Source organism: Mesorhizobium sp. WSM4837 (assembly GCF_055811435.1).
This window is the reverse complement of record NZ_JBVVQE010000060.1, coordinates 1-44,080: the sequence shown is the minus strand read 5'-3', so window position 1 is coordinate 44,080 and position 44,080 is coordinate 1. Positions and strand designations below refer to the sequence as shown.

General features: G+C 62.8%; 40 protein-coding genes, 1 tRNA gene and 1 other RNA gene. 21 read left to right on the top strand and 21 right to left on the bottom strand.

Features of this window, described 5'->3' with window-relative positions:
- Nucleotides 1-238 precede the first annotated feature (238 nt).
- The 5 genes from recR to ffs form a co-directional block, all read right to left on the bottom strand.
- Entirely contained in the window at nt 239-844 is a 606-nt protein-coding gene (gene recR, locus AC0L3D_RS27540; RefSeq protein WP_473646397.1) for a recombination mediator RecR, read from the bottom strand.
- A 318-nt stretch (nt 845-1,162) separates the two neighbouring features.
- Nucleotides 1,163-2,050 (bottom strand): cell wall hydrolase, encoded by an 888-nt coding sequence (locus AC0L3D_RS27535; protein WP_473646395.1) that lies wholly within the window; start codon nt 2,048-2,050, stop codon nt 1,163-1,165.
- A gap of 238 nt (nt 2,051-2,288) precedes the next feature.
- A complete protein-coding gene (locus AC0L3D_RS27530) occupies nt 2,289-2,612 on the bottom strand; it encodes a YbaB/EbfC family nucleoid-associated protein (protein WP_065005911.1) in 324 nt (107 codons plus the stop codon).
- Nucleotides 2,613-2,694: 82 nt separating this feature from the next.
- Nucleotides 2,695-4,503: a DNA polymerase III subunit gamma/tau gene (locus AC0L3D_RS27525; protein ID WP_473646394.1), complete on the bottom strand. Its 1,809-nt coding sequence runs from the start codon at nt 4,501-4,503 to the stop codon at nt 2,695-2,697.
- Between the two features lie 105 nt (nt 4,504-4,608).
- Nucleotides 4,609-4,705, bottom strand: an RNA gene (gene ffs / locus AC0L3D_RS27520) — signal recognition particle sRNA small type.
- A gap of 365 nt (nt 4,706-5,070) precedes the next feature.
- Between ffs and AC0L3D_RS27515 the strand changes: the two genes are divergently transcribed.
- From AC0L3D_RS27515 to AC0L3D_RS27505, 3 genes are read left to right on the top strand one after another with little or no spacing between them, the layout of a single operon-like run.
- A complete protein-coding gene (locus AC0L3D_RS27515; protein ID WP_128174052.1) occupies nt 5,071-5,490 on the top strand; it encodes an HIT domain-containing protein in 420 nt (139 codons plus the stop codon).
- Nucleotides 5,491-5,525: 35 nt separating this feature from the next.
- Nucleotides 5,526-6,467, top strand: a complete 942-nt coding sequence (gene nudC / locus AC0L3D_RS27510) for an NAD(+) diphosphatase (RefSeq protein ID WP_473646392.1) — start codon at nt 5,526-5,528, stop codon at nt 6,465-6,467.
- 18 nt (nt 6,468-6,485) lie between these two features.
- The gene (locus tag AC0L3D_RS27505) at nt 6,486-6,779 is read left to right on the top strand and encodes a Dabb family protein (RefSeq protein WP_128174054.1); all 294 of its coding nucleotides are present in this window, start codon (nt 6,486-6,488) and stop codon (nt 6,777-6,779) included.
- Here the strand turns inward: AC0L3D_RS27505 and AC0L3D_RS27500 are convergent.
- The 4 genes from AC0L3D_RS27500 to AC0L3D_RS27485 form a co-directional block, all read right to left on the bottom strand.
- Entirely contained in the window at nt 6,776-7,426 is a 651-nt protein-coding gene (locus tag AC0L3D_RS27500) for a glutathione S-transferase family protein (protein ID WP_473646398.1), read from the bottom strand. The genes AC0L3D_RS27505 and AC0L3D_RS27500 overlap by 4 nt on opposite strands.
- Before the next feature lie 92 nt (nt 7,427-7,518).
- On the bottom strand, nt 7,519-8,322 hold the full coding sequence (locus tag AC0L3D_RS27495; RefSeq protein WP_473646391.1) for an alpha/beta hydrolase: 804 nt from the start codon (nt 8,320-8,322) through the stop codon (nt 7,519-7,521).
- Between the two features lie 44 nt (nt 8,323-8,366).
- Nucleotides 8,367-9,230: a prephenate dehydratase gene (locus AC0L3D_RS27490; protein ID WP_023802077.1), complete on the bottom strand. Its 864-nt coding sequence runs from the start codon at nt 9,228-9,230 to the stop codon at nt 8,367-8,369.
- Nucleotides 9,231-9,257: 27 nt separating this feature from the next.
- Complete coding sequence (locus tag AC0L3D_RS27485; protein WP_023802076.1) at nt 9,258-9,986, bottom strand: 3-deoxy-manno-octulosonate cytidylyltransferase; 729 nt, start codon at nt 9,984-9,986, stop codon at nt 9,258-9,260.
- A 193-nt stretch (nt 9,987-10,179) separates the two neighbouring features.
- Here AC0L3D_RS27485 and AC0L3D_RS27480 point away from each other — a divergent pair, with 193 nt between their 5' ends.
- The 7 genes from AC0L3D_RS27480 (at nt 10,180) to AC0L3D_RS27450 (ending at nt 19,891) form a co-directional block, all read left to right on the top strand.
- The gene (locus AC0L3D_RS27480) at nt 10,180-10,854 is read left to right on the top strand and encodes a c-type cytochrome (protein ID WP_473646389.1); all 675 of its coding nucleotides are present in this window, start codon (nt 10,180-10,182) and stop codon (nt 10,852-10,854) included.
- Nucleotides 10,855-11,012: 158 nt separating this feature from the next.
- The gene (locus AC0L3D_RS27475) at nt 11,013-12,890 is read left to right on the top strand and encodes an extracellular solute-binding protein (protein ID WP_473535856.1); all 1,878 of its coding nucleotides are present in this window, start codon (nt 11,013-11,015) and stop codon (nt 12,888-12,890) included.
- Nucleotides 12,890-14,776 carry an extracellular solute-binding protein gene (locus AC0L3D_RS27470; protein WP_473646388.1) on the top strand — a complete coding sequence of 629 codons (1,887 nt, stop codon included), beginning with the start codon at nt 12,890-12,892 and terminating at the stop codon, nt 14,774-14,776. The genes AC0L3D_RS27475 and AC0L3D_RS27470 overlap by 1 nt, the downstream gene beginning before the upstream one ends.
- 279 nt (nt 14,777-15,055) lie before the next feature.
- Nucleotides 15,056-16,150 carry a microcin C ABC transporter permease YejB gene (locus AC0L3D_RS27465; protein WP_128174061.1) on the top strand — a complete coding sequence of 365 codons (1,095 nt, stop codon included), beginning with the start codon at nt 15,056-15,058 and terminating at the stop codon, nt 16,148-16,150.
- The gene (locus AC0L3D_RS27460) at nt 16,150-17,289 is read left to right on the top strand and encodes an ABC transporter permease (protein WP_473628985.1); all 1,140 of its coding nucleotides are present in this window, start codon (nt 16,150-16,152) and stop codon (nt 17,287-17,289) included. The genes AC0L3D_RS27465 and AC0L3D_RS27460 overlap by 1 nt, the downstream gene beginning before the upstream one ends.
- A complete protein-coding gene (locus AC0L3D_RS27455) occupies nt 17,286-18,917 on the top strand; it encodes an ABC transporter ATP-binding protein (RefSeq protein ID WP_473628986.1) in 1,632 nt (543 codons plus the stop codon). Before AC0L3D_RS27460 ends, AC0L3D_RS27455 begins: the two co-directional genes overlap by 4 nt.
- A 32-nt stretch (nt 18,918-18,949) precedes the next feature.
- Nucleotides 18,950-19,891 carry a 2-hydroxyacid dehydrogenase gene (locus AC0L3D_RS27450; protein ID WP_473628987.1) on the top strand — a complete coding sequence of 314 codons (942 nt, stop codon included), beginning with the start codon at nt 18,950-18,952 and terminating at the stop codon, nt 19,889-19,891.
- Here AC0L3D_RS27450 and AC0L3D_RS27445 read toward each other — a convergent pair.
- Nucleotides 19,888-20,220, bottom strand: a complete 333-nt coding sequence (locus AC0L3D_RS27445; protein WP_023802068.1) for a hypothetical protein — start codon at nt 20,218-20,220, stop codon at nt 19,888-19,890. The genes AC0L3D_RS27450 and AC0L3D_RS27445 overlap by 4 nt on opposite strands.
- A gap of 216 nt (nt 20,221-20,436) precedes the next feature.
- Between AC0L3D_RS27445 and AC0L3D_RS27440 the strand changes: the two genes are divergently transcribed.
- On the top strand, nt 20,437-21,447 hold the full coding sequence (locus AC0L3D_RS27440; protein ID WP_128168280.1) for a ligase-associated DNA damage response exonuclease: 1,011 nt from the start codon (nt 20,437-20,439) through the stop codon (nt 21,445-21,447).
- Nucleotides 21,448-21,523: 76 nt separating this feature from the next.
- The gene (locus AC0L3D_RS27435) at nt 21,524-23,125 is read left to right on the top strand and encodes a cisplatin damage response ATP-dependent DNA ligase (RefSeq protein WP_473628988.1); all 1,602 of its coding nucleotides are present in this window, start codon (nt 21,524-21,526) and stop codon (nt 23,123-23,125) included.
- A gap of 106 nt (nt 23,126-23,231) precedes the next feature.
- On the opposite strand, the gene AC0L3D_RS27430 is transcribed toward AC0L3D_RS27435, so the two are convergent.
- Entirely contained in the window at nt 23,232-24,464 is a 1,233-nt protein-coding gene (locus AC0L3D_RS27430; protein WP_473646387.1) for a hypothetical protein, read from the bottom strand.
- 339 nt (nt 24,465-24,803) lie between these two features.
- Here AC0L3D_RS27430 and AC0L3D_RS27425 point away from each other — a divergent pair.
- Nucleotides 24,804-24,879, top strand: a tRNA-Thr gene (locus AC0L3D_RS27425).
- Nucleotides 24,880-25,690: 811 nt separating this feature from the next.
- Here AC0L3D_RS27425 and AC0L3D_RS27420 read toward each other — a convergent pair.
- Nucleotides 25,691-25,828, bottom strand: a complete 138-nt coding sequence (locus AC0L3D_RS27420; RefSeq protein WP_473628990.1) for a hypothetical protein — start codon at nt 25,826-25,828, stop codon at nt 25,691-25,693.
- Between AC0L3D_RS27420 and AC0L3D_RS27415 the strand changes: the two genes are divergently transcribed.
- Nucleotides 25,827-26,042: a hypothetical protein gene (locus AC0L3D_RS27415; protein WP_473628991.1), complete on the top strand. Its 216-nt coding sequence runs from the start codon at nt 25,827-25,829 to the stop codon at nt 26,040-26,042. The two genes, AC0L3D_RS27420 and AC0L3D_RS27415, sit on opposite strands and share 2 nt — an antisense overlap.
- A complete protein-coding gene (locus AC0L3D_RS27410) occupies nt 26,039-26,323 on the top strand; it encodes a hypothetical protein (RefSeq protein ID WP_473628992.1) in 285 nt (94 codons plus the stop codon). The genes AC0L3D_RS27415 and AC0L3D_RS27410 overlap by 4 nt, the downstream gene beginning before the upstream one ends.
- Here AC0L3D_RS27410 and AC0L3D_RS27405 read toward each other — a convergent pair.
- Nucleotides 26,320-26,505 carry a hypothetical protein gene (locus AC0L3D_RS27405; RefSeq protein WP_473628993.1) on the bottom strand — a complete coding sequence of 62 codons (186 nt, stop codon included), beginning with the start codon at nt 26,503-26,505 and terminating at the stop codon, nt 26,320-26,322. The genes AC0L3D_RS27410 and AC0L3D_RS27405 overlap by 4 nt on opposite strands.
- 1,877 nt (nt 26,506-28,382) lie before the next feature.
- Nucleotides 28,383-29,510, bottom strand: coding sequence for a PQQ-dependent sugar dehydrogenase (locus AC0L3D_RS27400; RefSeq protein ID WP_473628994.1), 1,128 nt, complete (start codon nt 29,508-29,510; stop codon nt 28,383-28,385).
- Between the two features lie 296 nt (nt 29,511-29,806).
- On the opposite strand from AC0L3D_RS27400, the gene AC0L3D_RS27395 reads away from it, so the two are divergent.
- The 3 genes from AC0L3D_RS27395 to AC0L3D_RS27385 all read left to right on the top strand — a co-directional run bounded on the left by AC0L3D_RS27395 (nt 29,807) and on the right by AC0L3D_RS27385 (nt 31,285).
- A complete protein-coding gene (locus AC0L3D_RS27395) occupies nt 29,807-30,232 on the top strand; it encodes a globin family protein (RefSeq protein ID WP_023802903.1) in 426 nt (141 codons plus the stop codon).
- A gap of 65 nt (nt 30,233-30,297) precedes the next feature.
- Nucleotides 30,298-30,624, top strand: a complete 327-nt coding sequence (locus AC0L3D_RS27390; RefSeq protein ID WP_473628995.1) for a hypothetical protein — start codon at nt 30,298-30,300, stop codon at nt 30,622-30,624.
- A gap of 127 nt (nt 30,625-30,751) precedes the next feature.
- Nucleotides 30,752-31,285, top strand: a complete 534-nt coding sequence (locus AC0L3D_RS27385) for a DUF2380 domain-containing protein (protein WP_473628996.1) — start codon at nt 30,752-30,754, stop codon at nt 31,283-31,285.
- A gap of 75 nt (nt 31,286-31,360) precedes the next feature.
- On the opposite strand, the gene AC0L3D_RS27380 is transcribed toward AC0L3D_RS27385, so the two are convergent.
- The 5 genes from AC0L3D_RS27380 to AC0L3D_RS27360 are packed head-to-tail and all read right to left on the bottom strand — an operon-like array spanning nt 31,361 to nt 36,643.
- The gene (locus tag AC0L3D_RS27380; protein ID WP_287066903.1) at nt 31,361-32,191 is read right to left on the bottom strand and encodes a dipeptide ABC transporter ATP-binding protein; all 831 of its coding nucleotides are present in this window, start codon (nt 32,189-32,191) and stop codon (nt 31,361-31,363) included.
- Nucleotides 32,188-33,063, bottom strand: coding sequence for an ABC transporter ATP-binding protein (locus AC0L3D_RS27375; protein ID WP_473629021.1), 876 nt, complete (start codon nt 33,061-33,063; stop codon nt 32,188-32,190). The genes AC0L3D_RS27380 and AC0L3D_RS27375 overlap by 4 nt, the downstream gene beginning before the upstream one ends.
- Before the next feature lie 2 nt (nt 33,064-33,065).
- Complete coding sequence (locus AC0L3D_RS27370; RefSeq protein ID WP_023802898.1) at nt 33,066-33,983, bottom strand: ABC transporter permease subunit; 918 nt, start codon at nt 33,981-33,983, stop codon at nt 33,066-33,068.
- 1 nt (nt 33,984) lies between these two features.
- Complete coding sequence (locus AC0L3D_RS27365; RefSeq protein WP_023802897.1) at nt 33,985-34,992, bottom strand: ABC transporter permease subunit; 1,008 nt, start codon at nt 34,990-34,992, stop codon at nt 33,985-33,987.
- Between the two features lie 58 nt (nt 34,993-35,050).
- Entirely contained in the window at nt 35,051-36,643 is a 1,593-nt protein-coding gene (locus AC0L3D_RS27360) for an ABC transporter substrate-binding protein (RefSeq protein WP_023802896.1), read from the bottom strand.
- 428 nt (nt 36,644-37,071) lie between these two features.
- Between AC0L3D_RS27360 and AC0L3D_RS27355 the strand changes: the two genes are divergently transcribed.
- Nucleotides 37,072-38,988, top strand: coding sequence for a long-chain-fatty-acid--CoA ligase (locus AC0L3D_RS27355; protein ID WP_473536472.1), 1,917 nt, complete (start codon nt 37,072-37,074; stop codon nt 38,986-38,988).
- A gap of 29 nt (nt 38,989-39,017) precedes the next feature.
- Complete coding sequence (locus AC0L3D_RS27350; RefSeq protein ID WP_473480047.1) at nt 39,018-39,779, top strand: class I SAM-dependent methyltransferase; 762 nt, start codon at nt 39,018-39,020, stop codon at nt 39,777-39,779.
- Here AC0L3D_RS27350 and AC0L3D_RS27345 read toward each other — a convergent pair.
- Together AC0L3D_RS27345 and pgi are read right to left on the bottom strand one after the other, a co-directional pair.
- Nucleotides 39,763-40,485 carry an HAD family hydrolase gene (locus AC0L3D_RS27345; RefSeq protein ID WP_023802893.1) on the bottom strand — a complete coding sequence of 241 codons (723 nt, stop codon included), beginning with the start codon at nt 40,483-40,485 and terminating at the stop codon, nt 39,763-39,765. The genes AC0L3D_RS27350 and AC0L3D_RS27345 overlap by 17 nt on opposite strands.
- A 5-nt stretch (nt 40,486-40,490) precedes the next feature.
- On the bottom strand, nt 40,491-42,134 hold the full coding sequence (pgi, locus tag AC0L3D_RS27340) for a glucose-6-phosphate isomerase (protein ID WP_023802892.1): 1,644 nt from the start codon (nt 42,132-42,134) through the stop codon (nt 40,491-40,493).
- A gap of 370 nt (nt 42,135-42,504) precedes the next feature.
- On the opposite strand from pgi, the gene pdxR reads away from it, so the two are divergent.
- On the top strand, nt 42,505-44,080 hold a 1,576-nt coding region (gene pdxR, locus AC0L3D_RS27335; protein ID WP_473646386.1), incomplete at its 3' end, for a MocR-like pyridoxine biosynthesis transcription factor PdxR.

Sequence of the window (44,080 nt, the reverse complement as noted above, 5' to 3'; positions counted from 1 at the left end):
GCGAGAAAAAAAGCAGCCAATCTGCAAAGTCCGCGTTCTGTCGCGCCCCCCTCTGTCCTGCCGGACATCTCCCCCACTTGGGGGGAGATTCGCAGCTTTGATTTTGTCGCCAATCTTGCAACATTGAAGACTGGCGAAAACTGGCGCGACAGCCAATCTCCCCCCTCGTGGGGGAGATGTCCGGCAGGACAGAGGGGGGCGCGACGGAATGCAATCATCTCAATAGGCCCTCCCTTCCTCAAAACGCCGTCCGCGAGCGCAGTGCCGCGGCCAGCGTGCCTTCGTCGAGATAGTCGAGTTCGCCGCCGACCGGGACGCCATGCGCCAGCCGCGTCACCTTGATATCGAAGCCGGACAATTGGTCGGTGAGATAATGCGCGGTGGTCTGGCCCTCGACGGTGGCGTTGACGGCAAGGATCACTTCCTTGACCTCGCCGCCGGCGACGCGGTTAACCAGCGAGCGGATGTTGAGCTGCTCGGGGCCGATGCCGTCGAGCGGCGACAGCGAGCCGCCGAGCACGTGATAGCGGACATTCATGGCCGCCGCCCGCTCCAGCGCCCACAGGTCGGCCACGTCCTCGACGACGATGAGCGTGCCGGCGTCGCGGCGCGGATCGGTGCAGATCATGCAGGGGTCGGATGTATCGACGTTGCCGCAGGTCGAGCAGATGCGCACCTTGTCGACCGCCTCGTTCATGGCGGCGGCGAGCGGCGACAGCAACTGCTCCTTCTTCTTGATGAGGTGAAGCGCTGCCCGCCTGGCCGAACGCGGCCCAAGCCCCGGCACCTTGGCCAGGAGCTGGATCAGGCGTTCGATCTCGGGACCGGCGATTCGTTTCGACATCGCATCGGTTTAGGATTTTTCAATGGGTTTTGGAACACTCCTGCGGCGCGGCTGTTGCGAACAATCGCTGAGGTTTGCGCTGCCCCTTATTGCCCTGCCCGTCCTCCGCAGCAGCTGCGCTGCAGCTGCGGAGGGTGAACCGGGCCTTTCTCCCCGTATAGCGACGGGGAGAAAGGACGCCTTTGCAAAAGATTTCGCCAACCTGAAGCGTCGCAGGAAGGTGCCAAGGTTGCGGCCAGCCCCTTCTCCCCGTCCCTATTCGGGGAGAAGATGCCGGCAGGGCAATGAGGGGCGGCGCCTACGTCGACTATCGATAGCTCAGTAGGTTTCCATCGGCCTGCCCTGGCCGGCGATCATCGCACCGATGGCATCGGTGTTCTCGGGTGTCGATTCAAACGACATCGTCGGCTCGGCCGGCGCCGCCGAAAATGACGTAGCTGGTTGCGCACCGGCGGTGCCGCCGAAACGGGCGGCGTCCGGCTCCTGCATCGCCACAAAGGTCACCCTCTCCGGCGTTGAGTTCCCTGGAACAACCTTTGCCGGTTGCGATGCGACCGCCGTCACATAGGTTGCCTTGGTCGGCGTTAACTTGGCGGCCGGCGCCCCAGAGGCCATGAGCGTCACAGGTGCGGCGCGCGACCGCCGCGGCGTCGCCTGCGCCACGGCGACTGTGGGCTCGTCCGGCAGCGGTTTCCAGTTCCGGCCGCGCTTTTCGTAGAAGGCGTTGCCGCCGGCGACCATGGTGTAGTGCATGTTCTTGTAGGGGAAACGCAGGCCGGCGGTGTGAAAGAACATCGAGTTCTTCAGCTTGGCCTTGCGCTCGCCCCTGAGCACCGCCTCGGCGGCTTCCTCGACATCGGGCATCGCCTTCGAATTCATCGGCCGTGTCATCACGCCCGGCGCGAACTGGCCACGCTCGCCGACCACCTGGCAGATGGTGTTGCCGTGCTTGCCGGAGCGCAGCCGGTTCATCACCACCGTGCCGACAGCAATCATGCCGTCGCGGCTCGACCGGTTGGATTCGAAGAACATCGCGCGCTGGAGGCACTCCTTGTCCTTCGCTGTGTGATTGTAGGGCCGGGATCTGACGGTATCGGTCAGGCTGGCCACGGACAGACCGTGCGTGGTCTGACTGCAGGCGGCCAAAAACAGTGGAGAGGTGATGACGCCGAGTAGCAACGGCGTCTTCCATCGGGTCACGATCAAAGATATCCCCTCATTCTGTCGCCAGCCCGCCCCTGGTTGCGGCAAGAATGAGACACTTTCGGGCAAAAAGATGGCTAAAGCGTTATTAAGTGAGCGGAGTTGCCGAATGGACACAGCTGGCCGTCAGGCGGGCGTTGACCGCTGCGCTCTTCGGCCATTGTAACGGCATGAGCTTCGAGCGTCGCAGCGTGGCCGGCCGGGCCAAAGCCATGGGCTCGCTCGACCGGCATACAGCACCTTAGAACGGCAGCTTCATTCCCGGCGGTATCGGCAGTCCTGCGGTCAGTGCCTGGGTCTTTTCCTGCATCATCTGCTCGACCTTGGCCCTGGCGTCATTGTGGGCGGCGAGGAGCAGATCCTCCAGAATCTCGACCTCGTCCTCCTTGAACAGCGATGGGTCGATTTTCAGCGCCTTCATCTCGAATTTGCCGGTCAGCGTCACGCTGACCAAGCCGCCGCCGGCCTGTCCGGTGGCTTCCAGCGTGGCGATCTCGTCCTGCATGGCCTGGAACTTGGCCTGCATTTCTTTCGCCTTGCCCATCAGGCCGAGAAGATCTTTCATCGCGTTGTCCTCTACGATTGACTTGTTTCTTGTTTAAGCACGATCTTCTCCGAAAACCGGCTCCCACCCTTCGGAATCATGCTCAGGTTTCGTCTTCGTCGGTGGCCGGCTCGATCGGAACCTCTGCCTCCGCCGCATCGGCTTCCGGTGCGTCGGGAATACGCACGTCGATGATCTTGGCGCCGGGAAACCGCGCCAGGATGGCGGCGACGGTCGGGTCGCTCTTGGCATCGAGGAGGGCGTTTTCGCGTTTGGTCGATTCCATCTCGGCCAGCGTCTGGCCGCCCGCTTCCTTCGACAGCGACACCAGCCAGTTGCGGCCGGTCCAGGCGCGCAATTTGGCGGTCAGATCATTGAGCAGCATCTTCGGCGCGTCATCGGTCAGGCTGACGTCGATACGGCCCGGCTCGATGCGCACCAGGCGCACGCAGCGCTTGACCAGCACCTTGAAAGCGATGTCGCGCTGGGCGTCGGCAAGGGCGACGATGTCGGCCAGCGATTTAACCGGCACTGGCGGCGCATCGGCAACCGGCTCCGGCGCCGGAACGAAAGGCGCAGGCATCGGCTCGGGTTCGACCAGCCGCATCGTCTGGGCGCCGCCATTGGCCGTCGGCATCCGCGCCTGCGCCACGGCGCTGGCGCCACCATTACCGGGATTTGCTGGGCCAGAGCTTGCGGGCGCACCATCCGAGCGTGGCGCGCCATTCGGCACCGACGCTGCGCTCTCCAGCGATTTCAGCGCCTCGTCCAGCGTCGGCAGGTCGGCGGCATGCGCCAGCCGGATCAGCACCATTTCGGCGGCGCTGACCGGCCGGTTGGAGGACTGCACCTCGGGAATGCCTTTCAACAGCATTTGCCAGGTCCGCGACAGCACCCTGACCGACAGCGCCTTGGCGAAATCGGCGCCGCGCCGGCGCTCGTCCTCCGACAGCGAGGCGTCGTCGAGGGCTGTCGGCACGAAGCGTAGCCGGGTGACGAGATGGTTGAACTCGGCCAAGTCGGTCAGCACAGCGGCCGGATCGGCGCCGGTGTCGTACTGGTTGCGGAATTCGGCCAGTGCGGCCGCCACATCGCCCTTCATCACATGTTCGAACAGGTCGACGATGCGGGCGCGGTCGGCCAGCCCGAGCATGGCGCGCACCGCTTCGGCGCTGACTGCGCCGCTGCCATGGGCGATCGCCTGGTCGAGAATGGACAGCGAATCGCGCGCCGAGCCCTCGGCCGCGCGGGCGATCATCGCCAGCGCGTCGTCATCGACCGCGATGCCTTCTTTTCCGGCGATCGAGGAGAGGTGCGCGACCAACGTGCCGGCATCGATACGCCTGAGATCGAAGCGCTGGCAGCGCGACAGAACGGTAATCGGAACTTTTCTGATTTCGGTGGTGGCGAAGATGAATTTGACGTGCGGCGGCGGCTCTTCCAGCGTCTTCAGCAGGCCGTTGAAGGCCTGCGTCGAGAGCATGTGCACTTCGTCGATGATGTAGACCTTGTAGCGCGCCGACACCGGCGCGTAACGCACGCGCTCGATGATGTCCCTGATGTCGTCGATGCCGGTGTGCGAGGCGGCGTCCATCTCGATGACGTCGACATGGCGGCCTTCCATGATCGCCTGGCAGTGCTCACCCGGCACGGCAAGATCGACCGAAGGCTGGTCGACGGTCGAAGTTTTGTAGTTCAGGGCCCGCGCGAGAATGCGCGCCGTCGTCGTCTTGCCGACACCGCGCACGCCGGTCAGCATCCAGGCCTGGGCTATGCGGCCGGTGGCGAAAGCATTGGTGAGGGTGCGGACCATCGGCTCCTGGCCGATCAGTTCGGAGAAATTGGCAGGACGGTATTTGCGCGCCAGAACGCGATAGGCGGCGGCTTTTTCCGAATTTCCGGCTTCGCTCATTCGCCCGTAAAGCTCCAAGGGCCGTGCCTGCAGGCGGCCGATTCCTGCGCATAGTTTCGCCCGCAGGGCTTGGCGCCGTCAATGTCGCGGGAGAAAGGCGAAGAGGTGGGAGGCTGGAACAATGACCCGTTCCGGGCTCGTTAGGGCTGCTTCCTTCCGGACCTGACCCGGTTGGCGAGTGGACCGTCCACCACCAACCTCCCGGCTCCCATATCGGCAATCCGGCGATGAAATGCAAGGGCGCAGTGACGGGCGGCGAAACCAGAAAATAAAAAACCGCCTCGGAGGCGGATCGCTGGCGCGATTAAGCACCATGTTGAAACTACTGGCATAGCGGCCGGTACAAAGCAAGAACAGATGAGCGAAAGACATGGCCGGCAGACCAGAGGGGGCGCGGGATGGTGGCTTCATTCCAGCCCAAAGTCTTGGCAGGCAATACCCTGAGTTCGTCGCCGGACCATCATCGCCACGATAGCCCTTGATTCGCTTGCCGCCCTCTTGCGGGCTGACGGCAGCCGCTCTAGCGTCCATGGAGTAAAAAATACGACAAAAGTGAAGGAAACGCCGATGTCGCCGGGCCTCGAGGCCGGATTCACGCTGGATGCTCGTCTGGAGGCCGACAGCGAGCAGTTGATGTGGCTCGGCCTGTGCGAATTGCGGGTGATGAACGACCGCCGCTGGCCGTGGCTGCTTCTGGTGCCGCAGCGGCCGGGCGCGGAGGAAATCCATGATTTGACGCCGCTCGACCAGGCGATGCTGACCTTCGAGACCAACATGGTGGCACAGGCGCTGAAAAGCGTGACCGGCTGCACCAAGATAAACAGCGGCGCACTTGGCAACATCGTCCGCCAGTTGCATGTCCATGTCGTCGCGCGCTCGGAAGGCGATCCCGGCTGGCCGGGCCCGGTGTGGGGGCACGGTATGCGCGAGCCCTACGGGCGCTCGGACCTCCGCCGGTTTGCGCAGAAGATAAAGGCGGCGCTATAAGCCTGTCCCGTGTCCATCCTGAAGTTGGGTCTCCGATGAGCTTCCGCCTGTTTGACGCGCCTTTGCGCGAGCCGAGCCAGTTCGTCGGCTTCGCCGGCAATAGGATCGACCGGCAATCGGAAAACCGCGCCGACGATTCCGTCGAAAAGGCGCTCGCCGATCCCTCAGCCAGGCTTTTGCTGATGCATGCCGGGCGGCTCTATCTGAAGCTCAGCGGTGGCGGCTTCGATCCCTGGTTCAGCGCCGAGGAAAGCCGGCCGCTCGAGGCGTCGCTCGAACGTGGCGTCCTGCTCGGTTTTTCCGACAGCGGCCCGGTGCTCGCCGTGCCGGCCGGGCTCGATCCCGAACAACTGCCGGAGACGATCAAGGCCATCGACTATCGCTCGGTCTACATGCAGGGGCTGATCGACGAGGCGGCGGCCGGCGCGATGGCGCAAGGAGCAGCGCTGCTCGCCTGGCATGCCAGCCACCGCTTCTGCAGCAAATGCGGCGCCGAAGCCGCGATGCGGGCCGGCGGCTACAAGCGGCTTTGCCCGGCCTGCGCCACCGAGCATTTTCCGCGAACCGACCCGGTGGCGATCATGCTGACGGCGACGCGTGAAAAATGCCTGCTCGGTCGCGGCCGGCATTTCGCGCCCGGCATGTATTCGGCGCTTGCCGGCTTCATCGAACCTGGCGAGACGATCGAGGCGGCGGTGCGCCGCGAAACGCTGGAGGAAGCCGGTATCCGGCTTGGCCGCGTCGTCTATCACGCCAGCCAGCCCTGGCCGTTTCCCTATTCGCTGATGATCGGCTGCTTCGGCGAGCCGCTCAACGACGACATCCAGGCCGACCTCAACGAGTTGGAAGACTGCCGCTGGTTCTTTCGCGACGAGGTGCTGTCGATGCTGGCCCGCGAGCATCCGGGCGGCCTGGTCACGCCGCCGAAGGGGGCGATCGCCTACAACCTCATCCGCGCCTGGGCCGACAGCGCATAGCCTGCAGGGGAAGCAAAAATGATCCGTCATACAGTGGTGTTCAGGCTGAAGCACAAGGAGAACTCGGCCGAGGAGGCAAAATTTCTGGCAGACGCCAAAATACTGGCGGCGATACCGGGCGTCGAGAAATTCGAGCAGTTGCGGCAGGTCAGCCCGAAGAACGATTATCGTTTCGGCTTCTCGATGGAGTTCGCCGACCAGGCTGCCTATTCCGGCTACAACGACCATCCCGACCACGTCGCCTTCGTCCGCGACCGCTGGATCCCGGAAGTCGCGGCGTTTTTGGAGATCGACTACGCGCCGCTGAGCTAAGTTGGTGACTTGCCGGTGAAAACCGCCAGTTGAGCGGCGAAAGCACGCTTGTAGGCGGGCCGGGCTTCGCCGCGGGCGACATAGGCAGAGAGGTTCGGATATTCGTCCAGTATACCCGACCCGCTCAACCTTAGCAGCACGTGCACCATCATCAGGTCCCCGGCGCTGAACGCACCATCGAGCCAGTCGGCATCGACAAGACGACCGGAAAGCTCGCCCAGCCGGTCACGGATGCGATCTTCGACCATAGGCAGGCGCTGTTCGTGCCAGGTCTCGTCGCGCTCCAGGAGCACGGCGGTTTGGCGTTCAAGGATCGGCGGCTCCACGGTGTTGAGCGCGGCAAACATCCATGAGATTGCGCGCGCCCTGGCATTCGCATCGTCTGGCAGCAGGCCCGCATGGCGCTCGGCGATATGGAACACGATCGCCCCCGACTCGAACAGCGCGAGATCGCCTTCTTCAAAGGTCGGAATCTGCCCGAAAGGATGAAGCGCGAGATGCGCGGGTTCCTTCATCGCTTTGAACGAAACGAGACGAACCTTGTAAGGCAGGCCGACTTCTTCGAGCGCCCAGCGAACACGCATGTCGCGCGCCAGTCCCCTGCCGCGATCGGGCGACCGTTCAAAGGCAGTGATGGTGGGGGTCATGGGCAGGCCTTCATCTCGTCGTCTCCCTTCTTCGATTGCGGCAAGCAAAGGACGAATGTCGCGCCGGAATTCCGACATCTGCGAATTGTTTTTCAATCGCTCATGACCGCCGCGACGGAGGCACGTAGCGCTCCGGCGAAGTCGGGATGGTCATAGAGGTCGTTGTGGCCAGCCGCTATGGCGATGTGGCTGCGCAGGTCGCGGGCAGCCTCGCGCAGGGGCGCCGAACGCGCCGCAGGTACGATGGTGTCGTTCTCGGCGGTGATGACGGCCGTGGGCACATCGAGGTCGCGCAGAGATTCCGCTGCCTCCATGCGGTGCCGCAGCAAGAGGCGCACCGGCAGCCAGGGATAGTGGTGAGCGGCGAGTTCTCTCAGCGAATCGAAGGGGGTCACCATGACGATGCCGCGCAACGGCCGGGACGTCGCCAGATCGGCCGCAACCGCAGCGCCGATGCTAAGGCCGATCGCGAGGATGCCGGCTTTGGCATCGCTGGCCAGCTGGTCATGGGCGCGTCGGGCGTCCTCGAGCAGGGCGGCGGCCGATGGGCTGCCGCTGCTCGGCGCATAGCCACGGTAGTGCAGCGCAGCGACCTCATGTTCGGGAAATAGCTGGTGCAGCATGAAGGCAAGTGCGTCGGCGTTCCAGGCATTGCCGGCGAACCCCAGCAGCAGCGGGCGTGGCTCGGCCGGCGCCTTCCTTGCCGGCAGGCGGACCAGAACGACGCGCTCGCCATCCTCAGTCGCCAGTTCGACATGGCGTGCCCCAGCCGGCAGATCGGGTCCGAACCCCGCAAGGCCGGCCGGAAAGATCAGCCAGGACTGGAGTACATACACGACCGCAACAATCGCCGCATACAATCCAGCGACCGCGAGCGTCAGTTTCAGAAGCCACATCGCAGCAATGTCGCCCGATGCTCGTCACCTGGCAAGGCGCTGAGCTAGTCCGCCACCTTCCACTGCTCACGCGACTGGCTGGCCGGGTAGACGCCCAGAATCCGCATTTCGCGCGAGAAGAAGGCAAGCTCGTCGAGCGCCAGTTTTACCAGCGGATCGTCGGGATGGCCCTCGATGTCGGCGTAGAACAGGGTCGCGGTGAACGCGCCGAGCTGGTAGCTCTCGAGCTTTGTCATGTTGATGCCGTTGGTGGCGAAGCCGCCCATCGCCTTGTAGAGCGCGGCCGGCACGTTGCGGACGCGGAAGATGAACGTCGTCATCATCCTGGCATCGGCCGAGGGACGTTCGGCCCACTGCCTGTTCCTGGTCAGCACGACGAAGCGGGTGACGTTGCTGTCGGTGTCCTCGACATTCTGCTCGATGATGTCGAGCCCATAGAGCGTCGAGGCCAGAGCCGGCGCCAGCGCCGCCATGGTGCGGTCCTTCAGCTCTGCGACCAGCTTGGCGGCGCCTGCCGTGTCGCCGGCGACCACCGGCTTCCAGCCGTTCTTGCGGATATATTTGCGGCACTGGCCGAGCGCATGGATGTGGCTGTGCACGGTCTTGATCTGGTCGCGCCTGACGCCCGGCAGAACCATCAGCTGGAAATGGATCGGCAGGAAATATTCGCCGACGATGTGCAGCTTCGATTCCGGCAGGAGATGATGGATGTCGGCGACGCGCCCGGCAATCGTGTTCTCGATCGGGATCATGGCGAGGTCGGCCTTGCCGGTCTCGACCGCGTTGAAAGCATCCTCGAAGGTCGGACACGGCAACGGCTCCATATCAGGGAACATGTTGCGGCAGGCGGTGTCGGAATTGGCGCCCGGCTCGCCCTGGAAGGCTATTCTGTTGGTTTTTTCAGGCATGCCAAATGTCTCAGGTGTCCAGATGTCTCAGGTTGAAAGGATGGTTCTGGCGCGTTCGAGATCGTCCGGCGTGTCGACGCCGAACGGCGCCGACTGCACGATCTCGGCGTCGATGCGCATGCCGGCCTCCAGCGCCCGCAACTGCTCGAGCTTCTCGCGCCGTTCCAGCGGCGACGGCTGCAGCGCGACAAAGCGCTCGAGCGCTGAGCGGCGATAGGCATAGAGGCCGATGTGATGATAGAGCGGCCCATCGCCCCAAGGTGCGGTGGCGCGGGTGAAATAGAGTGCCCGCAGCCGTGTCTCCGACTGCGGCGAGCCGACGATCTTGACGACATTCGGATTGGTCTTTTCCTCGTCGCGGACGATCTCGATGCCAAGCGTGGCGATGTCGATCGTCGCATCCTCGAAAGGCCTTAGCGCGGCCTTGATGATGTCGGGATCGATGGTCGGCAGGTCGCCCTGCACATTGACGATCGTTTCGACCTTGCGCCCGGGATCCAGCGTGGCTAGCGCCTCGAAGATGCGGTCGGAGCCCGATTCATGGCCGACGCGCGTCATCACCGCCTCGAAACCGTGCGTGCGCACCGCCGCCGCCACGCTCTGGGTATCAGTGGCGACCACCACCCGGCCGAGCCCGGCCTCTGCGGCGCGGCGGGCGACATGGACGATCATCGGAACGCCGGCGATGTCGGCCAGCGGCTTGCCCGGCAGGCGGGTCGAGGCCATGCGGGCCGGGATGAGGATGAGCGTGGACATCGGGTGATGAAGCATCCGAAAAAGAGGAAGGGAAAAGTGGCAAAAGGTCTCACTGGAAGCGCCCTTATAGGTGTTGCAACGCCAGAGCAAAAGACCTAGTTTCCGCCCGATTTGACCGCCTCGCGGGGTGGTTCACGATTACCGACGGACGGAGTGGACGGATCGGTCCGCCGGAAAAGGGAGCCTGGGGCGTATGGACTCTTTCGAAATCAACAAGCTGATCGGCGGCCTGCTCGGAACCGTGTTCGTCGTCTTCTCGGTCGGCATCATATCCGACGCGCTGTTCGCCTCCCCAGCACCGGAAAAACCCGGCTACGCCATCGAGGCGACCGAGGAGCCTGCCGAGGGCGGCCCGGCAGCCCCCGCCCAAGCCAAGCCGATCGCCGACCTCTTGGCCAACGCCAATGTCGAGGCGGGTGCGTCCGTGTTCAAGAAGTGCCAGGCCTGCCACACCGGCGAAAAAGGTGGACCGAACAAGGTCGGCCCTGATCTCTGGGATATCGTCGACCGTCCCATCGCCGAGCATGCGGGCTTCGCCTATTCGGCCGGCATGAAAGAGTTTTCCAAGGGCGGCGCGGAAAAATGGACGTACGACCACCTCAATAACTTTCTGCTTTCGCCGAAGAAGCTGGTGAAGGGCACGGCGATGGGCTTCGCCGGCCTGCCGAAGGACGACGACCGCGCCAACGTCATCGCCTATCTGCGCACGCTGTCGGACAATCCGAAACCGCTGCCGACACCCGGCGCTTCGGCCGAGAATGCAGCCGCGCCTGCTGAAGGCGCGGCGCCGGCCAAGCCGGCAGAGGGTGCGGCACCGGCCGCACCAGCTCCGGCCCCTGCAGCTCCCGCACCAGCTCCAGCGCAATAACGCAATTGTCATGGACAAACTCTTGAAAAAGCCGGGTTCAGCCCGGCTTTTTCAATTGGAAAAGCGCATGTGCGGCGACAAAGCCGGCCTGTCGCGGTTTTCATGAGCGTCAAATGAACTAGATTGTCCGCTAACAGCTATCGCACAGAGGAGAAGGCATGACGGTTGGCCGAACGTTTCTCAGATCGATGCTGGTTGTGGCGGCTTTTGCCGGTGGCCCGCAGGCAGCCTTGGCGGATGAATGGCGCACCACCTCGTCGCTGATCGGCGACTCCAAATATGGCGACAACTTCCAGCACTATGATTACGTCAATCCGAACGCGCCGAAGGGCGGCTCGCTGAATTCGGTGGTGCTTGGCACGTTCGACAGCTTCAATCCCTATATCGTCCAGGGTTCCGCCGCGGCTGGCTTCGCCCCGTTCGGCGGCGGATTGCTTTACGACACGCTGATGGAGCAGGCGACTGACGAAGGCAGCGTCAGCCATCCGCTGATCGCCGACGCCTACAAACATCCCGACGACTATTCGTCGGCGACCTACCGACTTGATCCGCGGGCCAAATGGCATGACGGCAAGCCGATCACCACCGACGATGTAATCTGGTCGTTTCAGGTGCTGAAGGCCAATAGCCCGATGTACAGCCGCTATTTCGAGAATGTCACCGATGCGGTCGCGGTTTCCGACCGCGAGGTGGAATTCCATTTCGACCAGAAGGGCAACCGGGAACTGCCCAAGATTCTCGGCGATCTCGTCGTGCTGCCAAAGCACTGGTGGGAAGGTACCGACGCCACCGGCAAGAAGCGCGACATCACCAGGCCGACGCAGGAGCCGCCGCTGGGGTCGGCCGCGTACAAGATCGCCAGCTTCAAGCCGGGCTCTGAAATCATCTGGCAGAGGGTTCCGGACTACTGGGGTGTCAAGCTGCCGGTGAAGATCGGACGAGAAAATTTCGACAGGCAGCGTTTCAGCTACTTTCTCGACGACAATGCCGCCTGGCAGGCCTTTACCAAGGGCGGACTGCATGACATCAGGTCGGAAAACAGTTCGAGGCGTTGGAACACCGCCTATAATTTCCCGGCGGTCCAGGCCGGCGACGTTATCAAGCAGGAATTCAAGACCGCCTCACCCGAACCGATGCAGGCCTTCATGCTCAACACGAGGCGTCCGCTGTTTGGGGATCGTTTGGTGCGCGCCGCGCTGACTTACCCGCTCGACTTCGAGGCCATGAATCGTACCTTGTTCTTCGGTTCCAACACCCGTACCAGCAGTTACTTCCAAGGCACCGAACTGGCGTCGAGCGGCCTGCCGCAAGGCAAGGAGCTGGAAATCCTTGAGCAATATCGCGACAAGCTGCCGCCCGAAGTCTTCACCCAGGAATTCAAGCTGCCGGTCTACGATTCGCCGCAGGCGGAACGCAAGTATCTCAAGACTGCGGTCGATCTCTTCGCCAAGGCGGGCTGGGTGATCAAGGGCGGCAAGATGGTCAATGCCAAGACAGGCGAGCCGTTCAAGTTCGAAATCCTCGGCTGGAACGATACCGACCAGGTCCTTTCCAGTCCCTATATCGCCAATCTGCGCAAGATCGGCGTCGACGCCACGCTGCGGCTGATCGACCAGACCCAATACATCAACCGCGTCAACAATTTCGATTTCGACGTCACCATATCGCAGTTGGGGCAGTCGGATTCGCCTGGCAACGAGCAGCGTGACTTCTGGAGTTCCAAGTCCGCAGACACGCCTGGATCGCGCAACTATGCCGGCATCAAGAATCCGGTCGTCGATGCGCTGGTCGACCGCGTCATCTTCGCGACCGACCGTGACGATCTGGTTGCTGCCACCCATGCGCTCGACCGGGTGCTGCTGTGGAATTACTATGTCGTGCCGCAACACCATCGGTCGGCGGTCTGGATAGCGTACTGGAATAAGTTCGGCATCCCGGAAAAGCAGCCGGCCTATAGCGGCGTCGACCAGAATTCCTGGTGGATCGATGCGGACAAGGAAAAGGCGCTGGCGGCAAAATACAAGAGTGGCAATTGATGGCGGCGCTCCCCCGCCGCGTCTCGCTGGCCCGCCGCGACTTTCTGGCCTTGGGCGTCGCGGCCACGACGGCAGCGCTGTTGCCCGGCCGCGCCTTCGCCGCCATCCCGACGGGGGTCAAGCTGCATGGTCTGTCGGCCTTCGGCGACCTCAAATATTCCCCAGGTTTCACGCATTTCGACTATGTCAATCCGGACGCGCCCAAGGGCGGCCAGATGAATTTCGCACCGCCGAACTCCATCTTCAATCAGAGCTTCCTGACGTTCAACACGCTGAATTCGCTGGTGTTGAGAGGGGAATCGCCGCCGCGCACCGAACTCTGTTTCGATTCGTTGATGGCTAGCGCACTCGATGAGCCGGATGCGGTCTATGGCCGGCTTGCCGAGTCGGTTACCTTGTCGCCGGACCGCAATGGCTTCCGCTTCAGCCTGCGACCGCAAGCACGCTTCCACGACGGCTCGCCAATGACCGCGGAGGACGTCGCCTTCGCATTGAAGCTTTACAAGGACAAGGGCCATCCGAACCTCTCCCAGGCGTTGCGGCATATGACGGAAGCGGTTGCGGCCGATCCGGTTACCGTGGACCTCACCTTCAACGGCAAACAATCCGCGCAGAATATCCTTGCGATCGTCGCCATGCCGATCGTGTCCAAAGCCTTTTATACGGTCAATGATTTCGATGCCTCGACGATGACACCGCCGCTCGGCTCCGGACCCTACAAAATAGGGCGCGTGGCGGCCGGACAGACCGTCGAATATGAGCGCGTCGCCGACTATTGGGGCAGGGATCTGGCCGTGAACCGCGGCGTCTATAATTTCGACCGCATCCGCATCGATTTTTACATCAATCGCCAGGCAGCGTTTGAAGCCCTGAAGAAGGGGGACACGCATTTTCGCGAAGAATTTACCTCGCGGGTATGGGCAACCGGTTACGACTTTCCGGCACTGAAGGACGGCCGGGTCGTCAAACGCGAATTTCCCGGCGAGAAAACGCCATCCATGCAGGCTGTCGCGCTGAACCAGCGTCGTGCTCAATTCCGCGATGTGCGCGTCAGACGCGCGATCGCCAATTGCTTCGATTTCGAATGGACCAAGCGGGTTCTGTTTTACGGCGCCTACGAGCGCTCGCAATCGAATTTCGAGCGGTCGGATTACAAGGCCGAGGGCCTGCCCTCGCCCGAGGAATTGGCCCTGCTGGAGCCGTTCCGAGCCGAGTTGCCGCCGGAAACCTTCGGCGAAGCGGTGATGCAGCCTGTCTCCGACGGTTCGGGCCACGATCGCAAGCTGCTGCGCGCGGCTTCGAGACTGCTTGCCGAAGCCGGCTGGAAGCGGGCGGGCAATTTCGTTGTCAATGAAAAGGGCGAGCCACTGCGGGTGGAAATGCTGGCCGAGGACGACGGCATCGTTCGGCTTTTGTCGCCGTGGGCCGAGAACATGAAAACGATCGGCATCGACGCTTCGATCCGGCAGGTCGATTCGACGCAATATGAACAGCGGCAGAGCAATTTCGATTTCGATTTCACCCTGCTCGCCTGGTCGATCGGGGCGACGCCGACTGCCGACGGCCTGGAGATACTCTACGATTCGCGGATGGCGAAAAGGCCGGGGATGCGAAATTATCCCGGCACGGAAAGCAAGGCCATCGATGCACTGATCGAGGCAGCCGGCAAGGCGCAGAGCCGGGTCGAACTGATCACGGCGCTCAAAGCGCTCGATCGGGTCTTGCGCGCGCGGCTAGACTGGATTCCAACATATTATCTCGCGAATCACCGAGTCGCCTATTGGGACATGTTCGGCTTTCCCGAGCAGAAGCCCGATTTCGGCTTTCCGGTCGAGGCGCTGTGGTGGTTCGACAAGGACAAGGCGGCAAAGATTGGTAAAGGGTGAATTTCTTGCAGGCGTCGGCGCCGCCCCTCACCTGCCTGCCGGCATCCTCTCCCCGTATAGTGACGGGGAGAGGGGCGCCTTCATCGATGGTTTCGCCAATCACAAGCGTGGCAGTAAAAGCGCCGAGATTGCGGCCAGCCCCTTTCTCCCCGTCACTATACGGGGAGAAATGTCCGGTAGGACAATGATGGGCGGCGCTGGCGTCGATAATTGGTCTGACGCGACTGCCTTGGGCGGCCGTCCAGACACAGTGCCCCTCCTCACGGAGGACCATTTCTGATGGGCGCCTATATCCTGCGCCGCATCCTGCTGATGATCCCGACCTTGTTCGGCATCATGGCGGTGTCTTTCGCCGTCATCCAGTTCGCGCCGGGCGGGCCGGTGGAGCAGGTCATCGCCCGGCTGACCAACCAGGGCGGCAGCGATCGCCTTGGTGGCGGCGGTGGTGACGCCGGCGCCAGCAATTTCGACGTGGCTGGCGAAGCCGGTTCGAGATATCGCGGCGCGCAAGGGCTCGACCCCGAGTTCATCGCCAAGCTGGAAAAGCAGTTCGGCTTCGACAAGCCACCGCTCGAGCGCTTCGGCATGATGCTGTGGAACTACATCCGGTTCGATTTCGGCGACAGCTATTTCCGCGACATCTCGGTGATCGATCTGATCCTGGAGAAGATGCCGGTGTCGATCTCGATCGGGCTGTGGATCACGCTGCTGTCATACCTGATCTCGATCCCGCTCGGCATCCGCAAGGCAGTCAAGGATGGCTCGGCATTCGACGTATGGACCAGCGGCGTCGTCATTGTCGGCTACGCCATCCCGGGCTTCCTGTTCGGCATCCTGCTGATGGTGCTGTTTGCCGGCGGATCGTTCTACGACTGGTTTCCGCTGCGCGGCATCACCTCCGACAATTGGGACCAGCTGTCCTGGCCGGCGAAGATCGTCGACTATCTCTGGCACATGACCTTGCCGCTGACGGCGCTGGTGCTGTCGGCCTTCGCCACCACGACGCTGCTGACCAAGAATTCGTTCCTCGAGGAAATCCGCAAGCAGTATGTGGTGACCGCGCGCGCCAAGGGCCTGTCGGAACGGAAGGTTCTCTACGGCCACGTCTTCCGCAACGCCATGCTGATCGTCGTCGCCGGCTTTCCCGGCGCCTTCATCTCGGCCTTCTTCACCGGCTCGCTGCTGATCGAGAACATCTTTTCGCTCGATGGCCTCGGCCTGCTCGGTTTCAGGTCGGTGGTCGAGCGCGACTATCCGGTGGTGTTCGCCAATCTCTACATCTTCTCGCTGCTTGGCCTGATCGTCGGGCTGCTGTCCGACCTGATCTATACCTGGGTCGACCCGCGCATCGACTTCGAGCGGAGGGACGTCTGATGGCCGGGGCCGCAGCCGAAACGGCGCCGGAGCGGATCGCACGGCCCTGGCTGTCGCCGCTCAACCAGCGGCGGCTGCAGAATTTCAAGGCCAACCGGCGCGGCTACTGGTCGTTGTGGATATTCCTCGTGCTTTTCGTGCTGTCGGTGTTTTCCGAATGGATCGCCAACGACAAGCCGGTCCTCGTCTCCTACAAGGGCGAAATCCTGTTTCCGGTCGTGGTCGCTTATCCCGAGGAGAAGTTCGGCGGCTTTTATGCGGTCACCGACTACCGCGACCCGGTCATCCAGGACGAGATCAATGCCCATGGCTGGATGATCTGGCCACCGGTCCGCTACTCGTACCGGACCGTCAACAACGCCATCCCGGAGGCGGCGCCGACCAAGCCGTCCTGGCTCTATGACGTCCAGACACGTTGCAACCAGTATCCGCAAGGTGCCGCCGACCCCAATTGCGTCATCGGCAACTGGAACTGGCTGGGCACCGACGACCAGGCCCGCGACGTGCTGGCGCGCGTCGTCTACGGATTCAGGGTCTCGGTGCTGTTCGGCCTTATCCTCACCGCCGGCTCGGCGGTGATCGGCGTGACGGCCGGCGCATTGCAGGGTTATTTCGGCGGCTGGACCGACCTTCTGTTCCAGCGCTTCATAGAAATCTGGTCGGCGATCCCGGTGCTTTATCTGCTCCTCATCGTCGCCGCCATCCTGCCGCCCGGCTTCTTCATCCTGCTCGGGCTGATGCTGCTGTTCTCCTGGGTAGCGCTGGTCGGCGTGGTGCGGGCCGAGTTCCTGCGCGCCCGCAACTTCGAATATGTCAACGCCGCGCGCGCGCTGGGCGTACCCAACGGTACGATCATGTTCCGGCATCTGTTGCCCAATGCCATGGTGGCGACGCTGACCTTCCTGCCCTTCCTGCTCAGTGGCTCGATCTCGACGCTGACCTCGCTCGACTATCTTGGCTTCGGCCTGCCGCCCGGCTCGGCCTCGCTGGGCGAGCTTCTCAAGCAGGCGCAGCGCAACCTCAACGCGCCGTGGCTCGGCATTTCGGGGTTCGTCGTCATCTCGCTGATGCTGTCGCTGCTGGTCTTCGTCGGCGAGGCGACCCGCGACGCCTTCGATCCGCGCAAGACGTTCAGATGAGCGACGCCCCTCTCCTCTCGGTGCGCGATCTCAGCGTCGCCTTCGCCCAGGAAGGCCGCCAGTCGATGGCCGTCGACCACATTTCCTTCGACATCGCCAAGGGCGAGACGGTGGCGCTGGTCGGCGAATCCGGCTCCGGCAAGTCGGTCTCGGCGCTGTCGGTGCTGAAGCTGCTGCCCTATCCGGCCGCCAGCCATCCGTCGGGAAAGATCTTGTTCCAGGGCGCCGATCTGCTCGCTGCCGACGAGAAGGCATTGCGCCGCGTGCGCGGCAACAAGATCACCATGATCTTTCAGGAGCCGATGACCTCGCTCAACCCGCTGCACACCATCGAGCAGCAGATCGTCGAGGTGCTGACGCTGCACCAGGGCCTGGGTGACCGCCAAGCCAAGGCGCGCACCCTGGAGTTGCTCAACGAGGTCGGCATCCGCGAGCCGGAGAAGCGGCTCGACGCTTATCCGCACCAGCTTTCCGGCGGTCAGCGCCAGCGCGTCATGATCGCCATGGCGCTGGCCAACGAGCCGGAACTGCTGATCGCCGACGAGCCGACGACGGCACTCGACGTCACCGTGCAGGCGCAGATCCTCGAACTGCTTGCGGAATTGAAGAGCCGCAAAGGCATGTCGATGCTGTTCATCACCCACGATCTCGGCATCGTCAGAAAGATCGCCGACCGGGTCTGCGTGATGACCAAGGGCAAGATCGTCGAAACCGGGCCGACGAAAGAAATCTTCGCCAACCCGCAGCACAGCTATACGCGGCACCTTTTGGCGGCCGAACCCAAGGGCAAGCCGCCCGCCGCCAACACAGCCGCCAGGCCGGTGATGACCGGCCAGGACATAAAAGTCTGGTTTCCGATCAAGAAAGGCTTTTTCCGGCGCACCGTCGACAATGTGAAGGCGGTCGACGGCATCGACGTCACCGTGCGCGCCGGCCAGACGCTTGGCGTCGTCGGCGAATCCGGCTCGGGCAAGACGACGCTCGGCCTGGCGCTGGCCAGGATGATCTCGTCGACCGGGACCATTCAGTTCGATGGGCGCGATATCAACGAGCTGTCATTCAACGCCATGCGGCCGCTGCGGCGCGAGTTGCAGATCGTCTTCCAGGATCCGTTCGGGTCGTTGAGCCCGCGCATGTCGGTCTCCGAGATCATCGAGGAAGGGCTGAAGATCCACGAGCCGAAACTGTCGCCCGATGAGCGCGACAATCGCATTGTCGATGTGCTCGGTGAAGTCGGGCTCGATCCCTCCACGCGCAATCGCTATCCGCACGAGTTTTCCGGCGGCCAGCGCCAACGCATCGCCATCGCCCGCGCCATGGTGCTCAACCCGCGCTTCGTCATGCTGGACGAGCCGACCTCGGCGCTCGATATGAGCGTGCAGGCGCAGGTGGTCGACCTTCTGCGCAGCCTGCAGGCGAAGCACGACCTCGCCTATCTGTTCATCAGCCACGACCTGAAGGTCATCCGTGCGCTTGCCAACGACGTCATCGTCATGCGCAATGGCAGGATCGTCGAAGCCGGTCCGTCCGAACAGATTTTCGAACGGCCGCAGACCGATTATACCAAGGCGCTGATCTCGGCCGCATTCAGGATCGAAACGGCGCCGGTCGGCATCGTCAGCGAGTAGCCTGTACCCGCATAAAGGAAAACGAACCCGCCATGGAAAAAGGCCGCGTCCTGCTTGCCCTCACCGGTATCCATCCAGGCCGTTGGCGCGAACTCTTGTCGGCCGAACGCGAGGTGGTGCTCGAGCCGGAAGGCGCCAGCGATCCTTCGATCACCTATGCGGTGGTTTGGAAGCAGCGGCCGAACCTTCTGTCGTCCCTGCCCAATCTGCGCGCTGTCTTTTCGATCGGCGCCGGCGTCGACCACATCTTCGCCGATCCCACTTTGCCCGACGTGCCGATCGTCAAGGTCGTGGCCGACAATTTGACCCACTACATGACCGAATATGTCGTCTGGCGGGTGCTCGATCACCATCGCCAGGGCCTGCTTTACCGGTCGCAGCAGCAAAGGAAGATCTGGCACGAGTCGCCGCAGCGGCCGGCCGGCGACATCTCCATCGGCATCATGGGGCTCGGCACGCTTGGCCGCGCGGCGGCGTCTGTGCTTTTGTCGCTCGGCTTTGCGGTCAATGGCTGGTCGCGCAGCGACAGGCCGGTGAAAGGCGTTTCGACCTATGCCGGCGAGGCCGGATTGATCCCCTTCCTCAACGCCACCGATATCCTGGTGGCGCTGTTGCCGCTTACGCCGCAGACGCAAGGCATCATCAATTACGGCGTGCTGAAGGAGTTGAGGAAACGCAACGGCCTCGGCGGCTCAGTGCTGATCAATGCCGGGCGCGGCAAGTTGCAGAAGGACGCCGACATTCTGCGTGCGCTGGAGGACGGCACGCTCAAGGAGGCGAGCCTCGACGTGTTCGAGGTCGAGCCGCTGCCGAAGACCAGCCGGCTATGGAGCCACCCAAAGGTCTTTGTGACGCCGCATGCGGCGGCGACCTCCGATCCCGTGCATCTGGTGCCGATCATGCTGCGCCAGATGGCCGCCTTCGAGCGCGGCGAAAAGCTCGAGAACGTCGTCGATCGCAACGCGGGGTATTAACCCGGCTTGCCACATTCGCGGCGGGCGATCGACCGGTTCATGGCGTCGATCCGGCCACTTGCCTGTTCGACGTCGCGCTGGGCCTTGGAACGGGCATCCGGCGTGAACGGGCCGAGGCCCACCCCGGGATCGGAGAAGGACGGCTTGGCATCCTGCGGAAGGCGGTATTGCTGCGCCAGCCGGTTTCGTTGCGCCACCAATTGATCGCAAGGCACGCTGTCATATTGCAGCGAGGACTGGACATTCGCGTCCTGTCGCTCGGCGATCGAGGTGCCGACGCAACCGGCTATTGCCAGGCAAGATGCCAAGACCACCAAGTTCCAGCGCATGCAACGTCCTCCTTGTCGGTGTTCTGCCCTTTCGGGCATGCGAATCGGACTTTTTCGCAGCCGCCGCCACGTGTGGCGCAGGTGAACGAAAAGGGTCGCCGGACAAGGCCTGATGCGATTTCGTGATGGAGATCCCGCCGACAGTTGCCTGTATGCCGAGTCAGCAGTCACTTGCAACAGGCTTCCCGCGCCGGAATTAGCAACTATCTTGGAGCCATGCGCGCCAGCGACCTGCTTCACCCTCGGCCCGAGGGCCTTTATTGCCCGCCCGGCGATTTCTTCATCGATCCGGTGCGGCCGGTCAGCCGGGCGCTGATCACACACGGCCATTCCGACCATGCCCGTTCCGGCCACCGCTCGGTGCTGGCTACACAACAGACGCTGGACATCATGCGGCTGCGCTACGGCGAGGGTTTTGCCGGGACGACGCAAGCGGCAGCACTTGGCGAGGCGATTGCGCTGAACGGCGTCACCGTAACCTTCCATCCGGCCGGCCATGTGCTGGGCTCGGCGCAGATCGAGGTCGTGCATCAGGGCTCATGCATCGTCGCTTCGGGCGACTACAAGCGCCAGAGGGACGCGACTTGCGAGCCGTTCGAACCGGTCAAGTGCGACGTGTTCATCACCGAGGCGACTTTCGGCCTGCCGGTGTTCCGTCATCCGCCCGATACCGAAGAGATCGCCCGCCTGCTGAAATCGACCGCGCAGTTTCCCGAACGCGCGCATCTGGTCGGCGCCTATGCGCTCGGCAAGGCGCAGCGCGTCATGCGCTTGCTGCGCGACGCCGGCTACGACAGGCCGATCTATATCCACGGCGCGCTGGCCAAGCTCAGCGACTACTATCAGAGCCAGGGCATCGAGCTCGGGGCGCTGGAGCCGGCGACCGTCGAAAGTAGTGGCAAGGAGGATTTTACCGGCGCCATCGTCGTCGGGCCGCCATCGGCGTTCGCCGATCGCTGGGCGCGGCGCTTTCCCGATCCGATCTCGTGCTTTGCCTCCGGCTGGATGCGCATCCGCCAGCGCGCCAAGCAGGGCGGCGTCGAGCTGCCGCTGATCGTTTCCGACCATGCCGACTGGGACGAACTGACCGCCACGATAAGGGAAACCGGCGCGGAGGAAATCTGGGTGACGCATGGCCGCGAGGAGGCCCTGGTGCGCTGGTGCGAACTCGAAGGCATCGCTGCCAGGCCGCTGCATCTCGTCGGCTATGAGGATGAGGGCGATTGATGGTGGTCACGGCCGATGTAGCGCTTCACGGCGGCGCGACAGAACGCAAGGCTGGCCCATTGGCGCGGCCCGCATTATGAACCGCTTCGCCGAACTCCTCGACCGCCTCGTGCTGACGCCGTCGCGCAACGGCAAGCTGAAGCTGTTGAGCGATTATTTCCGCAGCGTCGAGGATCCGGATCGCGGTCTGGCGCTGGCTGCCATCACCGGCGACCTGACCATCGCGGCGGTCAAGCCGGCGATGCTGCGCGCGCTGGTCATGCAGCGCATGGACCCGGTGCTGTTCGGCTATTCCTACGACTATGTCGGCGACCTGGCGGAGACCGTGTCGCTGGTCTGGCCGCAATCACCGGCGGATATCGCCAACCATGAGCCGACGCTCGCCGAGGTCGTCGCGAAATTGCAGGCGGCGAGCCGTTCCGACGGGCCGAAGGTGCTGGCCCGGCTGCTCGACAGCGCCAGCATCTCGGCGCGCTTCGCCGTCATCAAGCTGGTCACCGGCGGCCTGCGCATCGGCGTTTCGGCGCGATTGGCCAAGCAGGCGCTGGCCGATCTCGGCAAGGTCGACATCGCTGAGATCGAAGAACTCTGGCATGGGCTGATACCGCCCTATGCCGAGCTGTTCGCCTGGCTGGAGGGCAAGGCAGAAAAACCCAAAAAGACAGCGCTGGCGCTGTTCCGGCCGGTGATGCTGTCCAACCCGATCGGTGACGGCGACCTCGAAAAGCTCGATCCGGCCGACTATGCCGCCGAGTGGAAATGGGACGGCATCCGCGTCCAGGCGGTATCGGAAGGCGGTGTTCGCCGGCTCTACTCGCGCACCGGCGACGATGTCTCCCGGGCTTTTCCTGACCTCGCAGAGGCGATGGATTTCTCCGCCACCCTCGACGGCGAGCTTCTGGTCGGCGATCCCCGGCAGGCGACCGGCACGTTCTCGGACCTGCAGCAGCGGCTGAACCGCAAGAGCGTGACACCGAAGATCCAGCAGCAATACCCGGCCTTCATGCGCTGCTACGACGTGCTTCAGATCGGCGACGAGGACTTGCGCACGCACCCTTTCCGCGAGCGGCGCGGCCGCCTCGAAGGCTTCGTGCAGACGCTCGATCCGAGCCGCTTCGATCTTTCGCCGCTTGTCGAATTCACCGACTGGCAGGCGCTGGAGGAATTGCGCCGCAAGCCGCTGCATCCGGTCATCGAAGGCGTGATGCTGAAGCGCTGGGATTCGCCCTATCTCACCGGCCGGCCGAAAGGCCCATGGTTCAAATGGAAGCGCGATCCGCACACAATCGACGCCGTGCTGATGTATGCCCAGCGCGGTCACGGCAAGCGTTCGAGTTTCTATTCCGACTACACGTTTGGCGTGTGGTCCGGCCCGGAAGGATCGGAGGAACTGGTGCCGGTGGGGAAAGCCTATTTCGGTTTCACCGACGAGGAACTGAGGCAGATCGACAAATATGTCCGCGACAACACGATCGAGCGCTTCGGCCCGGTCCGCTCGGTGCGGGCCGACCGCAGACAAGGCCTGGTACTGGAGGTGGCGTTCGAAGGGCTTAACCGCTCGACACGGCACAAATCCGGTGTCGCCATGCGCTTTCCGCGCATTTCACGGCTGCGCTGGGACAAGCCGGCGGCCGAAGCCGACCGCATCGAGACGCTGCAGGCGCTGCTCGATAGTTAGAGCGACGTGCGTCCAATTGGACGCACAAAGTACGATCTAACTGTTATAATCTACGCATCGTGCTTTCCGAAAATCGATTCCGATTTTCGGGCCGATGCGTTGAGGCTCAAGGAACAATCGCGACGCGGATCTCGTAGATGTCGACCGACTTGCCCTGCTTGTCGAAGTCGGAATTGATGGCGATGGTGCCGGCAGCGCCCGGACGCTTGTCGGGAAACCGCACATCGAAGAGGTATTCGTTGCGCTCGTGGCCGACCGCGTAGCGCTTGCGGCCGCAGTCGCCGAGTTCGCCGAAATTGCAGTCGACGGAGATCTGCGTCTCCTGGCCCTCCTCGGAGCGGGCGATGATGTCGAACGTGGCGTGCTTGCCGGCGAGTTTGTCCAAGACGCCTTGCTCGACGTCGAAGCTGATCGCCGAACCGGAGGCGCCCGACCGGATGCGCAGGAAGGAACCGCTGTCGTCCTGCATGGTTTCGGCCTTGGCATCCGAAGGCGCGCTGACAAGCGTCGGGTCGCTCGGTGAAAACACATTGATCCAGTCGCGCGCCTCATCCGCCTCGCCGGCGTTCAGCGGCGGGGCCGTGTCGCCTGGCGGCGTGAAATCATCGTCTTCCACCGTCGGTGGCGTTTGCGGCGGGGCGGTGTCGAGTTCGGCCGCCGACTTGAAGACGCCGGTCTGGGCAGCGAAATAGAGGCCGATGCCAGCGGCTGCAAGCAGCGTCACGCCGAGGAAGATCGCGGTGAGAGGCAGGCGGGGACCTTTCACCCGCCTGTCGTCGCGGTCGGGCATCACCTCTGCGTCGCCGTCCCCGGCCGATTGGGGGGACGACAAGTCGACCTCCGGCGCATCGGGAAAAGCCGCTTCGGGCATGATGTCGGGAACGACCGGCAAGACGCGCGAGCGCGGCGCATCGGAAGCAGGGGGCGCGTCCGAAACAGGAGGCGCGACCGATGCAGGAGACTCCGCCGGACCGTCAACAATGACCTCAGGCGGCGGCGCCGGTTCAGCGTCGGCGCCGGCATCCGGTTCGGCATCGGCCTGGGGTTCGGCATCGGCTTCGCTGCCAGGCGGCTGCTCCACAGCCGGTGCTGCAGCGTCGTCATCGGTCGGCCGGCCGACAGCGGGAACCGCCGGCAGGAATTCGGATTCGATTTCGGTTATCTTGGCCTGCACCGCCTTGCGGCGCTTGATGGCGACTTCCACCGTCACGTTCGGGTTGGCCTGCAGGGCGCGATCAAGCGCGGCGAAGGCCGATCGGTAGACCCGCTCGCGAAACGCGCGGTCCTCGGCATTGCCTTTCTCGAAGGCATTCCGGATCGCTTTTTCGATCGCGTCCAACGGGGACCCCTCTGCACGTACGGTCATATTGTCATGATCGTTAGCCGCAGGCGACCGATCAATCAACGGGCCAGCGGCCGCATTCTGCCTTGGCGATGCATCCAAAGCCGATTTCGGCGGTTTTCGGTAAAGGAATCAACATTTTTCGCCGGTTTCCCGATGCAGCGCCAACGCGACGTCGCACAACCTGGCGTTGAGGCTTCGCGCAACCACATGGCCGACCGGTGGGCGGTCGCTTATAGGCCCGGGATGAGCCGACACGAATTGCCAAGTCCCATCTTGAATTTGTGGCGGGTTGCGTCTATCACCCAGCGCATCTTGGAGGCCCTGGCTTCCCGGGCCGCTTTAGCTCAGTTGGTAGAGCACATCATTCGTAATGATGGGGTCAGGTGTTCGAGTCACCTAAGCGGCACCAGTTTTCTCTTCGGAAAATCAATTGCTTAGTTGATGGCCGGTTTTGGCCGCATCCGCGAAAATCATCCGGGGCACCGCAGGGGCACCCCCAGACGCATTTTCAGCCCCGACATAATATTTTGCCCCCGGCCCCTGAACTTCCGGCAGACTTGCGGAAAGTCCAGATCCTTTCGCGCGCGATGTGACATCACCAAAACCTTGGCCAAAGCGACGGACAGCGAGCCCCTGGTCGACCAGACCTTGCGGGGCGGCTCGCGACTGCGGATTTCTGTCCAGCAGCCATCTACTCACCATCTATTTTAGACACCCCTGAGAGCTTCCATGAGGCCGTGCAGACGACACTGGCTAGCTTCGACATTCGGGACGAGGCAAGGTCTGGCCGACTACTCCCGCACATTAACCGCCTTCGGGACATTGTTGCTCGGCTTTGAGAGCCCCGAGTAGCGGCAGAAAATTTCTATGGGCGCCCTCGGCGGAACACTCAAAAGGTTCAAAAGTCCACTTTGCAGGCGGCTTTCGTCTCTCTTCAGCGCTGGGCCGCGTACGCCGGTTAATGGCCGAAGGCCCCGCTTTCCGGAAAGCAAAACTTTTTCCAATGTTTTCCCCGGTGTGGGAATTCCCACAGCCGAGCCTGGTCCGACTGGCATATCCTTGTTGCAACATCCAGGCCTGCGCAGAAGCCATAAGGTGTCCCGCGATGGGTCAATAAGTCTGGCACGGCAGTTGCATGGTCAGGTATGGGGGAATGGGGCGGAGGCCCGTCGCTTCGCAAATGTAGCGGCGGGTCTTCTGCATAGAGGTCGCGTCCCAGTCTACGCGCTGCCGTCCGTCTCGCTTTCCTCGTCTATCGCCCGGACCGGCAGTAAGCAGCTGTAGGTATCGGCGAAGTCGAGATCGAGGAAGACATAGGGAGTGTCTACGAAGTGGTCCTCGATGCGATAGTCCACCATGACGAACGCTTGGCGTGCTGACCACACCGGCGCCATATCGGCCGAATGGCAAAAGGGCTGGACGTTCCAATCTCTGATCGACGCGAAGATGACGGTGACGGCGCACTGCCATCATGGGCCGTGTCACCACCGTGACACGCTCGATCTGGTAAAGCTGCGCGATCGGTTCGGCCCTGATGCGCCATCGCGAGGCAAAGGACGGGCGATAGAATGAAGGCCCTAAGAAACTTGGAACATAAGGCGGCAGAAAACATTGTTGGCGCCATGGACAAGAACGCTGGCGACAATCTTCCTGAATGGTTTGCGAGCCGCCTGCCCGAGGATCCGGTGATCCGTGCAGATATTCGGACTAGGATTTCGAGAGAGATCGATGGGAAAAATGGGCTCTCCGGTGCGGTGCTCACTAAAGGCGGGAGGGACGACAATCTGGTCGAAAAAAAGGAAGAAGCCACGCCGCCCCCGACAACCAACCGTCCGGGGTTCCTTGGCTCCTAGTCCTGTCTGCTCTCAATGTTGGCCTGGGCAGGGTACGCGCTGGCCGGTTCGTATTTTCTATCCTTATCGAGTTCAAGGTCGACGTCGTGGTCTTCATCATCCACTAGCGCAAGAGTTCCCCTCAGCGGATTGCGCGATTTCACGTCCACCTCGCCATCCTGATACTCAACAAGTTTAGGCATGACCTTCTCCATTACTCTCTAGGGGCCGCAACGCCCGTCGCGGGCGGCAGGCCGGGTTGTTGTTGTTCGGGAGTTATGTCGGGCAGTCGTGCTGCTTCTTGCTTCTCTTCGACGTAAAGTCGTCGGTTATCATGCGGCTTATCCAAAGGCGCCAGGGGCCGCTTCTCTCAAGACGCGCTGGAAAGGTATCTAACTCGTGCCGGCAGTCAAGGGGCTGCCAATGTGCGACTCGCTATTGAAAGGCTTTAAGGCAGGCAAGATGGGAGCCGTCGCGAAACTCAGCAATCGCGCGCTGCTGAAGGCGCGCAGCCCAGACGACGGTAACGATCAAAGGGAGACGTTTCGTAGGCGAAGGCAGAGTTCTTCAGCCTGCTCAAAGAAGTCTGATGCTGCACGTGTCGGATGCCGCGCGTCTATGCTGGCTGTCGGGGATATGCCGCTGTCAGGTCATTTATCGTTACGACAAGGCTGTTTGTGGTTGGGCGACTTATTTGCGCTCCAGGTCGCCTTGACGTGCGCGGTGAAACAGCAGGGAGTCAGAAAAAATCTGGCGGGATTTCGAAGCAACGTTTTCTCCGACTTGTATCCCTCCGTGCCGAAAATCGGGACCGGCCCCTCCTTGGGACTGATTGTGACTATTACCGCCGTTGGAAATATGAATGTCTACGGGCGTCGCGCCGCAGGCCGGGCGAGCACGGACCGTACCGAAAGCGGCAAGTCTAATAAAGGGGGTTGAAATGCGACATCAGCTGACTGGCAACGCCGGTCTGTACCACGTAGCGCGGGAACTATCGCGGCGCGGTTGGCATGTCATGCCCACCGTGCGAAACGCACGTGGCGCAGACCTCTATGCCGCAAGCGACGATGAGAGCCGCGTCCTACCGATTCAGTCAAAAGCTCTATCGAAGAAAGACCCAGTGCCGCTGGGTGGTTCGCTGGACACCCTTCGCTCAGATTGGTGGGTTCTAACGATCAATGCGAACACCGCAGCACCAACGTGCTATGTCCTCACGAAGGACGAAGTGAAAGCCGCAGCGCATCGGGGAATGAGTGCAACTGGCACGATATCGTATTGGCTACAGCCAAAGTCCTATGCGCTTCCTCAGTATCAAGAAGCATGGGACAGGCTCGGCAGCCCTGCCGCTCCCGGAAGCCTTTGAAACTCAAACTGCAGCTGTAGCTCCTCAAGCAATGGATAGCACATGACGGTCTTGGACACTGTACGGGAGTTCATCCAAGGGAAAGCTCCCCGCGCCGTTTGCGACGACTGCATTGCGGACAGTATCAAACTGTCAATTCGCCAGCACGCCAATCACAAGACACGAGAGCTTGCCTGCGCATTCGGATTCAGCCGACGAAAAGAGGTCTGCTCCACGTGCAAGAAGACAAAGAACGTCATTAGCTACGCCCACAGGACCGGCTAGGCCGGCAAATCTAGACAGTACATGAGGCGTGCTCGCCGAGGTGCCGACGACCACCGGCACCGGCCGCTTCAGTCATGCACCTGGACATAAGGCTGTCGGTAGTTGGCTAGCGTTGCCGCTACAGGCGCACCCGTCAGGCTCGCAGCGGCACTGTCGGGCCATTTGTCGGCCAGGGTCGCGACTGCCGCGCAGAGAACTGGCCTATAGCTTTCTAAAGAAGCCGGACAGAATATTCGGACCCACTTCGCCGGGCCGCAGTCTAATCCCGTCCTCGAATGAGTTCAGCGTCATGCAGAGCGCAACAAAATCAGCAATTTCTGTGGCAAATGTAGGACTTTTGAATTTCACTCAGGTCTTCGCGTCACTAAGCGACACTAATATTTCTCAAGGCTTAGCGGGATTCCGAGGGTAGAGCGACCAGTTCAGAAAACGCGCCTGTCGCACCGCGCGGCATCACTGCGACGCTGCCGGCGTCAGTCGCAATATCTTTCCCGCTGGTTCGTCGGTTAGCGCCATGACCGCGCCGTCGGGGGCCTGCACCACGTCCCGGATACGCCTGCCGAGAGCGAGGACTTCCTCGCCGGCGACCTGCTTTCCGTCGATCCTGACACGAACGATGCCTTCCGCCGACAGTCCGCCAATCAAGAGGTCGCCGCGCCAATCGGCAAACATGTCGCCGGTGTAGAAGGTCATGCCGGAAGGCGAGATGACGGGTGTCCAGCTATGGATGGAGTCGGCAAACTCCGGCCGCGTCGACGGTTCGGGGATGCGTTCGCCCGAATAGTGCCGGCCCCAGCTGACCACGGGCCAGCCGTGATTCCTGCCCGCTTGCGGAATGTTCAGCTCATCGCCGCCGAGCGGTCCCATTTCCGCCGTCCAGAGCACGCCGGATTCGGGTTGGAGCGCAGCACTTTGCACATTGCGATGGCCGTAGGACCAGATCTCGTCGGCGCCGTCCTTGCCGACGAACGGATTGTCGTCAGGCACGGAACCATCGGGGTTGATGCGGACGATCGTGCCGAGATGATTGTTCGGGTCCTGCGCCTCTCGCATCTTGCCGCGCTCACCGAGCGTGACGAAGAGCTTGCCGTCCGGCGCGAATACCAGGCGGGAGCCGTAGTGCAGCCGGCTGGATACGGCTGGTTCCTGCCGGAAGATCACTTCGAAGTTCGAAAGCGCGCTGCCGTTCTTGTCCAGGCGGCCACGGCCGACCGAGGTGGCCGCGCCGCCGCCGCGTTGCTCCGAATAGGAGAGATAAACCGTTCGGTTGTTGGCAAAGTCCGGATCGAGCGCCACATCCAGCAGACCGCCTTGTCCGCTGGCAAGGACGTCCGGCACACCGTCGATCGGATCGGAAACGGCTCCGTCGGTCAAGACAAGCCGCAGCCGCCCCGGACGCTCGGTGACCAGCAACGCGCCGTCGGGCAGGTAAGTCGCGCCCCAGGGATGCTCAAGCCCTTCGGCAAAGGTCTCGACCGCAACGCGGCCTGTCTCGCTCTCGATGCTGCTGCCCTGCGCGAGCGTGGTCGAGGGGGCACCGAAGGCGAGAAGAAAAGACGAAGCAATGAATATCCGCAGCATGATTTCTCCATCCGAACGGAGGCATAGGGGAGGAGCCGCCGGCTCTCCGATATAATGACCGACTGCCGATGCAGTTCCAAGCTGGCGCCGCGCCAGGTTTTTCAGCTATGGCCAGGTCGAGGTCGGCGAGAGTTCGGCCTGGCCACTCTCGGCGTGCCTCTAGATAAAGAAGTCAAATGAGCGCGAACTGAAACCAATTGAGACACAACTGAAACACATCCAGGCGCAGGCGACATGCATGCGAAACGCTTTGGGGCGATGGTCGCCGCAAGACCAGGAACGCAGGAGCGTCGCCGATGACACCCGACCAGACCAGACTTGTCCAGGACAGTTTTCGCGAGATCGTGCCGATCCGCGTGGCCGCCGCCGCGCTGTTCTACGAGCGCCTGTTCGCGATCGACGCGGATCTTCGCGCGCTGTTTCCGGTGACAGACATGACCAAGCAAGGCGCCAAGCTGATAGCGAGCCTCGGCTTCGTCGTGCATGGACTGGACCGAGCCGACACCATCCTGCCGACGGTGCGCGTGCTCGCCAGGCGTCACGTGACTTACGGTGTCGAGGAGCGTCATTACCCGATCGTCGGACAAGCGCTCATCGAGACGCTGGCGGCCGGCCTCGGCACGGCTTTTACGCCGGCTGTCCGCGAGGCTTGGGAGGCGGCCTACGGGTTGCTCGCCAGCGTAATGATCGCGGCTGCCCGTGAGGATCAGCTCGCAGCGTAATTTTGGGGGATGCAGCCGCAGGCGACCACCCACCCAAACGACAATTCCAAATGGAGAGAAACACGATGTTCAGATACACAGCACTTGCGGCGCTTTGCGTCGTGGCAGGTTCCACTTCTGCCGGCGAACTCACGGCCCGTCAGGGTGGGACCGTCGATCTCGGCAATTTTCACGGCGTCGTCTACTACACCGAGGCGGAGGACGGCTATCGGGTGGTCACCACGATGGCGGCGGGCGAAGAAAACCTGCCAGTGCGCTTCGTCGCGACCCTCAGCGAGGGCCAGGCGTTCGTGATCTCGGTCCCGGGCGCGTTGGCAGGGGCCGGCCAGGCACTCGAAATCTCGCGCGCCAAAGGCAAGCTGGTTGTGGCGGAGGTGGAGTCCACCCAGTAACAGGTTGAAAGTTGACGTCGCGACGCAACCGGGTAGTCTGCGCCCGCTTCCGCGTCTTCCAGCAGCGCGAAGAGACAAATCGGCACCGTCATTGGGATGGGTATCGTCCTAACCTCGGAGAAACGAGATGCTCAAGGTGCAAAGTGCGGAAGTTCGATTTCGACTTTTTGAGTGTGGACAATTTTTCCTGATCCTGATGGTCGCTGGTCTACTTGCGCCGGCCGCTTTTGCCGATGTCGTCGAGCCAGCGACCCTCGCCGTCGCGGATTTCGAGTTCAGGGATACATCAGGCGAAGTCAGGGACCAGACCGCCGAACACGAAGCGCGACTGAAGGCATTTGGCGTTACGTTGCAGGATGGCCTTTCGGAGAAGATCAAGCTGGTCGCGTTACCCTGTCAGGCAGAACAGTGCACCATCAAGGACCCCGGCCTTGTCGATCTCTCGAAACAGGCAAAAACAGCCAGCGCGAAATATCTCCTGATCGGTCAGGTGCACAAGATGAGCACGCTGGTCGGCTGGGTGAAGTTTGCAGTGCTGGATTTGAGCAACAACAAACCTATCTGCGATCGATACCTGACTTACCGGGGAGATACCGACGAAGCATGGCGGCGAGCAGCAGAGTTCACCGCGCGTGACGTCGAGAAGCACTGCATTCCGTAGGAATCGCCGTCGCTGTAGTCTTTGATCAGCCGGCGCCCTGAACCTCAGCATGGGCTGGGTACCGCAATTGCGGCGTCAGGCGGCCTTCTTCTTCGCCAGCCTCGCCTTGATGCTGGCGACGTCGGCGCGCGGCGTCGCCGCGAACAGCGTTTTGGTGTAGCTGTGCTTGGGGTCGGCAAAGACCTCGTCGCGCGAACCGTACTCGACGGCCTCGCCATAATACATGACCATCACCTCGTCGGCGATGTAGCGCACCACCGACAGGTCGTGGCTGATGAAGACATAGGTCAGCTCGAACTCGTCCTGCAGGTCGGCGAGCAGGTTGAGCACCTGCGCCTGCACCGACAGATCGAGCGCCGAGACCGGCTCGTCGAGCACCAAAAGGCTCGGATTGAGCATCAGCGCGCGGGCAATGGCGATGCGCTGGCGCTGGCCGCCCGAGAACATGTGCGGATAGCGGTTGTAGTGCTCCGGTCCAAGGCCGACCTTCTTCAGCATCTTCATGGCGAGATCGCGCCGTTCGTCGGCTGGCGTGTCGGTGTTGATGAGCAGCGGCTCGCCCAGCACGTCGCCGATCTTCTGGCGCGGATTGAGCGAACCATAGGGGTTCTGGAAGACGATCTGCACCTTGCGACGCATCTCCTTCGTCAGCCCATTTTTGGCGATGTCGACCTTGTTGCCGTCGATGAAGAGTTCGCCCGCTGTCGCCGGATCGATCAGCGTGATGATACGTGCGAGCGTCGACTTGCCGCAGCCGCTTTCGCCGACGATGGCCAGCGTCTTGCCCTTGTCAACACTGAACGAAACGCCCTTGACCGCATGCACCGTGCGCGAGGGACGAAACAGGCCGCCGCCGACATGGTAGTCGCGCACGATGTTCTTGCCTTCGAGAACCGTCACGCTCATGACGCGGCTCCCGCAGCACGCCCGGCTCCAGCAGCAGAGGGGGCCGGTTCGAACAGCATGTCGGAAATGGTCGGCAGCCGGTCGCCGACGGCGTTCTCCGGCAGCGCCGACAGCAGCGCGCGCGTGTAGTTGCTCTTCGGCTGCTCGAACAGCGACAGAACGTCGGCCTCTTCCATCTTGCGGCCCTTGTACTGGACGATGACGCGGTCGGCTGTCTCGGCGACGACGCCCATATTGTGGGTGATCATGATCAGGCCCATGCCGTATTTGGCCTGCAAGCCGACCAAAAGGTCGAGAATCTGCTTCTGGATGGTGACGTCGAGCGCGGTGGTCGGCTCATCGGCGATCAGCAGCTTCGGATTGCAGGCGATGGCGATGGCGATCATGACGCGCTGGCACTGGCCGCCCGACATCTGGTGCGGGAATGAGTTCAGCCGCTCTTCCGGATCGGCGATGCCGACCAGCTTCATCAGTTCGATGGCACGGGCCCGGCGCTGGGCGCGGTCCATGCCCAAATGGAAGCGCAGCACCTCCTCGATCTGAAAACCAGCGGTGAAGCACGGGTTGAGGCTGGCGATCGGCTCCTGGAAGATCATCGAGATGTCCTTGCCGACGATCTTGCGGCGCTCGGACGGGCTGAGCTCAAGCAGGTCGATGCCGTCGAAGGCCATGCGATTGGCCTTTACCGTCGCCGTGTTCGGCAACAGCCCCATCACCGCGAGCATCGCCACCGATTTGCCGGAGCCGGATTCGCCGACGATCGCCAGCACCTCGCGCGGCTCGATCGACAGGTCGATGCCTTGCACGGCCATGAATGGTCCGGCGGCGGTATCAAACGACACGGTGAGGTTCTTGATCTCGAGAAGAGGCATGGTCACGACCTCTTCAGCTTGGGGTCGAAGGCATCGCGCAGGCCATCGCCGATCAGGTTGATCGCAAGCACCGTGATCAGGATGGCAAGGCCGGGGAAGGTCACCACCCATGGCGCGCGCAGGATGAACTCGCGCGCCGTGGCCAGCATGGTGCCCCATTCCGGGGTTGGCGGCTGCGCGCCGACGCCAAGGAAGCCAAGAGCCGCGGCCTCGAGAATGGCGTTGGAGAAGGACAGCGTCGCCTGCACGATCAGCGGCGCCATGCAGTTCGGCAGGATCGTCTTCACCATCAGCCTGAGATGGCTGGCACCGGCCACCTTGGCGGAGATCACATATTCGCGGTTCTTTTCGGCCATCACCGCCGCACGGGTGAGCCGCGCGAAATGCGGCTGCAGCACCAGCGCGATCGCCAGCATGGCGTTGAACAGGCCGGGTCCGAGGATCGCCACCAGAACTAGGGCAAGCAGCAGCGACGGGAAGGCCAGGATGACGTCCATGACGCGCATGATCAGCGTATCGACCCAGCCGCGGAAATAGCCGGCGAGCACGCCGAGGACGATACCGCTGGTCAGCGAGAAAACAACGACGACCAGACCGATGAACAGCGAGAACCGAGCCCCGAAAATCAGCCGCGAAAGCATGTCGCGGCCAACGGCGTCGGTGCCGAGCAGGAACGTCGATCTGCCGCCCTCCTGCCAGGCCGGCGGCGCCAGCAGCGCATCGCGGAACTGTTCGTCAGGCGAATGCGGCGCGACCAACGGCGCGAAGATCGCCACCAGCACCAGCGCAGTGAACACGACCAGGCCGATGACGGCGCCGGTGTTCATCGAGTAGTAATGCCAGAACTCGGTGAAGGCGCGTTGCCGGCCGCCGGTCGGAATGGAGGCGGCGGTGGCTTCTGCCGTGGTTTGGTCGGTCATCTCACTGCACCCGGATACGTGGGTTGATGACGGCGTAGAGCACGTCGACGATCAGGTTCACCGCCATGACGATCAGCGCGATGATCAGCAAGCCGCTCTGGACGACAACATAGTCGCGCTTGGCGATCGCGTCGATCATCCACTTGCCGATACCAGGCCAGGAAAAGATCGTTTCGGTCAGGATGGCGCCCGCCATCAGCGTGCCGACCTGCAGGCCGATGGTGGTGACGACGGGGATCAGCGCATTGCGAAAAGCGTGGAGCCCGATGACGCGACGCGGCGCCAGGCCCTTGGCGCGGGCGGTGCGGACATAGTCTTCGCCCAGCACCTCCAGCATCGCCGACCGCGTCTGGCGCGCTATGACGGCGAGCGGGATTGTCGCCAGCACGATCGCCGGCAGGACAAGATGACTGGCGGCGGACCTGAAAGCGCCGCTCTTGCCGGAGATCAGGCTGTCGATCAGCATGAACCCCGTCGTCGGCTTGAAGAAATATTGAAGGCCGATGCGGCCGGAAACCGGCGTCCAGCCGAGATAGCCGGAGAAGAAGATGATGAGCAGCAGTCCCCACCAGAAGATCGGCATCGAATAGCCGGTCAGCGCCACGCCCATCGTCGCCTGGTCGAACCAGGATCCGCGCTTGACCGCGGCGAAGATGCCGGCGGGAATGCCGATGAGCACGGCGATGATCAGCGCGATCGTCGCCAGTTCCAGCGTCGCCGGAAACAGCGCTTGGAATTCACCGAGCACCGGCCGCTTGGTGGCGAGCGATATGCCGAAGTCGCCGGTCAGGACCCTGCCGATATACTCGAGATACTGGACGACATAGGGCCGGTTGTAGCCAAACCGCTCGACAAGCTCGGCGTAGCGTTCCGGGCTGACGCCGCGCTCGCCGGCCAGGGCCGTGATCGGGTCGCCCGGCAAAAGCCGGACGAAAGCGAACGCCGCCAGCGATATGCCGAACACGGTCGGGATGATCAAGGCGAGCTTGTGGAGGAGATAGCGGAGCATCTTGCTTCATAGAACGGCGGCGCTTTAAGTCCAGCGTCGCCGTTCTATTTCTCAGCAGTTATTCGGCGACGTCGACGCCGTCAAACCGGTGGATGCCGAGCGGATCCATGACGAAGCCCGTAACTTTCTTGTTCATCGGCATGAAGACCTTGGAATGGGCGATGGTCAGCCACGGCGCCTCACGCTTGAACACGACCTGAGCCTCCTCGTAGATCTTGGTGCGCTCGGCGACGTCCGTGGTCGCCTTGCCCTTCTGCAGGAGGGCTTCGAACTCCTGGTTGCACCAGATCGCATAGTTGGACTGGCCGATGGCATCGCAGCCGAGCAGGAATAGGAAGTTGTCCGGGTCGCCATTGTCGCCGGTCCAGCCGAGCTGGAAGGCCCCGTCACGGTCCTTCTGCTTGCCGCGTTCGCGATACTCGGTCCATTCGTAGCTGACGATCTCGGCCTTCACGCCGATCTTGGCGTAGTCGGCCTGGATCAGTTCCGCGACCCGTTGGGCATTCGGATTGTACGGGCGGCTGACCGGCATTGCCCAGATCTTCATCGACAGATCCGTGACGCCGGCATCAGTCAGCATCTTCTTGGCCGCGTCGGGATCGTAGGGATCGTCCTTGACCTCCTTGTTATAGGACCACATCGTCGGCGGGATCGGGTTTATCGCCGCCTGGCCAGCGCCCTGATAGACGGCATCGAGAATGGCCTGCTTGTTGACGGCCATGTTGAGGGCCTTGCGGACCTCGACCTTGTCGAAGGGCGCCTGCGTCGTGTTGTAGGCCATGTAGCCGATGTTCAGGCCTTCCTGCTCGTCGACCTTGAGGTTCGGGTCGGCTTTCAGGCCGGCAATGTCGGCCGGCGCCGGGTACGACATGATATCGCACTCGCCCGCCTTCAGCTTCTGCGCGCGCACGGCCGGATCGGTGGTGATGGCAAAGATCAGATCGTCGATCTTCTGGCGGCCGCCATAGTAGCCGTCCCATGCCGCATAGCGGATGACCGCGTCGACCTGGTAGTCGACGAACTGGAACGGACCGGTGCCGATCGGCTTCTGGGTGAATTGCTGCCTGGTGCCAGCCTTGTCGAGCTGGTCGGCATATTCCTTGGAGACGATCGAAGCGAAATCCATGCCGAGATCCGGCAGAAAAGCGACCTCAGGCTTGTTCAGCACGAACTTCACCGTCAGGTCGTCGACCTTGACGATTTCCTTGAGAAGATCCGGGAAGCCCATGCCGGCAAAATATTCCCAGCCGGTGCCTGCCAGATAGTCGAACCACGGGTTTTCCTTCTTCCACTGGCGCTCGAAGGAGAAGATCACGTCGTCGGCGTTGAGATCGCGCGTCGGCGTGAAGTAGTCGGTGGTCTGGAACTTCACGCCCGGCCGAAGCTTGAACGTGTATTCGAGACCGTCGTCGGAAACCGTCCAGCTCTCGGCGAGGCCAGGCGTGATGGTGGTCTTGCCGTGTTCGAACTCGACCAGGCGCGAATAGATGGTGCGCGACGACGCGTCGAAATCGTTGCCACCGCTCCACGGCGACGGGTCGAAGCCGGCCGGCGACGCCTCCGAGCAGTAGACCAGCTGTTTCGCATTGGCCATGCCGCCGAGGACGCTTGCGGCCAGCAACGCGGCCGCAAAAGTCAGTTTCTTTTTCATGGAGGACTCCCTGATGTTCTTCCAAGCCCCTCTATCAGGCTCGTGAAGCGCGCATATAAGCACCGTTTTTCCGGCTTTGGAACACCCCGTTTGCCTACCCCATGGGAAGCAGAATTTATTTCTGCGCACTCGCCAAAAAGGAGAAAAAAATGTCAGTTACCGCCTATCACGGTAATGTTAACGACTGCATTTTTTTATTGATCTTCAACCCGGCGTTGGTGAGGAACTGCGACCTTCGGCTGGTCGTTGCCGCGGACGATTTCTTCCCACCTTGCCGCAGGCACAGACTTGCACGGCTGCCGATAGTCGCAATACATAGATGACAGGCTGGATTTCCTGGATGCCGGCAGCAGTGGAGGACGTCTCTGTCATTCGGAGGCGACGCGGCGAGCAGGCAGAGACAATAAGAACAATCGAGGGAGGGACGAGTGGCAAAAACACCAAGGACGACGGCACCAGCGACAGCCAAGGCCAAAACTGCTGCGAAACCGGCCAGCCCCGACAAGCTAAAAGCGCCGACGGCCAAAGCCAAGCCGAAGGCGGCCGCGGTGCCCGCCAAGGGTGGCGCAAAGCCCGCCGCCGCCAAACCAGCGGCGAAGGCAGCACCGACAGCGGCTGCATCGACGTCAAACCCAGGTCCGGCCACAAGGCTGCCGAATGTGGTTGCCGCCGGATTGCCGGAAAAACCCTGGCTCAAAAGCTATCCGAAAGTCGTTCCGGCCGAGATCGGCGCTCTGCCCTTCGGCTCCATCGGCGATCTGCTCGCCGACGTCTGCAAGCAGTACGCCAGCCGGCCTGCCTTTACCTGCATGGGCAAGACCATCACCTATGCGGAAGTCGAGCGGCAATCGGCCGCCTTCGGCGCCTATCTGCAATCGACGGGACTGCCGAAAGGCGCACGCGTGGCGCTGATGATGCCGAACGTGCTGCAATATCCGGTTGCGATGATGGCAGTGCTGCGCGCTGGCTATGTCATGGTCAACGTCAACCCGCTCTACACGCCGCGCGAGCTGGAACATCAGCTCAAGGATTCCGGCGCGCAAGCCATCGTCATTCTCGAGAATTTCGCCAGCACCTTGCAGGCGGTGATCGCCAAAACGGCGGTCAAGCATGTCGTGGTCGCGGCGATGGGCGACATGCTTGGCGGCCTGAAGGGGACGATCGTCAATCTCGTCGTGCGCCGCGTGAAGAAGATGGTGCCGGCCTGGTCGCTGCCGGGCCATGTCAAGTTCAACGCAGCGTTGAAGGCAGCCGCCGGCATGAATTTCAAGCCGGCGAAGGTCGCTGCCGACGACGTCGCCTTCCTGCAATATACCGGCGGCACCACCGGCATCTCGAAGGGCGCGGTGCTGCTGCACAGCAACGTGCTGGCCAACGTCGCGCAGAACGCGCTGTGGATCGAGGACGCCTTCACGGTCAAGCCCAAGCCGGCGCATCTCAACTTCATCTGCGCGCTGCCGCTCTATCATATCTTCGCGCTGACGGTGAACGCGCTGATGGGCATGCAACTGGGTGGCCAGAACATACTCATTCCCAATCCGCGCGACATTCCCGGGTTCGTCAAGCAACTCGGCAAATACCCGATCCACATCTTTCCAGGCCTCAACACGCTGTTCAACGCGCTGCTCAACAATGAGGATTTCCGCAAGCTCGACTTCAGGCCGCTGATCCTGACGCTGGGTGGCGGCATGGCGGTGCAGAAGGGTGTCGCCGAACGCTGGAAGGCGTTGACCGGCTGCCCGGTCACCGAGGGCTACGGGCTTTCGGAAACCTCGCCGGTGGCCACCGCCAACACATTCAGCGACGGCAACTTCACCGGCACGATCGGCCTGCCGCTGCCCTCGACCGAGATCGCCATCCGCGACGAAGACGGCAATGATTTGCCGCCCGGCGAAGTCGGCGAGATCTGCATCCGCGGACCACAGGTGATGGCCGGTTACTGGAACCGGCCGGACGAGACCGCCAAGGTGATGACCAAGGACGGTTTCTTCAAGTCGGGCGACATGGGCTTCATGGACGAGCGCGGCTTCACCAAGATCGTCGACCGCAAGAAAGACATGATCCTTGTGTCCGGCTTCAACGTCTATCCGAACGAACTCGAGGAAGTGGTGGCGCTGCATCCGGGCGTGCTCGAAGTGGCCGCGATCGGCGTGCCGGACGAGCATTCAGGCGAAGTGCCGAAGCTGTTCGTCGTCAAGAAGGACCCGTCGCTGACCGCAGAGGTGCTGACTGTCTATTGCCGCGAGAACCTGACCGGTTACAAGCGGCCAAAATACATCGAGTTTCGGACCGAACTGCCGAAGACGCCGGTCGGCAAGATCCTGCGGCGGGCGTTGCGGGAATAGGAAGAATTTGGGCGGGAATAGGGACAATTTTGGCCGATAGCCTTACTGTCGATGACGCGGCGGATACGCTTTCCCGTCCCGATCCGCTAACGTTCATCAAGGCGAACATGCGTATCGCCCCTGTTGCCGCGCTTCCCGAAATCCGGCTTTATGCAGCCCATCCAGCGAGCGGACTGTGGCGGCTGACGCGTCCACAAGGACGAGCAGCCGAGCCGGAAGAAGAAGCAAACGAAGCCGACGAGGATGGCCCCGAGCCGCAGCCTCCTTACTGGGCCTATGCCTGGGCCGGCGGCGCGGTGCTTGCCCGCTACATCCTCGATCGGCCGGAGACCGTGGCTGGGCTTCGCGTGCTCGATCTCGGCGCCGGGTCTGGCCTCGTCGGTATCGCCGCGGCAAGGGCCGGCGCCAGCCAAGTGATTGCATCCGAGATCGACCGCAATGGCGTCGCCGCGCTCGGTCTCAATGCGGCGGCGAACGGCGTCGAAATCACGGTCGTCGGCGAGGACATCACCGCTGGTCCGCCGCCGCCAGTGGACGTCGTGGCAGCCGGCGACTTGTTTTACCGGCAAGATCTCGCCGACCGGGTCATCCCCTTCCTCGACCGCTGCCTGGCCGCCGGCATCAATGTGCTGATCGGCGACCCGGGCCGCGCCTACTTGCCCCGCTCGCGGCTTCACCTTCTGGCCGAATACCAGGTGCCGGATGTCGGCCAAGGCACGGCGACGAAGCCGAGCGGCGTCTTCTCGTTCGAGCCGGAGCAACCCGGAGGCGAGTTCAGATCGTCTCCTTGACCTTTGCCGAAAGAAAGTCGGGCAGATCGGCAACCGAATCCAGAATGACGTCGGCGATCTGCGACAGCGATTCCCGCGTGCCGGTGCCGGAAAGCACGCCGATCGCCAGACCGCAGCCGCCGGCCCGCGCCATCTCCAGATCGTGGCGATTGTCGCCGACCACGGCGATCGCGGCAGGCCTCAGGCCGGTCAGGTCCGAGAAGGCGAGGATCGTGTCGGGCGCCGGTTTCGGATTGGCCACCGCGTCGTAACCATAGGCGGCGTCGAACAGCTGCGCGACGCCCAGCGTGAGCAATGTCTTCTCAGCGCCAGTGGTCGAATCGTTGGTGGCGACGCCGAGCCGGTAGGATTTCCTGTGAAGAACGCCAAGCGTCTCGACGATGCCCGGCAGCGCCACCGCCATCGACGAGCCCTGCACCGACGTGATCTCGTTGAAGCGGGCGACGGCAAGCATCTGGTCTTCATCCGACAGTCGCGGAAACCAAAGCTCGACGACATCCATGTTGGTGCCGGAGGCAAAGATGGAATCGGGCTTGAAGCGTTTGGTGGCGAAATCGTAGCCCGCCGCGGCAAGCAGCCTGTCGGCCTTCCAGCGGTCGCCCTCCGCCGCATCCATCGCCATGAAATCGGCAACGCCGAGCCACGTCGCGTTGAAGTCGACAAGGGTGCCGTCCTTGTCGAACAATATTCCCTTGATCTCGGCCAAGCCGCTTACTCCGATCCGCGCAATCGATGGATGTGTCCCACCAGTCCGGCAGTCGAAGCGTCCCGCTTTGCGGCATTCTCCTTGCCTTCCACGACAGGCAGCAGCCCGGTCGCCAGTTCCTTGCCCAACTCGACGCCCCACTGGTCGAAGGAATTGATGTTGAAGAGCGTGCCCTCGACGAAGACGCGGTGCTCATAGAGCGCGATCAGCCGTCCGAACGTATGCGGATCGAGTTGTCTGTAGAGGATCGTCACCGAGGGCCGGTTGCCGGAGAAGACGCGATGCGGGGCGATCCTGTCGACCTCGGTGGGCGCCATGCCCTTTGCCAGCATCTGCGCACGCGCTTCCTCCAGCGTGCGACCCTTCATGAACGCCTCCGACTGCGCCAGGCAGTTGGCGAGCAACAGGTCGTGGTGATGATTGAGATCCGGCTCATGGCCGATGGCTGCGGCGAGGAATTCGACCGGAATGAAATCGGTGCCCTGGTGCAGCAGCTGGAAGAAGGCGTGCTGGCCATTGGTGCCGGGCTCGCCCCAGACCAGCGGGCCGGTCGGCGTCTGGACAGCGCCGCCGTCGAGGGTGACGCTCTTGCCGTTCGATTCCATATCGAGCTGCTGCAGATAGGCCGGCAGCCTGGACAGGCGCTGGTCGTAGGGAATGACGGCGCGGGCGGGGTATTGGCAGATCACCCGATGCCACCAGCCGATCAGCCCCATCAGCGCCGGCAGGTTGCTGGCCAGCGGCGCCGTCTGGAAATGTTCGTCCATCGCATGCGCGCCATCGAGAAAGGCGCGAAAATTCTTCGGGCCGACGGCGATCATCACCGGCAGGCCGATCGCGCCCCACACCGAATAGCGTCCGCCGACCCAGTCCCAGAAGCCGAAGACGCGGTCGGACGCAATGCCGAACTTGGCCACCAGGTCGAGCGCCGTCGAGACGGCGGCGAAATGCTTGCCGACCGCTTCCTTGCCGAGCGCCTTCTGCACCCATTCGCGCGCCGTCTCGGCATTGGTCATCGTCTCGATGGTGGTGAAGGTCTTGGAAGCAACGATGAACAGCGTGGTTTCGGCGGAGAGGCCCTTCAGCGTGTCGTGGATATGGGCGCCATCGATGTTCGACACGTAATGCGTGCGCGGCCCGTCATGATAGGGCGCCAGCGCCAGCGTCGCCATGGCCGGGCCAAGGTCGGACCCGCCGATGCCGATGTTGACGATGTCGGTGATCTTCTTGCCGGTGGCGCCGGCCGCCTTGCCGGAGCGCACGGCATCGGCGAAGCCGCCCATCGCATCGAGCACGGCGACAACCTGCGCCTTGACGTCCTGGCCGTCGAGCACGATGCCCTTGCCGTTCAGGTTGCGCAGCGCGGTGTGCAGCACGGCGCGGCCTTCGGTGACGTTGATCTTCTTGCCCGAGAACATCGCAGCGCGCCGGCCTTCGAGATCGGCGGCTGCCGCCAGCTTCTCGAGCAGATCCATCGTCTGCGCATCGACCGCGCATTTCGACCAGTCGAGCAGCAGGTCCCCGTCGGTGGCGGAGAATTTTTCGAAGCGCTGCGGATCGGCGGCGAAAGCCTCGCGCATGCTGCCCGATTTGGCCGCACGGTGATCGCGCAGGGCGTCGAGCTGTTTTTGAAAGGACGATTGATCCACTGCCTTACTCCGAGCCTTGAAATGCCAACATAACAGACCGGGTGTTTCCGGCGCGTGTCGTCGCGCCGAACTATCTAGCCGAAATCGACTGGTTTCAATGCGCCGCGATGACGCGTTGCGTCAGGCAGCGATGACGCAACGCGGCACGCGGGGGATGGCGCGCTGCGTCAGGCAGCCGGATGACGCTTTGCGTCACCAGCGGGATTACGCGCTGCGTCACCAGCGGGATGACGCTTTGCGTCACCCTTGGGAAGGATCACTGGCGTAAATCCCAGTGATCAGAAAAATTGATTGGCGCAACAGCTTGTGCCACCGGTACATTCGACTGGTCCAGCCAGGTGAAAAAGGCTGGCCATCGAGGAACATCCGCATGCCACAGCGAAACGACACGGCCATATGGTCCGGCCTGTTCCGGATTTCGGCGGAATCCGGCCAGACCCTGCAGGCGCAGATCCGCCAAGCGATCGTCGCCGCCATCCTCGACCGGCAAATCGCCGCTTCGATGCCGCTTCCGTCCTGCCGGATCCTGGCCGAGAAACTCGGCGTGGCGCGCGGCACCGTCGTGCTGGCATTCCAGCAGCTCGTCGACCAGGGTTTCCTGGTGGCGCGCGAACGGCGCGGCCATTTCGTCAATCCGGACGTGCTGGCGACGCCGGCCAAACCGCACCAGAAGGCGCCAGACCAGGCCAATGAGATCGACTGGAAGGCGCGCCGGCAGATCGCGGCCAGTGACATGCCGCCGCCGGCCAAGCACGACAACTGGATCAAGTCGTCCTACCCCTTCGTCTATGGCCAGTTCGATCCGGCACTGTTCCCGACAGCCGAGTGGCGCGAGTGCAACCGCATGGCGCTGGCCGTGCTCGAGATCCGCAATTGGGCGTCCGACATGGTCGACCGCGACGATCCGCTTTTGATCGAGCAGATCCAGGCGCGGCTGTTGCCGCGGCGCGGCATCTTCGCCAATCCCGATGAGATCATCGTCACGCTCGGCGCGCAGAACGCGCTCTACATGCTGGCGACGCTGCTGATGACCAAGGGCTCCAAGGTGGCCATGGAAGACCCCGGCTATCCCGACGCACGCTCGATCTTCCGGCTGGCGGGTGCCGACGTCGCACCGGTCCCGGTCGACCATTCCGGCATTGTAACCGCTTCTATTCCCAACGTTTCCGGCTTCGTCTTCGTGACGCCCAGCCACCATTGCCCGACCATGGTGCCGCTGTCGGCGGAGCGCCGGCAGGATTTGCTGGCGCGCGCCAATCGCCACAACCAGATCATCATCGAGGACGGCTATGACAGCCAGCTTCTGGACGAGGCGCCGCAGCAGGCGCTGAAGAGCCTCGACCGTTCCGGCCGCGTCATCTATGTCGGCTCGATGTCGAAGACGCTGGCTCCGGGCCTTAGGCTCGGCTACATCGTCGCCTCGGCCGGGCTGATCTCCGAGCTTCGCGCGCTGCGCCGCTTCATGCTGCGTCATCCGCCGGCCAACAACCAGCGCGCGGTCGCGCTGTTCCTGTCGCTTGGCCATCACGAGGCGCTGGTGCGGCGGCTGTCGAGCGCCTTCGACGAACGGCGCAAGCGTCTGATCCATGCGATTTCCGCCTTCCTGCCGGAGTGGCGCTCGACCGATTCCGCCGGCGGCGCGTCGCTCTGGCTCGAAGGGCCGCGCGGCACCGATTCGCGCGGGCTGGCCGAGGCCGCCGCCTCGCGCAGCGTCATCATCGAGCCCGGCGACCGTTTCTTCGACCGCACCGAAAAGCCGTCGCGCTTCATGCGGCTCGGCATCTCCTCGATCGCGCTGCAGCACATCGAGCCCGGCATCCGCGAGCTGGCGAGGGGGGGGGGGGGGGGGGCGCCGCCGCCCCCGCGCGGGGGGGGGGGGCGGCGGGGGGGGCCGGCGGGGGGCGGGAGGGTGGGAGTGGGCCCCGCCGGCGGCGGGCGATGGGCGG

Coding starts and splice junctions, on each gene's coding strand:
- recR (WP_473646397.1), bottom strand. CDS start 844: ATGTCGAAACGAATCGCCGGTCCCGAGATCGAACGCCTGATCCAGCTC.
- AC0L3D_RS27530 (WP_065005911.1), bottom strand. CDS start 2,612: ATGAAAGATCTTCTCGGCCTGATGGGCAAGGCGAAAGAAATGCAGGCC.
- AC0L3D_RS27525 (WP_473646394.1), bottom strand. CDS start 4,503: ATGAGCGAAGCCGGAAATTCGGAAAAAGCCGCCGCCTATCGCGTTCTG.
- AC0L3D_RS27515 (WP_128174052.1), top strand. CDS start 5,071: ATGTCGCCGGGCCTCGAGGCCGGATTCACGCTGGATGCTCGTCTGGAG.
- nudC (WP_473646392.1), top strand. CDS start 5,526: ATGAGCTTCCGCCTGTTTGACGCGCCTTTGCGCGAGCCGAGCCAGTTC.
- AC0L3D_RS27505 (WP_128174054.1), top strand. CDS start 6,486: ATGATCCGTCATACAGTGGTGTTCAGGCTGAAGCACAAGGAGAACTCG.
- AC0L3D_RS27500 (WP_473646398.1), bottom strand. CDS start 7,426: ATGACCCCCACCATCACTGCCTTTGAACGGTCGCCCGATCGCGGCAGG.
- AC0L3D_RS27495 (WP_473646391.1), bottom strand. CDS start 8,322: ATGTGGCTTCTGAAACTGACGCTCGCGGTCGCTGGATTGTATGCGGCG.
- AC0L3D_RS27490 (WP_023802077.1), bottom strand. CDS start 9,230: ATGCCTGAAAAAACCAACAGAATAGCCTTCCAGGGCGAGCCGGGCGCC.
- AC0L3D_RS27485 (WP_023802076.1), bottom strand. CDS start 9,986: ATGTCCACGCTCATCCTCATCCCGGCCCGCATGGCCTCGACCCGCCTG.
- AC0L3D_RS27480 (WP_473646389.1), top strand. CDS start 10,180: ATGGACTCTTTCGAAATCAACAAGCTGATCGGCGGCCTGCTCGGAACC.
- AC0L3D_RS27475 (WP_473535856.1), top strand. CDS start 11,013: ATGACGGTTGGCCGAACGTTTCTCAGATCGATGCTGGTTGTGGCGGCT.
- AC0L3D_RS27470 (WP_473646388.1), top strand. CDS start 12,890: ATGGCGGCGCTCCCCCGCCGCGTCTCGCTGGCCCGCCGCGACTTTCTG.
- AC0L3D_RS27465 (WP_128174061.1), top strand. CDS start 15,056: ATGGGCGCCTATATCCTGCGCCGCATCCTGCTGATGATCCCGACCTTG.
- AC0L3D_RS27460 (WP_473628985.1), top strand. CDS start 16,150: ATGGCCGGGGCCGCAGCCGAAACGGCGCCGGAGCGGATCGCACGGCCC.
- AC0L3D_RS27455 (WP_473628986.1), top strand. CDS start 17,286: ATGAGCGACGCCCCTCTCCTCTCGGTGCGCGATCTCAGCGTCGCCTTC.
- AC0L3D_RS27450 (WP_473628987.1), top strand. CDS start 18,950: ATGGAAAAAGGCCGCGTCCTGCTTGCCCTCACCGGTATCCATCCAGGC.
- AC0L3D_RS27445 (WP_023802068.1), bottom strand. CDS start 20,220: ATGCGCTGGAACTTGGTGGTCTTGGCATCTTGCCTGGCAATAGCCGGT.
- AC0L3D_RS27440 (WP_128168280.1), top strand. CDS start 20,437: ATGCGCGCCAGCGACCTGCTTCACCCTCGGCCCGAGGGCCTTTATTGC.
- AC0L3D_RS27435 (WP_473628988.1), top strand. CDS start 21,524: ATGAACCGCTTCGCCGAACTCCTCGACCGCCTCGTGCTGACGCCGTCG.
- AC0L3D_RS27415 (WP_473628991.1), top strand. CDS start 25,827: ATGACGAACGCTTGGCGTGCTGACCACACCGGCGCCATATCGGCCGAA.
- AC0L3D_RS27420 (WP_473628990.1), bottom strand. CDS start 25,828: ATGGTGGACTATCGCATCGAGGACCACTTCGTAGACACTCCCTATGTC.
- AC0L3D_RS27410 (WP_473628992.1), top strand. CDS start 26,039: ATGAAGGCCCTAAGAAACTTGGAACATAAGGCGGCAGAAAACATTGTT.
- AC0L3D_RS27405 (WP_473628993.1), bottom strand. CDS start 26,505: ATGCCTAAACTTGTTGAGTATCAGGATGGCGAGGTGGACGTGAAATCG.
- AC0L3D_RS27400 (WP_473628994.1), bottom strand. CDS start 29,510: ATGCTGCGGATATTCATTGCTTCGTCTTTTCTTCTCGCCTTCGGTGCC.
- AC0L3D_RS27395 (WP_023802903.1), top strand. CDS start 29,807: ATGACACCCGACCAGACCAGACTTGTCCAGGACAGTTTTCGCGAGATC.
- AC0L3D_RS27390 (WP_473628995.1), top strand. CDS start 30,298: ATGTTCAGATACACAGCACTTGCGGCGCTTTGCGTCGTGGCAGGTTCC.
- AC0L3D_RS27385 (WP_473628996.1), top strand. CDS start 30,752: ATGCTCAAGGTGCAAAGTGCGGAAGTTCGATTTCGACTTTTTGAGTGT.
- AC0L3D_RS27380 (WP_287066903.1), bottom strand. CDS start 32,191: ATGAGCGTGACGGTTCTCGAAGGCAAGAACATCGTGCGCGACTACCAT.
- AC0L3D_RS27375 (WP_473629021.1), bottom strand. CDS start 33,063: ATGCCTCTTCTCGAGATCAAGAACCTCACCGTGTCGTTTGATACCGCC.
- AC0L3D_RS27370 (WP_023802898.1), bottom strand. CDS start 33,983: ATGACCGACCAAACCACGGCAGAAGCCACCGCCGCCTCCATTCCGACC.
- AC0L3D_RS27365 (WP_023802897.1), bottom strand. CDS start 34,992: ATGCTCCGCTATCTCCTCCACAAGCTCGCCTTGATCATCCCGACCGTG.
- AC0L3D_RS27360 (WP_023802896.1), bottom strand. CDS start 36,643: ATGAAAAAGAAACTGACTTTTGCGGCCGCGTTGCTGGCCGCAAGCGTC.